The sequence below is a fragment of the Rhizobium lentis genome (assembly GCF_014200175.1).
In the GTDB taxonomy this organism is placed as follows: Bacteria; Pseudomonadota; Alphaproteobacteria; order Rhizobiales; family Rhizobiaceae; genus Rhizobium; species Rhizobium mulingense.
Window position 1 is genome coordinate 1 of the sequence record NZ_JACHBD010000020.1, and the last position, 53,169, is coordinate 53,169.

Below are 53,169 nucleotides of genomic sequence, written 5' to 3' on the forward strand. Positions count from 1 at the left end.
CAATTGGCATCGCCCGCACGGCAGCCTACAATCCAAACCGCCCGTCAGTAGACTCGGCCTAATCAAGGACAACCTGTTGAGGCTCCACATCTAGAGCAGAGGGCCGTCTCCAACCCTGGGGCCGTGACGTCGGCTCGCCATCTCTGGCTCTTGCAATTCACCGGATCGCCGTGGAAACCCCAGCCCCGAACCGACCAGCGGTCTGGCGCGCAGACATACCGGCAGCAGACGCTTTCAATACACGTGATCGAAGATCATCGCTCAGTGCTCGTGCCATCATTAACCTCCCAACCGTGGAGAAGTTGAATCAGCTTTCGGTCGCCCTCGTCACATCACGTTTGATTCATCGTTCACAGGATCTGCTCTAGAGAGGACGAGCGGCATGTTCGGATGTCTTTAATTTCTAAGATCGCGCCGCCCCTAAGCCAAGCATTTGGGGGAATGACGGCCAGCGCGAGTGGGATAACAACAGATTTGCATGAACCAACACAACAACATCGCGGACCTCCGACCGTGTCGTCCTCGTTCTGCATTAATGTTGGGCGATGCTCTTCAATTGCATGGCGCCACCTGGTTGGTGTAAAGAGGTAGGGGGCCCCGCAGCCTCTTGCTGTTCCCCAAGGGAGGTAAATGGCGTGATCGACCACTCGATCAAATCCGCCGCACGCTGAAGTATCGCCTCAGCCTCGGCAGGGGTAGGTGAGACGACATTGATATGTCCGAGACAGTCTCGTCCATCGCCGTTCCTGATGATCGGCGCCTTGGGTTCAACATACAATTTGACCTGAGCGACACCGGGAAGGGCCGCCGCTTGACTGCCGCCATTGATCCAATCGAGTATGCCATCGCGATCAGGAAGTAGCGAACGCCATACTGCAATGTACGAGTGTTTTCTTCCTAAATCCCATTCGTCGCCGATGACACGCTTGATGTGCTCGGTCACGAGATCGACACCGTACGCCAACTTGACCGAAAGAGGAGTGATAGCAAGACGCGGGTTGACTTCTATTACGACTGGACCAAGCTTCGTCCACCGGAGTTCAATGTTCGCTGGCCCCCAGGTAAGCCCGAGAGCTCTCAAGCAGCCGCGGGAAACGTCGGCGATACGTTCATGCTCGTCATCAGTCAGCGGAGCCGGGAACATACCCTCACGAAACACGAAATGTGGTGGGCGGTCGAAGTCAGCGACCTCAATCCCAATGACCTCATTTCCCATTGTATGAGCTATATAATGTGGGCCTTGTGCGAATTCTTCGATCAGTATCCGCGGCGAAGACCGCCAAATGTGTTTCTTCCCTCCCAGCAGATAAGTCGCATGTTCGGCTACCTCGTTGAGATCGCGGCACAATCTGACGCCACTGCTGTTGATGCCTATGGCTGGTTTGAGAATGACCGGAAGACCGATCTCTGTGGCAGCACTTGCTACGTCCCTCGCATTTTCTGCCAAGCGAAAAGCGGGTATCGGAACGCCAGCCTTCGAGAGAAACTGACGTTGAACGAATTTGTCACAACATCGTTCAATTGATTCGGGGTCCGGTCCCGGTAGATCGAAATACCTGCAGAGCCTGGCGGCTGTCGCACAGACCGACTCGCTGGGGGTCGGGAAGCCACTAATGCCGGCAATGTCATACGTCCCTCCCAGCTGGGAACATTCGCGGATCAGCGCATCGAGACTGTCCGTATCGACACGTATTGCCTCCATCCCTTCCGCTGCAAGATAATCGTACCTGCCTGGATCTCTCGACAGAGTAATTGGATGAAGACCGAGGCGCTCGGCCGCTTGGACGTACAGCGGACCATTGCCCCTCGAACCTTCAACCAGTATGAGCGCGCTTCTTAGCATGACTGCAATCTCCTACGTTTGATACCACACGCCCTCGAAGTCAGGACCGTGAGTGGGTTGTTTTAAAGCATGGTCCTCATCAACAGATGATCGCATCATATCACCCGCCCGTACTTAACGAGTGCTGTGATCCCATGGTCGCCTCGACAAGTCACTGCTAAGTCGGATTCTCATGGCGTTCCCCGGTTTTATCAAGCAAGCACCGGCCGTGCCACTATCTAGGATGATAGTATCGCCCCTCCAAGTAAAATAAATGGATGCGCATCCGGCGAGGGACGCGGAATGAAGTAACGCACGCGGGCGGCGCTGGCGACAAGCGGGTTTAGATCGCCTGCTGAAAGCGGGGTATTCGGCCTGGCAAAGACTCTTCCACTACCAATCGAGCATTGCACGCAGACGCAAGACCGGAAAATTGGGTATGCGGGCAACGATGTCGGGGAGCCTCGCCTTTGGGTCCACGCCGTTGAGCCGGGCGACACGATGAGCGTGGGTACGACGGCGGCCCGGTCGGCGCCACGGAACTGGCAAAGAGTTTGCTTTTTCCGATTATGCCAAAAAATGTGCGTATTGCAGAGCGTTTTAGTTTGTTGCGGTCTTCGACCTTAGGGAGCGAATCGACGCGGATTGCGGCGGTAAGCTAAAAGCGTGTCGGGCTAAGCGCCGCGGGTGCGAATGGGGTTCTATGGTGTCCTTTCGAGGACAGGGCACCGCACGGCGGTGTTGACGCAGCGGTTGCGGGGCGCGGAAGACCAAGCAGCGCGGCTTTGGATTCGACAAGGGTGACGATTGACGCGTGACCCTGAGGCCTTTCGAAGCGATACAGAGGATTCGACCCCCCTCTCGATAGAGCCGCAGCCCCGCCAGCCGGAAGCAAGTCATGCATTGGCACTGGCAAGGGCGTTCGTGAAGCGGCATGGGGAGCCGGCCGGCCAAGTGCTCCCAGGCTTAACGAGCCTCCTCCGCACTCGTTGAAGCGGTTCGGCGAACACGAAGACGGAGGGGCGCGTGGTTTCACTGCACGACATCATCGAGGTGGGCTGGATGAAAACGGCCCTCCAGGCTGACCCACAAGGACGGCGCTAGCATCGACGGCATCACCGCGGAGGTCCATGAAGCGAACCTCGATGCCAATCTTGTGGACCTGCTCGATCGCATTAAGTCCGTCCGCTACCGCGAGCCGCGGTCCGATGGGCGTATATTCCCAGGGTGGACAGCTCGTAAAGGGTACGCATCCGAGGAGGGCCGCCTTGCTGAGAAGTGAGGCGAACTGGGTGTTCTGTCTATATGGACGTCAATATAGACAGTGTGAGAACCGTGGGTTTAACGATAGAGAAGCGGCCGCAAGTTAGCCGTATGGAGATTGTCGATAGCGGGCGGCGTCGCCGTTTCAGCAACGAGGCCAAACTTGCGATCGTGGCGGAGAGTTATTCCGCCCCGCGTCAGGTCACCGCAACGGCACGTCGCCATGGGATCACACGCTTTCAAAGCGGGATACGAGCTTGCTCGCCTGGCTCGATACGTCTAAAATAATGCGAAGGAATTATGGGTGGAGGCTCCTGCAATCAAGGCGATCTGCGCGTGTTCCTTCGCATTATCGTCACCTGATGATTAGTGAAGTAATGGTCAGGTGACCATTACTTTACGAACGGTTTCACGTATCCAGCAGCGATTAGTCGGACATCGTGCCCCAATGCCTTGATTTCCCGTGCCCAGTAATGGCTGCCGGCGCACGCCTCCATTGCAACTGTGCAGGTCGGCTGAGTCGCAAAAAAGCGAACGACCTGATCGCGCCGAAGCTTCTTTCGAAACAATACAGATCCAGGCGCATCTGCACCGTGCACCTGGAACACGTTCTTCGCCAGATCCAATCCGATTGTGTTAACTTCCAACATGGACGCCTCCGTTCAAATGATGATCGACACCCCCACTCTGCCACAGCGATGCCGTGAGGGGGCGTCCACCCCATCAACCTGAATGTAACTCCTTTCTTTCATGCGTGTGAAGTCGAATGCGTCTCAAAGCGCATTCGTCCGCGCCTTATGGGTTCAGCGGCAAGGCGATTTCTAAGCCGAGACGTCGCCCGATTTAGCTCGGGTGAGATCAACCCACCAGGAGAGGTAGGCGCGGTGGCAATGGAGATATGATAGCACTACCCATCCGCAAACAGGAGGCAAGATTGGGAAGTCAGCCATAGCGAGTGCGATCCAGTAAGAAACTCTGTGAGTATGCCACGAACGAAGGATATACACCATAGAATTTGGAGCTTGCAAGGACCGAGTTGGCGCACTTCTTCTGAGAAAAATCAGTCGCGATCATGGATCCCTGCGGCGGCTCAGGCAGTCGAAAACACTTGTCGTTCAGCCGGAGGAGTGTCACTGATCGGAGATCTTGGCTCCGTTATCTGGTTCCAGAGGGACATTCTGGTAGCCTCTCAAGAACTGTCGACACATGATAGCAGAATCGTAATATTGGCCGTTCGCTTTCAAAGCCATGAATGCTTTCTTGTCTCAGTTGAATAGCTTTGCATGGCGAAAGCAACTTTGGAGAATGCCACCATGAGAGAAATGGACTTGATCGATAATGTCGTTCCACCTACCGACGTCGTCAAATGCACAGCGCGCATCGGCGCTGAAATCACGAACATCAAGCTGTCGGCCGATTTGCCGGACGAGACCATCGCTGCGATAAACGCCTTGGTGCTTGAGCACAAAGTCATCTTCTTCCGCGACCAAGGCCATCTCGCCGACGACGAGCAACAGCGCTTTGCTCATCGTTTTGGGAAGCCTTCGCCCTATCCGGAGGGAACGACGCCGATCTTCGAGATTGATTCCGCGGGCAAAGATGTCCAGGCTGACATTTGGCACATCGATTGGTCTTGCATGGATGCTTATCCCAAAATTTCGGTGCTGCGAGGCGTTGTCATCCCATCAGTAGGCGGCGACACGGTGTGGTCAAACACGGCGGCCGCATATCTGGACTTGCCGCTGCCGCTGCAACGGCTTGCGGACGGCCTCTGGGCTGTTCACAGCTTCCCCGGAGCGCATAGAAAGACTTATGACGAGTATACCGGACAGAAGATTGAGACAGAACATCCTGTCGTACGGGTTCACCCCGAGACCGGCGAGCGCACCCTTGTTCTCGGCTCTTATGTAGCACGTTTTGTTGGTGTTTCGAAAGATGACGGCGAGAGGCTATTCGATCTGTTTGAGTCTCATATCATCGCGCAAGAAAACACGGTGCGGTGGAAGTGGAACGAGGGGGATGTTGCTATCTGGGACAACCGAGCCACAATGCATTGTGCGACCAAGGATTACGGCGACGAACGCCGCATCGTCCGTCGCGCGACCGTTCAGGGCGAGGTGCCCGTCAGTGTAGATGGCCGGCAAAGCATTGCGCGTTTCAAGTTTGTCGGGCGAAATCAGAAACTGACCCCCTAACGAAGCGTAGAAGTGCCCCCATGTCAACGAGGAGAGGCGGGTGACGACCAATATCTCAGCGCGCCCTGCACTACACCACGGAGGATTGGCAGCTGATGGCTAGAAGAGCGCTCATCTTGATTGAGGGCCATACGCGTATGGGCCTGCTATACGTCCAAGCGGCCCAACGTATCGGTCTTCTTCCGATTACCCTGTCGGCTGATCCAGCTCAGTACTACTATCTTGCGGCGGAAGGACTTGAGGCGATCCTCGTCGATACAGACGATGTCGATGCGCTGATTCGCGAATGTTCCCAGTTGCGTGTGACCTGTGACATTGCCGGCATTACGGGATTTTCGCGCGCTGACGAGTCAGCCTATGCGATGGCTGGAAAGCTCTGCCGGCATTTCGATCTCCCTGGACCAAACCCCGGGTCGATTGAACGATGCAGCGACAAGTTCGCCCAACGGCAGCTCCTCGCAGAGGCCGGCGTTCCGATACCTGCTTATCGTCTCGCGGAGAATGCGGCAGACGCAGAACGCTCTGCCGGGGAGATTGGTTTGCCGGTGGTTGTGAAGCCAGCCGAAGGCAGCGGCAGCAGCGGTGTCCGATTGTGCCGCAATGTCGACGAGCTAGCCGAACACACGCGCTATCTGTTGGGCGGGAATTATGTATGGCGGTCTTCGCCGAGGATACTGATCGAGGAATTCGCCCAGGGGCCCCTCTACATCGCTCAGATAATGGGAAGTGAGGTCATAGCGATTGGCGCGGCTCTATACGGCCCTCCACCGCATTTTGTCTGTCGTCAGTTGAACTACCCGGCCCCGCTGACTGATGACGAGCACAAACGCATCGCCGATGTTTCGCTGAATTGTTTGCAAGCTCTTGGCCTTACCTGGGGGCCAACGAACATTGAATTCCGGTGGACAAAGCTTGGCCCTGTGGTCATTGAAGTCAATCCCCGTCTTGCTGGAACGCCCGATCCTCAACTGGTTCAGCTGGCTTACGGTGTCGATCTCATCACCGAACACATTAAGCTTGTCATCGGCGACGACTGGAACTTGAGCAGAAGGTATTCGCGAACTGCGGCCGCGGAAAGCCTGGTCCCTGATCGAGATGGTATTCTCGACTGGATAGATGGCGACACTCAGGCGGCTGCCATACCAGGTGTCGCTGAGATCAAATTGTATGTCCACCCCAAGACGCCGATAGTCAGGAAAGGCGATTACTTAGACAAGATCGGGCATGTCATTGCCGCGTCAGCCAGCGCTGACCAGACTGCGGCGATACTTCAGCGAGCAGTCGATTCAATTATTTGGTCGATCACACCATTTCCGACCCTTGATAATCAGGACTAATCAGTGCCGCCCACCAGTACAAGAGGTGGTTCAGTTTGTCTGAACAGTTCCGGGCGTTTCGCTAAGTGGACTTCCGCCTCGATTATGCTGCCACCATCATCGGCACCAGCGCGTTGAAGCAAGCCTGATTGCCGTGAAGTCCATCGAGGTGAACTGCGAGCCCTGGTTGGCATTGAATATGCCGGGCTTGCCAAAACGGGCCAGCGCTTCCTCGACTGCTTCGATGCAGAAGGCTGCTTCCATCGTGATCGACAGCCGCCACGACAGAACCCTCCGGCTGAACCAGTCAACGACGGCGCAGAGATAGACAAAACCGCGAGCCATCGGAACGTACGTTATGTCCTTACCCAGACCTGGTTGGGCCGGGTGACCGCCAGCTTTCGCAGGAGGTAGGGATAGATTTTGTGACCTGGCGCTCCCGCCGACCATCGTTGCTGACGCCGACTGCGATGATGACGGCGACTGAAACAACACGTCCACCGCGCCGAACTTTGAGGTAGGTCGCATCCACCCAGACGTACGGCCACTCGCCTTCAATCGGCCTGTCGAGGAACGCCTTCACCTTGACGTCGATCTCTTCGCATAGACGGCTCACCTGGCTCTTGGAGATCCCGCTCATACCCATGACCTTGACCAGATCATCGACCGATCGGGTCGATACCCTGGATGTAGGCTTCCTGGATAACCGCCGTCAGAGCCTTCTCGGCCATGCGACGGGGTTCGAGAAAGCTCGGGAAGTAGCTGCCCTTGCGGAGCTTGGGAATGCGAAGCTCGACCGTTCCGGCTCGGGTCTCCAAATCCCGATCACGGTAACCGTTGCGATGAGCAAGCCGCATCGGGTTCTTCTCGCCAAACTCAGCACCCGTGGCTGAGCCGAGGGCGCGTTGCCGCCGAGCTCAAAACTGACCCGCTTGCTCTGGTCGGAGCATTGGCGCATCAGCAGCCGGCCGACCTCCGTCGATCCAGTGAAGCTGATCTTGCGAACTTTCGGATTGGAGCAAAGCTCCTTGCCGACGGCATCCCCGTCCGAATCAGATTGAGCACACCTTCCGGAAAACCGGCCATCCGTGCAAGCGCGAACATAGCGCCTGGACAAGCGGGGTTTGCTCTGCGGGCTTCAGAACGACCGTGCAGCCGGCTGCCAGCGCCAGCGCAATCTTGCGCGCGACCATCGAGGCCGGAAAATTCCAGGGCGTGATGGCGCCGACGACGCCAACCGGCTGCTTGATCACCAGCAGTCGTCTTCCGGTGGACGGCGCCGGGATCGTCTCGCCGTAGATGCGGTTCGCCTCTTCCGCATACCATTTGACATAAGCCGCAGCATGGGAAATCTCCGACGTCGCCTCGGCAAGCGGCTTGCTCATTTCGCAGGTCAGAATAGCGGCAGATCATCGATGTGATCGACAATCAGCTGGTGCCATCGCCATAGGATGTCGGAGCGCTCGCGCGCAGTCAGATCCGCCCAACGCTCTCTTGTGGCATCAGCCCGGTCGATTGCGAGCGCCACACCCGAGGCCTGCATGTCCGGCAATTCTGCCAGCAATTCACCGGTAGAGGGATTGTGAACCGGAAAGCGTCTGGGGGTATCGAGGCGCCCGCGGCGGCTGCAAGATCGCCGAACATTTTGGTGTTCTTGATATGCATTTTCAGCGCCTGCGTAAGCGTCACCTCATGGCCGCCCTTGGCTAGCTGGTAGGCGGATGTGACACCGACGATGCCGGGCCGCCGAGGGTTCTCTTAACGATAGTGCCGGTAATAGCGGTGGCCGAGGCCGGTCAGGATCTCGTAGGAGATCGTACCTGCGTCGCGTGCAATGTCCTCGAGCGACTGATGCGGACCGATGACCTCGACGAGATTTCCCAGGCTCAATGCGTCCTCCGGCAGGGCGGACACGTCGATCGTGATGCTGTCCATGGAGACACGCCCCACGATCGGCAGGCGGATGCCTCGATAATAGACGGCGCCGCGTCCGCTCAAGGCGCGCGGGAGGCCATCGGCGTAGCCGGCAGCAATCGTCGCAAGTCGTGTCACGCCTTCGGTCACATGAACGCCGCTGTAGCCGACCTTTGTGCGCGCCGGCAAAGTGCGTGTCTGCACAACCGCCACCTCGAGACTGACGACTTGCTCCATAGGGTTGGGCTCCCCGCTCGTCGGCGCCCCGCCATAAAGCGCGATCCCTGGTCTGGCCAGGATGCCATGGTAAGCATCGCCCAGAACACGCCGCCGGAGTTGGCAAAGGAGATGTCGAAGCCAGAGAACTCGTCGGCGATGCGCCCAATCTCCGCCAGCTGTTCAGTGATTTGGGTCGCATCGCGTTCGTCGGCGGAGGCCAGATGGCTCATGATGAACAGGACTTCGACGTTGCCATGCTCATCCAGAGCCTTGGCGAGTGCAGGGCGCTCTTCCGGTGGAAAGCCGAGGCGTGACATGCCGGTATCGAATTGCACGACTGCGGGAAGGGTGCGTTTAAGCGAGCGCGCGGTCGCAGACCACCGGCGATATTTGCTCCAGAGAATTGAGAACGGGGATGATGCCCATCTCGGTGCTTGCGAGCTCGGTTCCGGGCTGCAAACCGTTCAGCGCGAAGACTTGCGCATCGGGCGCGAGCACCAAGCCGGAGCTCCTGCGCTTCAATGAACTGGGCAACGAAGAAATGGCGGCAGCCCCGTTCGTAAAGCGCCCGCGAGACGCGCTCCGCACCAAGGCCATAAGCATCCGCTTTGACAACCGCGGCCGCGCTGCACGGCGTGATCATCGAGGCGAGCTTCTCGTAGTTGCGGCAAAGTGCTGCGATATCGATCGCCAGATATCCCGTCGCCCCGATCCCGGCGACGCCGGCACTTGCATGTTTTGCCGATAGAAGGTCGTCCATCTTCCGCTCCCTAGACTGAGCGAAAGATATGAAATAATCAGCGAAAGAGCCTGCGAAATTTGCGCTCAAAATGAGCGAAAATCAGTATAGAGTCGCACAATGTGCTGCGGTTTAAAAGATTCTGCCATGACCTCTCTTGATAACATCGACCGGAACATTTTGAGGCTGCTGCGCGTCGATGCGCGCATGAGCAATGCGAAGCTTGCGACCGAGAAAAATGCCGGGGTGATCCGCGGCTACCCGGCACTCGTTGACACGGCAAGTTCAGACGCAACGATCGCCGTCATCATCAACATCTGGAATTGCCGTTGGCCTTCCGGCAACTGCAGGACCAGATGCTCCGCCGCGCCGGCGGGGACCGTGAGATGGCCGATATCCTTGCTCTTGTCCTCCATCAAGACGAACAAGTTGTTGTCAGGGCCGTGGAATTGGCCCTGGATGCAGGCGTGGCGACCAAGACGCACGTCTTGAACCTGCTGCATCGGCTGATTGACGGCAAGACGACCGCCGGTCCTGACATCGATACGCCACAGGCGCTGACCTTGCTGCGGGAACCCAAGGCCAATGTAGAACGGTACGATGGCTTGCGTGTCCGGATCGTGGGAGGTCGCCATGCGTCATGATCCCGCCAGCGCCGCCGTCGTTATCATGCTGCGTAGTCTGAAGATGGATGGCATGGCACAAGCCGTCACAGACCTGATCGAGCAAGGGGCTCCGGCCTTCGATGCGGCCGTTCCCATCTTGTCTCAGTTGCTGAAATCGTGTTTGTGCACAAGCAAAAACAACCCGCATGATGTAAATGGGCTGTATCTTCTGGCAAATAATGCATTCTATCCGCCTACCGCCTTCAAGATTCTAACGGCCGGCTAGCTTTCGTTTCTTGAAAGGCAGTGACCGCGCCACAATGGTTACAACATCCGAGATCCAGCATACGCGGTTGAAGGGCGAACTCGTATTTCAGGAGTTCTGCTTGAAGCTCGTTCGCCATTACTGGCAGGACGACTATGCTGAAGCCTTCGGAAGAAGCGGTCAGAACCAGCGTGGCGTGGACATTGTCGGTCGCGACAGCCGCAACAACTACCCGCATGCGGGGATGCAGTGCAAGGCATCGGAAACAGACGATCCTCGTCAGCTAACCGCCACAGAGCTGGCTGCTGAAGTCGAGAAAGCGAAAAAATACCGGCCTAAGCTCGATATTTTGATCGTCGCCTACGCTGGTGATCGCGACGCCGCCCTACAGCAAAAAGCCCAGGAACTTACGGCGGAGAATGCCCGAGATGGATTGTTTCGCGTGATTGTCTGGTCATGGCCAGAAATCGTAACGCGCGCGCAAAACTATCCAGACCTTGCGCAAGAGTTGCTTGTCCATAACCAGATTCCCGCCACCACTCCCGTTTTGAACCCGGCCCGCCCCATTACTGATCCCATGGCGAAGTTCCAGGCCGAGATCACGACGGCTTTCGAAGCCTATCGGATCGCATCAACAGAAGTGGCGACCAACAGCGAGACGACGGTCCTTGACGCCAAGCTCGACGTGTATCGCGAGCAGATCCGCAGCGGGAGCGGGCCGCATATCGTGGACAGCCTTCGCGCGCTCATTCCCGAGGTCACCATCGAGACGCCTGGGCGCGTAAAAATGAGAGTTTATGGAAACCTTGGTGCTGCCTTGGCGCAGGCAGGCGATTTCGATGGCGCGGAAGACGCCTTCGCTCAAGCGGGTGAAAGCGATCCCGACACCGCGCAAGGGCTTTCCTATAAAGCACGGGCGGCAATGCTTCGTGGGCGGCAAGTGGAAGCCTTCAAGCTCGCCGAGCGCGCCGTCGAGATTGATGCGACCTGCCTTCCGGCGGTAAATATTTTTCTCGAGAGCGCGCCGCGCTCCCTGTCGACGGCGGACCTCGAACAAAAAGCCGCCGCGGTGGCGGCTGAGGTTGACGTCGCAAGCTCATTGCAGCGGCGGTATTTCAGCTTGGAGGGCGATCACGAAGCTTCATTGCGTGTCGCGCGGGCAATCGCGATGCAAGATTGGAGAAAGGACGCGGTCGTTGGTCAGGCAATCCTGGTGCGCTTCGAACACAACAAAGAGGTCCGTGTGGGAGCGCCGCTCGCGCCCACCGATCAATTTCTGCTCGAAGAGGCCAAAACAAGGCTTACCCGAGCATGGGAGCAGGTAAAGACGAGGCCTGACCGGCATAATTGGGCGTTTGTCGCCGCGAATCTCAGCGCCGCCCTTCGGCTCGTCGGGAATGATGACGAGGCGGATATCTTCGCCATGGATGTTCATGCTTTGGAGCCCGACGATCTGGCTCTGGCACAGCGGTGTATTTTCGCCCATATGCATCGGGAAGATGTGGCGGCGGCATTTCGGCTGGCGACAGCCCTGGCTGAACGCAGCGACGCCGATGCGGAGGTGTGGTTCCTCGCAGCGTCGGTCGCCGCTACCTATCGGAAGTTTGAAGACTCCGAGAGATGGGCTCAGAAGGCATTCTCCGATCCGAGTGGCGCGGAGAGCACAAAAGCCGGCGCGGCGACACTCATTATCCTCACCATTTCGCGCTCTAAAACGCCTCATGAAGCTCTCGCCGTCGCGGAGAGCATCAGGTCTGCCTTCGCGACGAATATAGGCTTCGAGGCCCAGGTCGCTGAGATTGCGCGCAGGGCAGGCAACGAGCAGGCGCTGTCGCACGCCCTCGCGCAGCTTCGCGCCTTCGAACGCGAGCGGCTCGATGCGACAGAGCGTTTCGAGTTGGCCGATGCCTTCGCCGACGAGGGTGACTGGGGCGTTGCTGCCGAGCTTCTGGACGGTCTCTATCAGGTTGACCGGCCATCTGAACCGCTCCGTCGCCGTCTCTTCTATCTATACCGTGCGGACGAACGCGCCGCTGCGCGAGAACTATTCCGTTCGCTCGGCCCCCGGGTACTTGCACGACCGGAAGTGCTTCGACTGGGCGCCGCTATCTACGAGCGATCCGGTCTCGTCGAGGAGGCGCTGGCTGTACTCGACAAGGCGGTCGCAGTCGATCAAACGGACCTTCGCTCGCGGCTCGATTGGGTCAGGATGGCTATCCGGGCTGACCGGGAGAAGCGCGTCGCCGACTGGGCAAGAAAAGCGAAGGCGTCCTTTGATGGGAGCGCCGACGAACTGATGGAGCTGGCGCAAATTCTCAACCGGTACAATCGTCGCAGAGACGCTATCGCGGTCGGATACGGCGCGCTAGCTGCACATTGGGGAAGCAGCGAGCGACTCCACATGGGATATCTCTCTCTCTTCTTGCTGCAATTCAAGAAGGATAGGTTTCTTGAGATAAAGACCGTCCGGGAGGACGCAGTCGTTTACCTGGAGGACGAGCAGGGTGAGAAGGCGGCATATCTTATCGGGGCAGGTCCGATGCCAGGAGTAGAAATCCTGGCGGCCGATCATGACTTCGCTAAGAGCCTGATTGGCGAAAAGGTCGGTACGTTCGTTGAACTGTCCAACATCGCTCAGCCTGTCCGGTGGGAGATCGTCGCCATCGTTCACAAGTTCGTTGATCTGTTTCGCCGAGCACTCAACGCGCATTCGCGTCTCTTCCCCACGAGCCGGGCGATGGGCCGTTTTACCCTCGATCTGGAAAGCAAGGAGCCGTTCCAGCCGATTTTTGAGCAGGCTCGCGAACGGTCTCGGCTCGTGTCTGATGCCGTCAAGATCTACCAGGAAAATCCGATCCCGGTCGACACTATCGCCAAGGCCCTAGGGTCTGATGCAATCGATACCTCACGCGGTCTGCGTTTTCAGTCCGACGTCTGGTTCGACAGCTGTCTTGGCGACCACTTCGAACGCCAGCTCGCTTTCGAAAGCCTCGAAGGGCGCTCGACGGTTCTCGTCGACGCCCTCACCATCGCTCTTTGGCAGGAAATCGGCTTTCTCGAAATTGCAGGGCGGATGCCCCTTAGAGTACAGGTCGTTCAGGCAACGATCGACGAGTTTGCTCAACGTACAGACAACGCCCGACAAGCCCTTAGCCAAGAAGGTGGCGCACTCGAGGCTCGCGACGGCGGCGTCATCATGATCAAATCAACGGAGGAACAACGTGAAGCGCTCCTCCAGGCAAACGATGCCCTGCTTGTGTGGGTTCGCGCCCACACGGACCTCATCCCGACAGCCCCGCTTTCTAACACGAGGGACAAGATCGAAGATCTTTTGTCGGCTTCGACGATCGACACGATAGCGACTGCTTTGGAGGCAGGGTCAACGATCATCGCCGAGGACCGGCGTGTCAGGATGATAGCGGCCGCTCTTGGCGTAACGTCATCCTCCTGGACCCAGCCGCTCCTGATGAAGCTCAGGGAAGAGGGAGCCCTTTCTGGCAAAGATTACGTCAGTCTTCTCGTCAAACTTCGGCGCCAGCGGATTGGTTTTGTTTCCTCGGGGTCTGACGAGCTCATTCTTGCAACGACGATGGATGACGATACTTACAATACACTCGCGGAAGCAATTACAGATGCCCGCGTGGATCCCAATTCGCTCGTGCCTGTCGCTTCCGAGCTGGCATGCCAATTCTGGACCCGGCCACAGTTCGTCGATAAGCGGGAACGCTATTTCAGCCAAATTTTCAATGGCGTTCTTCGCCGGCCCGATGGCATGTCATTGTTCATCAAAATAGCAAAGATGACTTATGAAGCCCTTCAAGAGGCGGGCCTTGTCGGTTTCTGGCTTGCAAGGCTTTGGAACTATTACGTTGACAATTTCTTGCGTGGCCATTTCATTCGAACGCTCGTGATTCCGCGCTCACGATAAAGCAAATTCGACGAACGCATCACAACGGGACACGCGAGGCCGCGAGCGTATGGCGCATGGATATGCGTGCCGCTCGGCTCCATGCGGCGGCCTTGACGGTCTCGTCTTTCTGTGTTGACAGATTGCTGGCTTTCCCGACATCTGTTATTCCTGATTCACGGAAACAGGCGGATGCTTTGCGAGATGGCGCAGTCTAAAAACGATAGCTCTGCGGATCAGGACAGGGCAAAAGGCGCTGTGAAACTCGAAACCCTGAATTTCAAGGTTCCTGTCGAATTTAAGAAGGAGTTCAAGGGCTACGCGGTCGCTCAAGGCGTGACCATGCTGGAACTTCTCCGCGAAGGGTTCGAGCTCAGCAAAGCCAAACGTGAGCCATGAGCGCGACCAACCGGGTGCCAAAATGGTGATCTCTCCTGTCCGAGATGGAACGGCGTGGGTGGCGCAGCTGGGTTCAAACGAGGCCCAGATCGAAGGACTTGTCATTGTCGAACATTACAAAGCTGCAGGTCGCCCGCCCGAAGAGGTGGTGATCATGGAAAAAGCCGCGGCCTACGGCGCACACGCGGTCTTTTTCGAAGCAGGGCGACAGGGCCAACACGGCTCGCCCCAGGCCTTCGTCTTCGTATCGGAGGGATCGGCGGACGACCCCGCATTCGCCGAGCTTCACAAGAGGCTTTGGAGCTGGGGTGGTGTTCCCCTGCTTTATCGACGGATCCCCGGCCTCGTGCAGCTTTTTCGATGCGCACATAATCCCGACTTTGCGTCCTCGAACGGCGAGGTTGTCTGCAAGCCGATCAGGACGCTTGCGATCGCTGCGCGTATCAGCGCTCAAGAGGCATGGTGGGATGCCGAGCGCATCCGAAATAACACGCTTTGGGACGATCCCGAGGCCTGCAAATTGCTACTGTCCTCATCAAAATCAGCACACCGTCGGCTCGTTGACGCAGTCGGCGAGCTGCATGGCCGACTGAAGAAAAGCAAGCTGCTGAACGCTCAACTCCGGCGACGCTTGCTCATTCTCGCTCTTCTCGTCGCCTATCTCGAGGAGCGTGGGGCACTCCCTGAGGCGTTCTTCGGGCAATTCCAGGAAGGTGCACGCCGCTTCTTCCACATCCTGGCGGACGGACCGGCGCTAGTGCGCTTGCTGGGCGCTCTCGAGGAGCGGTTTAACGGTCACGTGTTCACGCTCGATGACGAGGATCGTCAGGCACTTGAAAGCAGCACCGAATTGGGCGGCTTCAGCAAACTCGTGGAGGCACGCGAAGAGACCGGTGGTCAGTTCAATCTCTGGGCGCTCTATTCGTTCAAAGACCTTCCCGTTGAAGTCATCAGCCACATCTACCAATTGTTCGTCACCGATACCGATAGTTCCGTCTATACACCGCCGGCCCTCGTCAGATTGATGCTGGATGAAGCATTGAGCTGGAAGCGATTGGACCGCCTGGTTGATCAGGGCGAGTTTATTCTCGATCCCGCCTGCGGCTCCGGCGTCTTTCTCGTCGAGGCATACAAACGGCTGGTTTTGCATTGGCGCACGCGAAACGGTTGGGCCAAGCCATCCGTTGAGATCCTGCGGTCTCTAACCGAGCGCCTGCGCGGCGTCGACCTCGAAAGGGGCGCAATCGAGCTTGCTGCCTTCAGTCTCTGCCTTGCCCTGTGCGACGCGCTCGAGCCGGAGGATATCCGCGCCAGTGTCCGCCTCTTCCCCAAACTGAAGGATGAGACGCTCATTGAAGGCTGCTTCTTCGAGACGAAGGAGAAGCACAGCATCGAAGGCCCCGTCGGCGTCGTTGTTGGCAACCCCCCGTTCGAGTCGTCTCTGAAGACCGAGGGCGCGCGCAGAAGCTACCTCCGCTATATCGAGACGCATGGACCCCTGGCTGACAAACAGGTCGCCTATCTGTTTTTGCACGAGGCCATGGAATTGCTCTCCCCTGGCGGCGTGCTCTGCATGCTCCAGCAATACAATCTGATCTACAACGCGAGTGCCGATCCGGTGCGCGCGGCATTCTTCGCACGCTGGGACGTCAGAGAGATCCTCGACTTTGTGTCGATCCGCGGTCTGTTCAGCAAGGGCGGTGCCGACACGAAAATCGTCGCCGTCGTCGCCGAGGCAGCACAAGCCCCAGCTGACCGGAAAATCCTGCATGCCGTCTTTCGCCGAGCCGGTCGCGCCGACGCCGAGCAGGGCTTCGACATCGACTATTACGACATGCACTGGATACCCCAAAGTGTCGTCCTGACGGAGACGCGGCCCGACCTGTGGCGAGCAAACCTGCTTGGCGGATCACGGGTGTTCGGGCTCATGAAACGCCTGAGGCAGTTTCGGACCCTCGGAGAGTACGCGCAAGAGCGGGGATGGCTTGTGCGAGAAGGGTTCGTCGAGGGCAAGAAAGGCGTCTCTTTGGATGCGAGCCACGTCATCGGAAAGCCCTGGCTTCCATCCGAGGCACTCACGCTCAGCGGCATCGATAGGGATCAAATCTCGATCGTTCCCGACAAGCCGATAGAGCGGCCGCGCTCGCGCGAGCTGTTCAGTCCGCCGTTCCTTCTGATCCGCGAACATATGGATCTGCCGCATGCGGTCTGGTCGGATGGGTACCTGGCGTTTAAAAACCAGATCGTCGGGTTTGCTCAGGCGCCCTTGGACGAACTCAAGGCGGTCGACCAGTGGCTTGGGGCGCAGTCGGTCGCGTTGCGAGCCTTTGTTGCCGGCGTCAGCACGAAGCTTTTCACACAGAAGGCAACCAATGTCGCGGGGGCAGATGTGCTGGCGTTGCCATACCCTGAAAATGGCGACCTTGATCTCAGCGAAAACGAGCATGTCGTGGCGCGCGATGTTGTTCACCACTATCGCGACTTCATCCGCAGAGGCAGTGAATCGGCCCCTCTGCGTGACGAGGTGGGATCAGAGCTCACAACGTTCACCAAGCTCTTCACGCACCAGATCAACGCGATCTATGACGACAATCCCCTTCTGGCCCTGCCGCCGAAGGCCTGGCCAGGCATCGTATGCCAGCCGTTTGCGTTTGGCGGTGGAGAGGTCGACTGGCAGGGTGAGGACGATCTTCGCGGAAAGCTCGACACGCTTTTGCGCCAACAGAAGGGATCTTCCCTATCGGTCACGCGTATTGCTCGAATTTACGATCGCCGTTTCATCTTTCTCCTCAAACCAAACCGCCTGCGCTATTGGCTCCCCTCGGTCGCGCTGCGCGACAGCGATGACGTCGCCGCCGACCTCCGTATGCAGGGGTTTTGAATGCTGGCTGACGATGACGCAGGCCAGGTTCAAACTGGTGGGCTTTCCCCAGGTCTTCACAAGCCGAAAGCCTGGCTGATTCAGTTGATCGAATTCGTCTGCGAGCAGCTCCCCGCCTGGAGGGACCGGCCGACCCGGCCACAAGCCGATGGCGAGACGGTACTCACATCTCAACTTTGCGCGCATCTCAACAGCGTCGCCAGAAAAAGCGCCGGTTGGGATATTCTGCAGTTCCGTGTCGAGGAGCCGGACGAGGTCAACCGCGGCCGTCGCGTCGATCTTGCCGCGGCGCCTGCCGGTGAGGTGATTTGGGTGGGAGGGCGACGATATGAAGATTTCGATCCGCTTCTTCCGATTGAATGCAAGCGACTTCCGACGCCCGCCGGCAGGGACCGCGACAAGCGCGAATATCTGCGTGTCGCGGCGGGTTCGACAGGCGGCGTCCAGCGGTTCAAGTCCGGTCATCATGGCGCCATCCACGACCGCGCGATCTTGATCGCCTATGTCCAAACGAACGATATCACCCACTGGGTCAAGAAGATCGACCGGTGGATCAGGGCCTTCTCACGCGCCAGTATTGCCGGCTGGAGCCTGCAAGACCGGCTCGATTTGTCGCGCCATGATCGCGTTCACAGGGCAGCAGTCCTGAGCTCAACGCACGCTCGTGAGCGCGGGCTGGGCGACATCTGCGTTCATCACCTATGGGTCGAAATTTAAAGCACGTGGTTCGCGCCCCCCGCGGAGGTGACCGATTACGTGGCGAAAAAGCCTTGGAGCCCTTATCTCATGCATCCTGACGATGAAGAAAGCACCGAAACCAAGAGGGTCTGCTTTCAGTGCATTGGCAATGACTACTTGAGCAAACGGGTCCAACGGGAAGGGGTCGTCGCCTCCTGTTCCTATTGCGCGGGCGTTGACGAGCCGACCTTCACGATATCCGAGATGGCCGACTGCGTCGCCATCGCCTTCGAGCAGCATTACGAACGCACACCCGATCAACCGAACTCCATGCAGACCGCCATGCAGGCAGACCGGGAATCGACCTATAGCTGGGACCGAGAAGGTGAGCCGGTCGATGATGTGATCGCCTATGCTGCGTCGATAGGACAGGATATCGCCATGGATATTCGGGAGGTCCTCGCAGAGCGGTTCGGCGACTGGGACTCGATGATGTTCGACGACGAGACCGAGTTTGCCGCAGACAGTTTTCTACGAGCGCAAGTCCGTTGGCAGCGGCCGATGGACCCGCGAATGGGATGAATTCGAAAGGTCCTTGAAAACGGAGGCACGCTTCTTCAGCCGCTCAGCAATGCTTCACCTCTCGGAGCTTTTTGACGGCCTGGACACGTTGAAGGTGAGGGGCGACAAAACCGTTCTGCTCGATGCCGGTCCGGGGTCTGCCATCTCGAGCCTTTTTCGTGCCCGCTCGTTTCCACGATACCGGGACATTCACGACGCCCTGGGCCGGCCGGACATCCACCTTGGTCCTCCGCCGGCCTCGGTCGCGCGTGCGGGGCGGATGAATGCGCACGGTATCGCGGTCTTCTACGGAGCGACTGATCCGCTTGTTGCGCTCGCAGAGGTCCGCCCTCCTGTCGGGTGCAGCGTCGCCGTTGCCCGCTTCAACGTGATCCGACCCGTCACCCTCCTCGATCTTACGGCGCTGCGGGACGCAATGACTTTAGGCGATATTTTCGACCCGTCATTCCTCGACCGGCTGCAGCGCGCCGATTTCCTGAGGCAAATAAGCGAGAGGATCACGGTGCCGGTCATGCCTGATGACGAGCATCTTGGATATCTCGTGACCCAAGCAATCGCGGATTTTCTTGCGACACTCGAAAATCCGGAAATTGACGGGATCTTGTTTCCCTCCGTCCAGTCCAAGGGTGATGCCCACAACGTCGTGCTGTTTCACAAGGCCTCTCGTGTCAGACCAATGGATTTGCCCCGCGGAACGGCGATCGAAGTCAGCGACGGCTACGCCACCGAAGATGGCTGGGAGAGCGACTATTCGATCTACGAACGCGTGCCCCGAACACCCCCGGAGCCGCCTGCTCACGCCACCAGGCCGTGGTTCCAACAAGCCTACGATCCCACTGACCCCGACCGACGCGATTTTACCCTTGAAGTCGATCCGCAATCGGTGGAAATCCATACAGTTGGAGCGGTCCAATACCAGACCGACAGGAACAGCGTCCGTCGCCACCGTTTCACCGATACTGAAGCCGCGTCCTAATCCGCGCACATGTACAGGGAAAGCTCCGGTCTCCCCGCGAATTGATCATTGGTTGAAATAACTCCGTCATGTCCGGCGGTCATGAATTTCGGTTTCTCGCTGGATCAGAAATACGCTGACAGCACACGCGATGCTCACGACAAGCTCGGCTTCAGCGGCGCTGGGCTCTGTCCCTTCCCGAATGTGACGCCCGTTCTCGGACGCATAACCCCAGAGCTTTTCGAGCGCGGTATCCAGCGGACGAGGAACATTGAGCCTTGGGATCAACCGGCCAAGAGTAAGGTTCGGTTCGCCGGTCAGATCACGGGCAGCGCACTCGACTGCAGCCATTGCATGTTGAATCGCCCCAGTACGATCGGGGGCCGGCCGCCTTGAGATGTCCTTGAGCGCCTCGCGTATCTCGGCTGCGGCCGTTTCCCGATCCGTTTCCTGAAAGACAACGACGGCTTTTCCGTGGCATTGGTGAAGTTCGCATCGCCACGAAAAACAATCCCCAAGGGGCTCTTCAGCTCCCAGCCGATGCCCTTTTCTCGGAAAAGGCGATTGAGCTCCGCCTCGAACAGTTCCTGTTCGACGTCCCGATACTCAAGGCTGCGCCAGATGGTCTCCGCGATGTCGTAGACCTTGTACCATTCACAGGCATCGAGGAGGCCAAGGACTTCGTCCCAAATGTTTGGGTACTCGGACCAGTTGTTCGGGTCGGGCGCCTCAAACAGGACACCACAAACGATACTCCTGATCGATGTGGGGGAAAGGCCGGCCTTTTGGCAATTTCGGCGAGCGCATACCGCAGCGCAGGGGGCGCGTCTTCCCGCACCGTGATCGCGGCGTCTCCAGTTCCAAAGCCATGTCTATCAGAGAAATAGCGGCTCACTCGTCACCCCCATATCGTCGGGCCTCAACGCGGCCTACGCCCGCTTTGCGACCGTCGCATTCAGATATCGCTCAAGAGCGTCTATACTAGCTAGGACCTCGGCAAACGATGGCGGCGTGCCGAAGATCATGGCCGACATACGCTCGTAGTCGGCGGCAAGTTTGCCTCGCATGGCCTCGGTCGGTACAAGTCGGTAGCTGCCGGGTACCGCTCGGTCGTAGCGGTGATCCGGCGCGCGAAACATCAGTTCCTTATGCTGACGACATGCTTCGGCGAGATCCCGCATCGATGCCGTGGCCTCGCCATAGTCGGGGTGCGTCCAGATCTGGTGGACGTCGTAATAATGACGTGAGTACCGATTGAGATCAGGCACGGGGCGTTCCGGATTGCCGTCCGCCTGCCGCTTCTCCGTCATCTCAGTCATCGCATGGAGGATGAGCACCTTCTCCCAGAAGGTTCGCTCGGGCTTGACCGTCGTAACGCCGCGCACGAGGAGATCAATGGTCGATGGCAGCTCCGTCGCGACATAGGGACTGATATCCCGTGGCTCGGCCGGGACGGGATCGGGGCGAGCGCCGCCCTCGATCCTGACGGCCGCTTGGACATAGTCATCGCCGGCCGCGAACACGCTCTGGTAGGAGACGACGAGGATGTCGAGCGCCTCCCGGTTTCGGTAAGGATCGAAGCCGAAGCCAACCGAAAAATGCCTGCTGATATCGGCTGCTTTCTCGACGTCGGCGATCTCGTTTTTCAGCAGATCCAGAAGTGGGCCGGAGATGTACTGGCGTGCGGCATCATCCACGCGTTCGACTAGAGCCTTCTGCTGCTGGTTCACCGATGGAAGTGCCGCGATCTCGGCCTCCAGGGGTGCCTTCAGGTCCGCTTTATAAAGCCCGATATCGATGTCTTCAGAAAACCGCTTGATGAGACCATAGGCTTTGCTGAGGCTCGTGCCGCCCTTGAAGTAAAGCCCGATCGGGTCACCAGGCCGCCGGTTGAAGAGGAAGTCGAGGACCCAACAGACATAGAGGTCCTTTTCGACATTCTCGGCACGCGTTTTCAGCTCTGCTGCAACCGTTGAATACAGTGCGCGCCGATCGTCGGGGGTCGAGCGAAGAATCTCAGTGAATCCCTGCAGCATTATGTCCTTTCCCTCGCGAACCAGGGTGCTCGCGGGCGGTATCGTCATTAGGGCTAAGTCGCCGGGATATCGCGTCCACATATGGGTACATCCAAGCCGGAACGGTATTGATGTTCTCGCGCAAATCTCGTTCTATTTCGTCCCGATTGGGCCTTTCCGCCAAGAACCTCGCGGTGCCATTCACGGCGGCATCGAGAGCGGATGGGTCATCGCGAAACCAAGCTAAGGCCTGAATCACGCGCATGGCGGGCCGTCCGGCCCAAAATGCCGTCTTTGCCGAGATACGCTTGAAGTCCAATGTATAAAAGACCGGCCGGGAAGCTTGGGGATCACCGGCGTTCGCCTCGATTTCTATCGTTCGAGGATACGTATCGGCGTAGATCGTTGACCGTGCCGGAACAGCCGTCGTCAGGCCGAGATCATTGGCAGCCGTCATGCCGTCGACCAACACGCGAAGCTTGTCCCGCCTTGCTATGGCATCGATGAAAGAGGACCGTGGTGGAAACACCAGCTTTCCGGTCAATGTGCTGGTTCCGGGCTTGTCGTAGAGCCCGCGATATGGGCGGCGGATCTCGCCTCTGTTCGACAAACGCTGCAGTGCCTTCTCGACAGCGTTTGGCGTTGCGATATCCAGGAAATCCGCGCGCGACCATACGCCCGACGGCGCTGCCCGTGCGATCCGGTCAAGAATGCGATCTTGAGTGTCCGACGTAGGGTCTGGCATTTGCTCAATGACCTTTCTGACCGGAGAATATATACAAAAATTGGTCAGTAGCAAGCTGACCAAAAATTTTACGTAAAAATTGGTCAGCGAGCATTTCTCAGCGTGAGCAACGATCGTTATCTCTCCGGAAGCTCGCCCGATCTTTGATACGCCGCTGCACATGAGGGCTTTGTGCGATTGTCCACGAGACAGCTGTGGTTGAAGTCCTGCGCGTTGCGGGTTTCAGCTTCAACTTCGTTGAATTATGACGCGTTGACGCTAAGGTGACAGTATCGGGGGGCGTCAACAATGCTGAGTGCAGTGCAGGTCTGGAATCCAGACGATTGGGAGCTGTTTGCTCAAACACTACTTCATGGGCGGCACGGACCACTGCACGTGCAGAAGATTCCGGCTGCCCACCAGGGCGACTATGGCATCGACTACTATTGCACCAAGGATGCCGTTGCCTACCAATGCTATGCGGTTGAGGAACCGATCGATATTGCGGTCAGGGCGGAACGGCAAAAGAAGAAGATCACGACGGATCTCACCAAGCTAATCAAGAACCACGTCGAAATCGGCAAGCTGTTCCACGGGGCGCCCATTCGACACTGGGTGCTTATGGCGCCCCTTCATGACAGCAAGGACGTGAACCTTCATTGCGCTAAGAAAACGAAAGACCTGCGCGACACTGGTTTTTCAGCGTTCGACCCGACAGTCGAGGTGATCATTCAAGACCCCAGCAACTTCCCGACCGACGCAGTCGCACTGGGCATGTCGGCTCTCTCCAAAGTAACTCTCTCTATTCCTGCGCCCTCACAATCCGAACTCGCCACATGGGCGGCAGGTTCTTCCGATCTACTGGCGAATGCCGCCGGGAAGCTCAAAAAGCGGGCACCACCCGACAAGCTTGACGATGTCGTGGGCGAAGCGGTGAGGTCTTTCCTTCAGGGCAACGCGTTGCTCGACGCTCTCCGCTCTGGCTCGCCAGATCTTCACGAGAAAGTCATGTCTGCGGTGAGAAGCCGAGCGAGGCGATTGAAATTCGCTGGTCCGCAGCCCGGTGGATCAGCCGGGGAAATATTGCATGCGGAACTGGATGCCCTGATTGCGGCGATGCAGGCGGCGGCTCCGAGTCTGTCGACGGAGAACGCTGAGCAGATCGCGTACGGCTCAATATGTGAATGGATCATGCGGTGCCCGCTGGATTTTCCCAATGTCCAGTGAGTCTATCCTTCGGCACGCCATTCTCGGCGGGGCGTTCACCTATACGGCGCGTCCCGATCCTATGCCAGGTGACCTCCGCATGTCTTGGGGCATGGCTGTGCTGGTGCTGGCACTCTTCTACAGTCGGGCGAATAAGTCGAACTTCCAGAAGCTCCAGTTTATGGCTCACGCCGTCCGCTTGCCCGAGGGCAGAGAGGAAGTTCGTGGGCTTCTATCAGGTGAGTATAAGCCGACTGAGGTTTCTGTTCGAATAGAGCCGTCCCTCAACCGAGCCGTTGCGTTGGCACATGCTTTGAAGCTCGTGAAGATCGAAAAAGGCACGTCCGTCGCGTTGACAGACACCGGCGAGAAAATGGCTGCAGCCATCGTCAAGAGTGACGACACACTCAAAGAGGAAGTGTCGTTTCTGCGCGATGTAGCTCCGAAAATGACGGATGCGCTTATGAAAAGAGTCTGGCGCCTGGAGGACCTCCTATGACACTACGCTTCCAGCGGTTGCGACTTCGGGCGGTAACATCAGACGGCGTATACGGCGCGGATGTTACATTCTCTGCGGGCTTGACGGTCTTGTGGGCGGACAACACCAAAGGTAAGTCGACCTGCATGCAGGGGATGCTTTATGCCTTGGGCCTGGAGCGAATGCTGAGCCCGCGGCGGGAGATCCCGCTGCCGCATGCAATGACTGCCTATCTCAACACCAACGATGAAAAGCGCGTTGAGGTGTTGGAATCGAGTGCATGTTCAGAGCTGCTTCGTTGGCGCCACCATGCGCTGGCCCCCAGAGGCAGGGGATACCAGCAGCGATACAGGCGAACGGATTTGCGCCCGACGAGCAGGCGAGGCGAACCGTCGAAGTCGATGCGTTCTGCTCATGGTCGGCATGCAGGATGAAGATGCGGTCCATGGCGCGGGCCAGCACCGGATTGACGACGTATTCTTCACAAGGAACGGCAAAGCACATGCGCAGGAAGTTCGACGCGTAGTCGAGATCGTTCTGCGGGTAAACGAAGGGCTGCCCGATATGGTATTTGTAGGCCATGGCGGCAAGCGTCGGCATTTTGGCGATCATGCGCAGGCTGGCGACCATTCGCTGATGCGGATCGGTGATGTCGGTGGAGTCATGATAGAAGGCCGACAGAGCGCCGACGCAACCGCACATGACGGCCATGGGATGGGCGTCGCGGCGGAAGCCGGTGAAGAAGCGTGACATCTGTTCGTGCACCATGGTGTGGTGCGTGACGCGATAGTCGAAGTCCTTCTTCTGCGCGGCCGTGGGCAATTCACCGTAAAGAAGCAGGTAGCAGACTTCGAGGAAGTCGCCGTGTTCGGCGAGCTGCTCGATCAGATAGCCCCGGTCAGCAGGACGCCTTCGTCGCCGTCGATGTAGGTTATGCTCGATTCGCACGAGGCCGTTGACGTGAAGCCGGGGTCGTAGGTGAACATCCGCGTCTGCTTGTAGAGCGAACCGATATCGACGACATCAGGCCCGATCGTTCCCGATCGAAGCTGTAGTTCGGCGCTCTGACCGTCGACCGCGACAAGGGCGTTTTTTTCAAGCATGTTTCTCCCTAAAATCCGCAACAACCAAGCGAACCGTCGCCAGGACCCTAATCAGTGCTGGAAGGCAGGCGGTCGAGCATAGATCTACCGCCCGTCGTTATCTCGGCGCGGTCTACCCAAGACTTTGCCGTTTGAAGCTCTACGAAATACGCCCGAGCCGGTGGTACAGGTTCGAATACTTGACGGCCTCTGGCTTGTCCTTCAGCTCTTGCAGATAGTGAGCAATCGCGACCCGAATGAGCTCAAAATCCTGCTGCGAGAAAACCGCACGCGACCGCTCGGGCTGGATAGTTTTTTCTTCGATTTTTTTCGACAGTCTTTTTCCTCCGTCAGGCAAGGAGCGTATGACGCCGCCCCTTGCTTCGTTGATGCACCAATCAGGCGGCGAACTGGTTCATGGTGTTGTGAGCGCCACCGGCCTTGAGAGCAGCTTCGCCCGCGAAATACTCCTTGTGGTCGTCGCCCATGTCGGAGCCTGCCATATTTTGGTGTTTTACGCAGGCGATGCCCTGGCGGATTTCCTTGCGCTGGACATTGGCGACGTATCCGAGCATGCCCTGCTCGCCGAAATATTCGCTGGCGAGATTGTCAGTCGAGAGCGCTGCGGTGTGATAGGTCGGCAACGTGATCAGATGATGGAAGATGCCGGCGCGCTTGGACGAATCCCGCTGGAATGTCCTGATCTTTTCATCGGCTTCGCGCGCCAAATCGCTGTCATCATACGGCCCGCTCATCAGCTTCGAACGATCGAACCCGGAGACGTCCTTGCCTTCCTTTTCCCAGGCATCGAAGACCTGCTGCCGGAAGTTCAGGGTTTAATTGAACGAGAGTGAGTTGTTGTAGACCAGCTTGGCGTTCGGGATTTCCTCGCGGATGCGATCCATCATGCTCGCGATCTGCTCGACATGGGGCTTTTCGGTCTCAATCCACAGCAGGTCGGCGCCGTTGTTCAGTGCGTTGATGCAGTCAAGGACGCAACGGTCGGCGCCGGTGCCTTCACGGAACTGGAAGAGGTTGAATCGCAGCTGCAATCAGAGGGGCATTGCCCCCAATTTTCACGGTGTTTGCAGACTGCTCCATGAGAAGTTTGCCCACGCGCGTCGAGCCGGTGAAGGTGATCATCCGAACCAACGGGTTGGACGTCATCTCCGCACCAATGGCGTTCGCATCCCCTGTCACCACGTTTAAGACGCCGTCAGGTATGCCGGCGCGCGCAGCGAGTTCAGCCAAAGCTAAGGCCGAAAACGGTGTGAACTCCGAAGGCTTCAGCACGACTGAACAGCCGGCAGCCAAGGCCGGAGCTGATTTTCGGGTAATCATGGCCGCTGGAAAATTCCATGGGGTAATGGCGGCGACGACACCGATTGGTTGCTAGAGCACCATGATGCGAGACTGTGCGCGGGGTGCAGTATGACATCACCATAAACCCGCTTTGCCTCTTCCGCAAACCACTCCACGAAGGAAGCGGCATAGCGGATTTCGGCTTGGCTCTCCGCCAGCGGCTTGCCCGCTCGGCCGTAAGGATGGATGCAAGGTCCGTCAAGTTGGCTAGGATGATTTCTGCGTCAATGGTCCACTAGTCACGGTGATGATGGATCATTCTGAAAGGGGAAGGCTTTCTCAACTTTCGCACGCCTGAATCAATAGCCAAGTCCTAAATCGACTTCACGGGAAATCGGCCTGCCTTCCAGAAAGTCGCAAACGCTCTGTGTGCCCCAGTGAATGTTTCGCTCCAGGACGTCGTCTGCGTTTGCCGCTTGGTCGTTCGAGCAAATCACGTTGGGATGCTTGTGAACTTCTAATCTGGGCAGGAAGCCCATGGGGAATGTTCGACCGTACTCGTATCGATGCCATACGTCCGCACCATATCCGCGCAGGAGGCCAGAAGTAAGCGCTTCGTGAAGTGCTTGCTCTTGCACTAGACTGCCGCGAGAAACGTTGATCAGAAAGGCAGTTCTCTTCATAGCCTCCATTTCCGGCCGACCGAAGAACTGCGTAGTCTCGCTCGTGCTAGGTGCTGCCAGAACAACGTAGTCGCATTTTGCAAGAACCGAGTGTAACTCATCGATCCCATACATGCGGTCGACATGTTCAACTGGCTGATGCTTGTTGCGTCGCACGCCCAGAACCGTCATGTCGAAGCCTTTAGCATGCCTCGCTATGCGGCCTCCGATACTTCCGACGCCGATAATTCCAATAGTTCGGCCGGAGAGCACAGCCGAGCGATACTCGTCGGCGTACAAGGGGACAATCGTCTGCCCTCTTGGGCTACCTGGTGTTTAAAGACGGTCTTCTTGGCTAGCGCGAGAGCGAACATGAGTGCTTGCTCTGCGACCGCAACTGCATTCGCGCCTCGTATGTTTGCGAGCTTGATGCCTCTCTGTCTAAAATGCGAGAGCGCTCCGATATGATCAAGATCATCACAGCCGGAGTGAAGCCAGCAGAAAAACTTAAGCTTCTCGGCAATCTCCAGAATGCCCTTCGGCAGCGCAAACCCAATGAAAACTTCGGCATCGATCGCGTGGGAGGCCAAGTCTGAATAAGTGGCCTCAAAACGAGAAAAATACTCTCCTCTCGCGGCTACCACCTCTGCCGCTTGTGGAAGGGAATTCCGAACTTGACGCAGCTCGGAGTCCGTAGCGTGCCATATGCAAAGGACTTTCATAGTTATGATCCTACGCAAGAGTCGTTCGTGAGGAACCCAACCAGCTAGTATCGCGCACCGGCCGAGTTGCTGTGCAGATGAACAATGCAGCTCCGTCAATTTAAACAGCGTCCCGACGCCGTTTCCACGCAAAATCTAGGCGTCCTTTGAGTAAGTCCGTGAAAATTCGACAAATTTCGCGGGAAATCGGCGGTAAGTGTACCCCAGGATGGCGGCAAAGAAGGGCGAGTTTGCCACGAACTAGTGAGGATAGACCAATGGATGAACAGTATAGGTCTCAACGCGGCGGGCTTGCGCTCCCGCCAAGAGGTATCGCGTATCATTGGACACCTGAGCAACAGATTGTCGGCTACCGAGAAAGGGCGCGCATCGAACCGGTCCGGGTAGTCGGTCGCGGAGGTCAAGTTCGTCGCTTTTCTCTCGCGGTCCAACAAATCTCGCCGAAGTGGCACTTTGAAGGTAAGGACCTGAGTGTCGATGACTACATGGCAGCCACACGAGCGTCGGGCGTGATAGTCTTAAAGGACGGCAACATACTGTTGGAGCGTTACGGCTTAGGGAGAACAGCAGAAGATAGGTGGGATGTGCAGTCCGTCTCTAAGTCGGTAACTGCCATCTTGTTAGGCGCTGCGGTTCATGACGGTTCTATTCGTAGCATGGGCGATCTCGTCACAGATTATGTTCCAGAGCTTAAGGGAAGTGCTTACGACGATGTCACGATCCATCAGCTCGCAACAATGACTTCAGGCGTGAAATGGGATGAAGATTACGTCGACCCGAACGGTCTTGGCAGCAGGCAGTGGAAAGAACCTTACGTCAATGAAGTGAACCCTACCGTATCCTTCATGTCCCGGCTTCCAAGAGTAAACACGCCCGGCAACCAATTCGTCTACTCTTCCGCTGATACCGATCTTGCGGGAATTGTTGTGTCAAACGCAGTTCGTAAGTCGCTTTCGGAGTATTTGTCGGACAGGCTCTGGCAGCTCTTCGGCATGGAATCCGAAGCGTACTGGATAGTCGACGCTGCCGGACATGAACGGGGCGGATCTGGAATATCAATGCGACTTCGCGATCAGGCACGTGTCGGCCTCTTTGTATTGGAAGGTGGCGCAGCTGGAGGAGAGCAAATTCTCCCGCCCGCCTGGCTTGAACAAGCTACTAGTAAATTGGTCTCTTCCTCCGAGGGTTCCGGTTACGGCTATTTCTGGTGGCTTTATAAGCATGGCTTCGCTGCCAGAGGGCATGCAGGGCAAGCAATTTATATCTACCCGCGAGAGAAAGTGGTAATCGCGATTAGTTCTGCTTGGCTCGAGGACGCACAGCCCAACCGACCGGATTACTGGAAAATGTGTGAGACTTTTTGTGAGGCAATGCGTGTCACTGCTGCAGCCTACTCGGACACTCGATTCCGGGCGGTCTAACCAGTGATGGCCTGAATTAAGGCCGTACCCGGGGTGTCTGCTATCATCCCGTCGGGGAGGGTTGAACCGGCCTTTGGGCACGTTCGACTTGTAAATTCTGGGTCTCAGTTGGATTGGGTGCGAATGAACGTGTCATAAACTGCCTGTCGTACTGAGGGTTGAAATTGAAATATCTCCCCAGCCATAAAGCGCGACGATCCGCGTTCGTGCTGGTGACGTCGAGCGCGGCCTCTCCTCCTAGTGGGGATCATTGCCGTCGTTGGATTGCGTGGCCATCTAGTAGGGAGAGAATTTCGACGGCGCTGTGACCTTTCAGGCGCTGCGAGGCTGCCGATACCAAGAGCCTACTCAAGGCTCTGCAGCAATGCCGGGATCCGGACATAAAGGACCGAATTATCCTGACCTTGTCCCTTGTCCCCAAGGTTTATCCAGTTTTGAGATCGCTCCGGCGGTTATTGACGCGCTGCCCAACCGGAACTGGAATTTTCCGGGGTTATGGCTCTGTGTGCCGAAGAGCCATTCAGCAGCGATATCGGCACCTTTGCCGATCGCGCTGTGTGGTCGGAATTCGTTAGTCTCACGCTCAAACTGAAGCGACCGCCGTGGGCGGCATGTCGTGTGTGGCTATTGCTTTTCACTTGGACGCAGGATTTTCACTCGACGAGGATCGATGGTGACCGAAAGCGACGCGCCCGGTGCAGGACTGATTTCGCTTGGGAAGCGACCATCCATTAGGAGATTGAGGGAACCGATCCTAATTACGGTTCGGTAAGAGTACCCAAGATAGCTGCTGCTCACCACGGTCGCTTTGAAAACCGGCTCCTTATCCAGTCCGGTCGCCAGTTTAATTGCTTCGGGCCTGATCATCGCTACGGCGTCGCCAACAGGCGCGTCGAAGGGCAGTTTTAGTTCGGCATCCAAGACCAACTGGCCGCTTGAATCAGTCCTAGCTGGAACCACGTTGCAGGCGCCGATGAATTCGGCCACGAATCTTGTCTTCGGTGCGTCGTATATCTCTGAAGGCGTACCGGTCTGCTCAACGGCCCCTTTACTCATGACAACAATTTTATCCGCGATAGCCAGCGCCTCTTCTTGGTCATGGGTGACAAAGAGAGTCGTGATGTTTACCCGCTTGATGAGCGAATGCATTTCCTCGCGCAAGCGTAATCGTAGTTGTGCGTCCAGATTGGAAAAGGGTTCATCCAAAAGCAACACCGCCGGCCGAACAGCGAGTGCACGGGCGAGCGCCACCCGCTGCTGCTGGCCTCCTGATAGTTCCTTCGGATAACGCCGCCGCATGGCTTCCAGCTCGGTCAAATTGAGCATCTCGTCGACGCGCCGGCGCTTTGCCGCCTTTTCCATTTTCCGGTTGTCCAGACCGAACGCAATGTTCTGCTCCACAGTCATATGCGGAAACAAACCGTAGCTTTGGAATACCATACCCGTATCTCGTCGGTAAGGCGGAGCAACGGTAACGTCGTTGCCGGAAATAAGAACCGCCCCGCCAGTCGGCTCAACGAATCCCGCGACCATTCGAAGCGTTGTCGTCTTCCCGCATCCGGACGGCCCCAGCAGACAAACGATCTCGCCGTGATGCATCTCCAGAGAAAAATTCTCGACGGCGACATAGTCGCCATAGGTTTTCCGAATGTTCCGGAGCGAAACGACAGATTGGGTCATGTAATCTTTCCTTCAGCGGCCAATAACCTGGCTGACGCCAACAAGCTTTTCAATCATCAGGATTACTCCAAGAGTAACTGCGATAACGACACTGGAGACAGCGGCTACTGTTGGGTCGTAGCTGCTCTCAACAAATGCGAAGATCTGCACTGGAAGGGTAATCGTTGAAGTACTTGCCAAAAACACCGACAGCGTGACGTTCCCGAATGAGGTGACGAAGGCGAACACTGCGGCGGCGACGAGACTCGGCATGAGCAGTGGAAGTGACACGCGCATTGTCGTTCGCAGCGGTGACGCGCCGAGGTTCAATGCGGCCTCTTCCAGCGTTTTGTTGATCAAGCCTATGCCGGTAGACAATGTGCGCACGACGTAGGGCAGCATAATCAAAACATGACTTAGGAGTAGGCCGGTAAATGATTGACTGAGGCCGAGCCACGAAAACAATTGAAGAAGCGCCAGACCCAGTACGACCATCGGAATTATGATCGGAGAGAGGAGCAGGGAGGAGAACATCGAGCTCAAGGGGAACTTGAAACGATCCAGCACGAAGGCACTGGCGAAGCCAAGCAGAAGCGAGACGACCGTCGCAAACGTCGCCAAGTAAACGCTAGTCCATAGGGCGACCATAAATTGTTGGTTTTGCCACACCTGCGCGTACCAGCGAAAGGAGAAGCCCTGGGGCGGGAACTTTAATAGTTCGCCTGAATTGAAAGATGCTCCAATGACAATCACCGCAGGTGTAAGCATCATTGAATAAACAAATCCTCGCACAGCGAGACCGCCATAGCGTAACACCTTGTCGGAGAGGTCAAACTGGCTCATCATCGTCCGACATTCCTCATGATTATATTGGCTCCCCTAATGGACGTCAGTAGAAGGATGGTCATCACAAGTAGGATGATCGACATGGCCGCACCCAAGGGCCAGTTCAAGAGCACCATAATCTGCTCGTAGATCATTGCGCCAATCATCTGTACGCGGTTGCCACCAACAAGTCTGGGCGTGATAAATGCCGAAATCGTCAGGATGAATACCAACAACATCCCCGATGTGATCCCAGGGGCGGCAATCGGAATTATGACCCTTCTAAAGGTTGTAAGCCGATTGGCCCCAAGATTTGCGGACGCCTCCTCAAGGACCGTATCGATTTGCGACACGACTCCCATTACCGACAGAATCATGAACGGTAGGAACTGTTGGACTAAGACGAAAATCACCGAAGCATGATTGAACACCATTCGGACTGGCGATTCCACAATCCCAACGGCCAAAAGTATGTCGTTTATCAAGCCGGACCGGCCGAGGACTACCAGCCAACCGAAGACTACAACTACCAAGCTAAGCGTCATAGGCAGAACAACTGCGATCAACCGCCAGCGGCGCTTCTTTGCAGGAAGCCTAGCCAGCGAGTATCCGACTGGGAAACCGAGAACTGCGCAAATAGCGGATACAGCAACCCCCAAACCTAACGTTTCAATGAGGACCGAAAAGAAGGTGCTATCAGATAGAAGCAATCGGAACTGCATCGGGCTGAAACCTTCGGCTCCGATCGACCGTTCACCTGGGTAAAGGCTGATTCTCACCAATCCGAAGAATGGCAGAATGAGGAATACCAACAGGTACAACCCGGGAAGCGCTATTAGCGCGGCGAACCAGAGTCGCTGTCGATCTTTCGGCACCAAGGGTGTTTGCGATAAAATGTTCATATAGGACCACGTAGGACTGGGTTACGTCTTTGCCGCAAGCGATCGGTCGTACTGAGTAAGAGGTTCATTCCCTTCTTTAGTTACTAGAAACGATTGAGTGATCGCAATTCCAGTACTGTCGAGCCACAAACCCGACATGCAGTGAAACGCCATGCCAGGTTGGAGAACGGTCTTGTCTCCCGGGCGCAGGCTCGCAGTTCTCTCACCCCACGTCGGGGGGAAGCCAATCCCGATCGAGTAGCCAAGCCGAGCTTCCTTCTCGAAACCGTGCTTTGCAATAGATCTCCGCCAAACCAACTCCACTTCCTCAGCTGTCATGCCGGGCTTGATATGATCCATTGTGGTGTTGAGACCTTCCACCACTGCATCCGCGAGACGAATGTAGCTGTCGGGGGGGAGACCTAGATAGACTGTTCGCGAGATCGGGCAGTGGTAATGAAGACGCGAGCCGGCAATCTCGATGTTCAAGGCACTATTGTTCTGAAGCGGCTGATCGGTCCACAAACCATGAGGAGTGCGGACTCTCTCTCCAGCGCAGAAATGCGGTGGACTTGTCGTATAGACACCACCGTATTCCGGAGTACCGGAGATTTGGGTCTTGTAAATGCCTGCGACGACATCACATTCTCGTACTCCCGGAGCACACCTATCGATTGCCGCCGCGATTGCTGCGTCCGCAATTCGCCCGGCTTGACGCATGTAAGCCTGCTCCGCATCGCTCTTGATAAGTCGCACCCTATTTACAAGCAGTTCGCCGTCCGCGAATCGAGCGTTAGGATTATATCGTACGAATTCCGCATGGATGCGAGCGGTGTAGTAGTAGGCGCCCATCTCCACGGCAATGACGCCTCGATCGAGCCCGCGTTCCCGCAGGATGTGCGAGGCTGGTTCAGCAGGGTGGCAGGTGCTGGATTGGACGTAGTGATCTGGGTAGGCGCAGATATTCTCCTCTTTCAAATAGGTGGTGTCACGAGCGGACACGGCGTCCTGAAAGCGACCAATCCAGATCGGTTCATCCAAATCACATGATACGACGATGAAGAGCGGCGCGTAAAATGACCATGCATCAAAGCCTGTTAGGTAGAATATATTCGCAGGATCCGACAGAATAAGAGTGTCAAATCCAGACCTCTGCATTTCTTGCTTTGTTGCAAATAAGCGAGATTTGTACTCGTTTTCGGTGAAATAAAGAGCTGGCATCCGTCACTCCAAATTAGCGCATTTCACGATTGAATCGAGAGAACCACGAAGCGCGGTTCTCCGCGACCTTCCTCCAGTTAACTGGCTTGATCATTTTTGCGCGTTCGCCGTAGGTCAAAATCGTACTTGCGACGTCGTCGGGGAGTTGAACGTCCGTCGTCGGGCCGAACCGGAAGAACCTGGCGATTTCGCCGACGAGTTCCCCAGACATTGCCTGCTCGATAAAAGCTCTGACTGCCTCGGGGTGTTTTGAGTTCTTGACGGGATTGAAGTATGAACGAACTGCGTACAAGCCTTCGGTCGGCGCTACCAGCTCCAATGGCATACCAGCGAGGCGCAATGCATGAACGCGACCGTCCCAAAGCCCCCCAGCCCATATCTCCTCCTGCTGAAAAAGTTGCTGTAAGTTTACCGTCGATGGCGTTGTGGATGCTACGTTCGGCGCGATCTTCGCCAGCGCAGTGAAGCCCGGATCAATGTTGTCCATTCCTCCGCCGTTGCCCTCGGCCAAGGCTATCAAAAAGAGTAAACCGCCCGTATTTTCGAGATTGAACATCCCAACTCGATCTTTGAGAACGGGGCGGGCTAGATCCGCGAAGGAGGTCAATGGCTCCTTCACATGATCGGTGTTGTACGTCAAAACCATTGATGCCACTGCAATCGGTATACCGTAGTCGTCGAACTCACGCATCCCCGGACGGAGTCTAGAAACGCCTGGTACGGAATCATTGGTAATTGGCTCGATTACGCCCGCTGTAATCAACTCAGGCAAAGATGGGCTATCGCACAATATGATGTCGTAAGGTGGATTGTCGGGAGTTGCGATTACCTTCGCAACGGCAGCTTGACTAGCCCCCGGTGTGAACACGACTTTAAGGCCGGTCCGCTCAAAAAGAGGTTTCGAAATAAACTCTGTCATCAACCGGTCGTAGTCTCCTCCATATCCGTTGACTTGCAACGTAATGTCGGAAAACGACTTGTCCTGAGCTCTAAGTATCGCCGGGGCGGCGAGCGCCGAAGCAACTGATAGGCTGATGAATTCTCTACGACGCATGGCGTTTGCGCTCCCCTTTTTTAATTTGTCACGAAGAACTATACCAACAGCCTCCGGGCGATTTTCTGCGAACTTTTGGCGCACAATGCAGGGTTCCTGCACATCGGGCCCACCTTTCGCTGAAACTGCGCAAGAGGTAGGAAGATTGCCCCCACGTTGGCACGCGCGTCGACGAGTATTTGATCCCGCCAGACCGGTCGGCTCTGGCGATTAATGCGCAGAATGCTCATCGAGCGCTGATGCTTGCCTGGCGACCAGGCGACCCTCGCATGTATCCGTCCTGCGAAGTTAGCGGGGATTATGATTTCTGCGCGTTGGCCGTGATCTGTTCGAGCTTTTCCGGGTCCGACTGCTCATCGGCGAGGAGACCAGATTGAATTAGTCTGCCAACGCGAGTTGCACTAATCTTCGTCCCACGCGCAGTGCATAGTCGGGAGGCCACGCGCCCGATCGCCAGGACACGAACCTGCCAGATGCGTGGGCTTTAGAACGATGGCATCGAACTCCTCGGCGCATCATCAGGTGTGTACATACAGTAAGTGACCCGGCGCCGAAGCCTGCCAACGGCCAAGGGTTCGGAGCTTAGTACCCGTGGTCCTTTAACGGGGTACTTTACGTCCGAACCCTTACGATGTTCTCATGTGATTTGTCGCGCTTACGAAATCACGTAAATCTGCCGAGGAGCCCTGGTTAAGACCTCGACCCCTGAGGGGGTAACACGGAATGTTTCACTAATGACATAGCCGAAATCTTCATCGATCCAATTGCCCAACATTAGGTGAAACGTCATGTTCGGCTTAAGGGCGGTCAGGTCGCCGTCCCTAAGGCTGGCTGTAGGTTCTGTCCAACCGATGCCTTGCGCGTAGCCGCAGCGCGACTCTTTTTTGAGGCCTTTTCCTTCAATCGTTCGGTAAAAAGCATTTGCGACGTCGCTGCACGTAGCGCCTGGCTGAACAGCTTGAAGCGCAGCCTCGAGCCCTTCCAGTTGAATGTCATGAACCCTGCGGAGCCGATCCGATGGCGTACCAATGGAATATGTTCGCATCAGTGCGGCGCAGTACCCATGACGAGAGCCCGCAACTTCGATATTTACTTGAGATCCCTCGCGAAGAATATCTTCGCTCCAAGGAATGTGACATGTGCCAGTGCGAGGAGAAGTGCACATCACAATCTCCTCAAGTCTCGTGCCCGGCTTTCCGTTCACGCCGCGAATTAGAGTGGATGCTATTTCCGCGCAAGCGTCAGCTTCGCGCACTCCTGGGCGGAGGACTTCAGCAGCGCGCGCGATTGCAGCATCTGAGATCGCTGCTGCCTCGCGCATGACTTCGATCTCGAAGTCGGACTTGACCAACCGCACCCAGGTGACCATTTTAGTGCAGTCAACAAACCGCGTACTTGCTAATCGGCGCTTTAACTTGTCGACCGTGAGCGTTGAAAGGTTGTACTGTTCGATCCCTATTCCGTGTTTTTCCAGACCTGCCGCCTGAAGATAGTCAACGACAGCATCATAACCATCTTTTGAAGGGTGAGCGATCAACTCTTCCGGATAACCGATGATCTTGTCACGACTCATGAAGCACTGATGAAGTGCTGCGGGTGCATCCATGCGACGTAGTATGAAGACAGGCTCTTCTTCATCTGCTGCCACCACCAGCGCTTGAGGGACATAAGCGGACCTTGCCGTGTATCCCGTGAGGTACGTAATATTGTGCTGGTCGGATACCACAAGTACCGAGATGTCCCGGTCGGCCATTTCAGACTTAACAAGTGAAAGTCGCCGCAGGTACTCGTTTCGGGGAAACGCCTGCGGTCCTCTGCTAATCGCCATAATTGATATTTCCTCAGATCGCGAAAACATTCGAATGTGTGGCTGGGCGGGTCGCTTGTTCCTCACATCAGCGGATTTTTGGTTTAGTCTGACTCGTCACCCGGTGTGACGGACTCCATTACCATTCGGCACAATGTCGTGACATCGTACACTGGGAGACCCGTAAAACGACGAACTGGTTGTGCGATCCGCGGGAACATGGTGCATTCGAGCAAAATTGCGCGGATTTCAGGATGGATCAGTCGTAGTTTTTCAATGCATGCACAGACGTCTTGTTCGAGGATGACTGCGTCTGTCGGATCCGGCGGGCGTTTCATCTCATTTATCCAAGTTTGACTATGCTCCAATCCGCCGATGACGACCCGAGCCTCTTCAGATGGATCACTGAGGCCCAACAGTTCCTTCCCACAATGCGTGGCGTCGAAAGTTAAAACTGCCAGCTTAGCCTCGGCCGGCAACTGACGGAGTATCATCGGTACCAACATCAGTGCCGACACTGCCGCTGGGATCTCGACTGCGGCTGCTACCGCGGCTTGATGACGAATCGAGAAGCCGCAATCCGCGGCTATTGCGGAGGCGCCACGCTCCGCGAGTCGCTGTGCGGCGGCAATGAACGGTGCTTCCAGCGCCGGATCACCACGGACGACCACTTCCGCCCAAGCGCCTGGGACGGTCTCTCTGATGGTCGGAAACTCGAAGGTTGCTGGGTGATGCAACGATCCCACCGGGGAGGGCGCATCTGGAACAAAACCGGGTTCTAGGTCCAATATGCCGAGTACATGCCCGCGCTGTTTTTGATTTAGGGACACTGCGTTCTCCTTGGTTCGGAGGTAGACGGTCGAATACGTCTACCAGGTTTCTTGAAGGCGGTGGTTCCGCGCAAGCGACCTTACGACAGTTCATTCGGCAAGCCCGTCGCGCCTGAATTTATGGTGCGTAGCTGATCGTTCATGCCCGCCCGATCGATAGCGATAGTTGATGGTCACGTCATGTGACCCGATTAGTCGGAATCAACGTGAGCCACTCGAGGAGTGCCTACACTGGACGCGGCCCATAAATAGCACAGTATTAGGGTCCGCAGTCACATCGAGAAGGTTGCATCTCAAGGTTTGGTTATCAGCTGTCGCTCAAATTGCGTCAGAGGTTCGTTTCCGCTATCCGTCACAAGGAACGATTGAGTAATTGCGATCCCGGTATCCTCCAGCCACAGGCCAGACATGCAATGGAAGGCCATGCCGGATCGCAATACAGTCTTGTCTCCGGGGCGCAGGCTCGCGGTGCGTTCCCCCCATGTAGGCGGAAACCCGAGACCAATAGAGTAACCGAGCCGGGCTTCCTTCTCAAAGCCATGTTTGGCGATGGATCGCCGCCAAACCAGCTCGACCTCTTCGGCCGCTATGCCCGGGCGAATGCTGTCCATAGTCTTGTTCAAGCCCTCAACCACGGCCTCTGCCAATCGCAGGTAACCGTCCGGAGGCCTGCCAAGGAATACAGTGCGGGTAATCGGGCAATGATAGTGCAGGCGAGATCCGGCAATCTCAATGTTCAGCGGTCTGTTGTTTACAAGCGGTTTATCCGTCCATAAGCCGTGGGGCGTCCGAACTCTTTCGGCCGCGCAAAAATGTGGCGGACTGGTCGTGTAGACGCCTCCTGCCTCAGGTGAACCTGATATCTGGGCTTGGTATATTTCTGCGACTACATCGCATTCCCGCACGCCAGGGGCGCATCTCTCTACTGCGGCCGTCATAGCCCCGTCGACAATACGTCCGGCCTGACGCATATAAGCCTGCTCTGCAACGCTCTTCACGAGCCTAACACGATTGACCAGAAGCTCGGCGTCGTGAAAGCGAGCATTAGGAAGGTGTTTTATAAATTCAGCATGGATGCGTGCGGTGTAGTAATATGCACCCATTTCGACGCCAATAGCGCCCCTGTCCAAACCGCGCGCCTGCAAAATCTCGCAGGTCGGCTGCACTGGGTGTGAAGTGTTCGATTGAACAAAACTATCGGGATAGGCTTGGATGTTCTCTTCTCGCAGATAAGTAGTGTCGCGAGCGGAGACCGCATCCATGAACCGCCCGATCCACATCGGCTCATCTTCATAGCAAGACACAACCAGGAACAGTGGCGAGTAAAATGCCCACGCATCGAATCCGGTAAGATAGAAGATGTTTGCAGGGTCTGAAAGAATGAGTGTATCAGCACCCAATCTCTGCATCTCCACCTTCGTCGCCTCCAATCGGGCCTTGTATTCTGCTTCGGCGAAGTAAAGAGCTGGCATAGTGCCTCCGTGGGTAAAGTCTTTTTGAAGCTGGCGCATTGCAATGTTGGAACCACGATGCCAGGCTATGTTCGCAGTCTGGCATTGGTCGCAAAGTTCCGGCCACCTAACTATTGCGCAACGTCAGATTTCGCTTTTGGCTATAGCCGGCTGAGCACGCTCTCCCGCCCTCCACCACATGACGTAGAGCGCGATCATCCAAAGGATCGGCAAAAGGGTGAGCAGCGAGGCCACTGCGGCGACAGTTGGGTCGATTTCGTTGCGGATGTTGTTCCACATCTTCAGCGGCAAGGTTTGTACGGAATAACCGCTGACAAATGAAGTGATTACCACCTCTCCGAACGAGTGAATAAAAGCGAAAAGCGCGCTGCCGATGATCGCTGGACGTATTATCGGCAGAGTGATTTTCATGAAGGCAGTGAGAGGTCGCGCTTTCATGCTGTTGGCGGCTCGCACGAGCTGTTTGTCAAAGTCGACCAGTGTTGCCGATACAATTACCACGACGTAGCCAATTGCTCCGACCGTGTGTGTCAATACGATCCCTCTCTCGGTGCCTATGAGGCCGAGGTTTGCTAGTCCAAAGTAGCTTGCAACGCCTACAACAATGACAGGTATAATGATTGGCGTTAAAATTGCCGTAGTCATGACGTTGCGCACGCCTGGTGCGAAACGGTTTAGCCCAAAAGCCGCCAGAGTGCCTGCCACAGTCGCTAAAATTGAGACGGCAAGGCCGATTTTGATGCTGAGGAGAGCCGTGCCGTACCAGGAAGCGTCGCTGAAAAATGACCTGTACCATTGGAGCGAGAGACCTGGCGGCGGGAATTGAAGGGTCTGCCCGTCGCTGAATGACATGACAACCACAACTATCGAGGGGAACAGCAGATAGAATGAGACGAGCACCAAGGAAGTCCAGCTTACTATTTTGGAAAATCGCCTATTAGACTGCATTCGATGGACCTGCAGCGGCCAACTCTTCGCTTTGGAACCCACAGCTATTTCGTTCGCATAGCCTCTGATACGGTTCAGAAATGTGATCCGGCTAAACCAACCCACTCGCGGTTTGAACTCTACTTTTCTGGAGCCTGCAGGATTGAGTCGAAACGTAGCAAGAACGATCACAGCAATCGCAAGGAGAACGAACGAGGAGGCGCTAATCGTAGCCATACTAAAGCCTGTAGATGCTTGCGCAGCTATAGACGTAGAGAGCATTGCATCGCCCAAGCCCCCTAGCGCGGTCGGCGTCACGTAGAACCCCAAGCAGAGCACGAAAACCAGCAGCGTGCCGCTGCGCACGCCGGGCATGCTTAGAGGAAAATAGACGCGCCAGAAAGCTGTTGAGGGTCTTGCGCCCATACTTTTTGCTGCGGCGACCAGGGAATTGTTTATGCTCGTCATTACGCTCAGAAGAGGGAGAATGATCATAGGTAGCATGATGTGAACCATGCCGACGTAAACAGCGACGCGGTTGTAAATTAGTGGAAGTGGACTGGAGATCAGGCCAAGTTCAGTCAAGACACTGTTGATGAGGCCGGCATCACCGAGGATAACGACCCATGAGTAAGTCCGCGCAAGATCGCTAGTCAGGTAAGGAATCACGACCAGTACGATCAAAATGACTCTCGTTTTCTTCGGAGCTGAAGCTATCAAGTATGCGGTCGGGTACCCGATCAACAAACAGATGACCGTTGCTACGGTGCTAATCTCGAGCGTCTGGATTAAGATACGTATGTTGGCTTTCTGTTCGAGAAAAGCATAGTAGTTCTGCAGGTTGAATCCGGGAGCATTCACGCTCTCCAGAAAAAGCTGCACAATCGGTATACCAAACACGATGGTGAGGATCGCGAGGGCAGGCACCAAAAGCGCAAACGGGGATCTCAGAATTCTCTGGACGGGTTGCATTGTGGATTGCCTCTGGTTATGCGCTTAATAGACGGACATCAGCGCGCAGCCAATCAAGGCAAACAGCATCACCTGGCCGAAAGATATCCTGCCCAGACGCGACGTGTTCTCGCACTATGATTAAATGATCGCCGACTCGCACCTGATATTTTCTAAGCGGTCCAGCATAAATCATATCTTCAACAGTGCCGTTCACAACGCAGCGCTGTGTTTGATCCGGCAGGGCCGTCGGCTTTGATTTAAAGATGCGAACACGCTCAGGCCGGATCATCGAAACAGTATTCTGCGTCGCTTTCTCACGATCCAACTCCAGACAATCAAGTAAATTCGCCTCGCCTAGGAAGTTCGCCACGAAGCGACTTTCGGGACGGTCATACAGTTCTTCAGGAGTGCCCGACTGTTCGATCCGGCCTCCCCGCATGACGATAATTCGGTCAGACAGTGTAAGCGCTTCCTCCTGATCGTGCGTCACGCAAATGGTCGTTTTTCCGAACTCCCGATGAAGGCTCTTGATCTCACCCTGCATCTGCTCCCGCAGGTTCCTATCAAGGGCACCGAGAGGCTCGTCCAGCAGAAGAACCGGAGGGTCGGCAATAAGCGCTCGAGCCAAGGCCACCCGTTGCTGTTGACCACCGCTGAGCTGAGAAGGCAAGCGCTCACCGAAGTCTTCCAGATGGACTCGCTTAAGCATTCGTTGAACCAGAGATGCCCGTGCGGCAGCTTTCACGCCTCGCATTTCCAACGGAAATTCCAGGTTGCGGTGCACCGTCAGATGAGGAAATAGAGCATAGTTTTGAAAGACAATTCCTTGATCTCGGCCATAGGACGGTACTGCGGTCACGGATTTGCCAGAAATGAGGATCTCACCACTAGTGGGGGCTTCAAATCCCGCAAGCATCATCAAGGCAGTGGTCTTGCCAGAACCACTGGGACCTAGAATTGTCAGAAATTCCCCTTGTTTCACGCTAAGAGAAAAATCTGTTACTGCGCCGATCGGGCCGTACATTTTTGTAACGTTACGAAACTCGATCTGCGGAGAAGCGGCGTCTTTCAATACTTCATCCTCTATTGATCCTGGTTTGTGCAGCTTAATTGCAGCTGCAGCGCCCAAGCGCGTCGGTGCGGTCGAATGCATGGCACCATTCCCACTTCTATGTGCTGGCCGGATGGAAGCCAGCGAGCCTCAGTCACAGACCCGCTGGCAGGCGATTGATATTACTGCGAAACCCAATCGGTCCAGCGCTGTACGAGGCGCTGAACATTCGTGAGACCGTCAGAACCGACTTCCGCATACCACGGCCCGTTAAGTAGAATGGAATTCTGCAGGTACTTAGGATGATTTGGAAGCTTCAGCGCGATATCTTCCGGCAGCAGCTTAATTGCATTCCGGTTAATCGGGCCCGTGGGATATATTTTTGCGAACGCTGCTTGGTTTTCTGCTCGGCAAACAAACTCGACGAATTTTTGGGCGTTTTCAACGTTTGGACCGTTCTTCGGAATCGCCCAAGTGTCAAAAGTCAATTTCGCCTGGTTGCGGCTCATTTCAAGTGGACCACCCTGGTCGATCGCCGCCAAAGCGCGGCCATCGTAAGCCATCATGAGGTCACCCGACCCACTGAGCATCAGCTGCTGAATCTCGGAGCCCGAAGTCCACCACTTTCGGACATGGGGCTTGATCTTGTCGAGACTCGCGAAGATTCGGTCAATGTCCATCGGATAGAGCTTGTCGGGTGAAACGCCATCGGCAAGGAGAGCTTCTTCCCAGGGGCCCTCCGATCCCCATTGCCCTGATACCAAGTACCGCACACCCGGGAACTTTTCTACGTCCCAGTACTCCGCCCAGGTGTTCGGGCGGGGCTTATCATGCGGATATTTCTTTGTGTTATAGACCATATTGAAGCTATAGAAGTAGAAACCAATCCCATACTCGTGTTTGGTTTCAGGAACTAGGGCTTCGAGGTCCTCGCTCTTGAAGAGTGAGTAGTCGATTTTTTCTAGATATCCTTTGCTGGCGGTCTGCAGAAACGAGCCTTGACTTAGCGGACCGACATCAATTGTGACGCTGTTTGATTTCTGCATCAACTCAATCTGTGCACCCGAGAAGTCTTCTGAGATCGGAATGCATTTGATCCCGGTTTCGGCTTCGAAAGGCTTTAGGTAAGCTTCAACAACGCTCTTGCCAACTTGTCCTCCATAGGTTGCAACGCGTAGCTCTCCTGGCGTTTGTGCCAATACCCGTCCTGCGGGGGCCGCCAAGACGCCGACCGCAAGAGCGGACGAGGCTTGCATAAAACGTCTGCGATTTATCGATATACTCATGGTCGTTCCCTCTGATTTTCCACCTTCGTGGCGGATTGTTAAACTTTAGATCTCGTGACGGTCTGTTAAGCTAGAACCTTCTCAACCAAGTTGACCCAGTAACCAATGCCGTAAGGCAAAGCTTCATCGTCGAAGTCATATGCCGGGTTATGGCAAGACGCAGTCGAACCGTTGCCTAGGAAAATGTAGGAACCTGGCCGAGCCTCAAGCATGTAGGCGAAGTCTTCCGATCCCATTCCTGGCTTAATGCGGTCGTCGACGGCCGCAGCGCCAACCAGGTTGCGAGCAGCTTGAACTGCCAGATTGGTTTCCGCCTCATGATTCACAGTTACGGGCTCAAGACGACGATACTTGAACTCGATGTCCGCGCCAAAACCGCGGGCAATTCCTTGTGCAGCCGTGGGGATTGCAGTCTCGGCGAAGTTGCGCAATTGCGGCACGAGAGTTCGAACTGTGCCGGAGATTTCCGCCTGCTGTGGAGTGATGTTATAGGCCTCTCCCGCATGCATCTTGGTCACTGAGATGACCAGCGCCTCAAGAGGATCCGTGCTGCGCGAGACTAGCATCTGCAAACCGACGATGATTTGGGCACCGATGACAATAGGGTCAATATTCTCGTGGGGTGTTGCGGGATGCCCACCTCTTCCTTTGACGATTAGATCGAATTCGTCGAGGCCTGCCTGGATCGGGCCATTGCATATACTGAATTTGCCAACATCCAGACCGGGGCGATTGTGCATTCCAAACACCTGCGATATGCTGAAGCGCTCCATCACGCCCTCCTGCACCATCCTTTCACCGCCTCTTCCATCTTCCTCAGCGGGCTGGAAAATGAGAGCGACGGTACCTTTAAAATTGCGAGAGCGGGCGAGATGTTTTGCGGCGCCGAGAAGCATGGCCGTGTGACCGTCATGGCCGCAGGCATGCATTTTCCCTGGAACCCTCGACGTCCACGGTTTATTAGACTCTTCCTTAATCGGTAGAGCATCCATATCCGCACGCAATCCAATTGTCGGACCGTCTCCCAATTCACCCTGGATCAGTGCAATGACGCCGGTTTCCGCAATCCCGGTTTCGATATGATTGATTCCGAAAGAGGCGAGCTTTTCAGCAACAAACTTCGAAGTGTCATGCAGCGCATAATCAAGCTCAGGATGTTCATGAAGATAACGACGCCATTCCGCTACCTCATCCTGGTAGTGCTTGAAGTTTTCGACGCCGCGCATGTCTAATCCTCTTCTCTCTAACTGAATTGAAGCGAGTCTACAGCGTTGCGCGCAGACCGTTTACATCTCCTTCCACAGCGGAAGGCTTACCTCTCGCGAGTTCGATCCTCGAAGAGATGCTGCGGCGAAATTGCGCGATATGCGGGTGCTGGTCGCCACAATCTGTCGCTGTACTGCGGGACGATTAGCCAAGTTCCCGATCTTATTTCTTGAACGCTCTAAATGGGCGCTTCTTCAACAATATACCCCCCGTTGCGCGGGGAGGGGGCGCGTTAACGGTATGTCGGATGCGGGAAATCCGCGTTCTCACAGGTTGAAACGACTGATTCGGTCGAATCTGGCGAATCTCGCTGCGCGTCTAGAATAAAACCGGTAGAAAGACGGTGAAGGGTAACTGCCCTTGGCTCATCGATCTTTCGTGAGTGTTGCGAAAATAGGCGTACCACGGGGCTCCCTCGGTCATTGACGGGTTAATGTTGCAGATCTATGGGTAAATCCGTCTCGCACTCGTCTTTTCCCGCGGATTTCCTTCATGGCACAGCTCGACCGACTCGACGTAGCAATTCTCCAGATTGTGCAATGCAATAATCGTTTGACCTCCGACGAAATCGCGGACAAGGTCAATCTCTCAGCATCTGCATGTCAGCGCCGGCTAAAAAGATTGCGTTCAGAGGGGATAATTGAAGCAGACGTTTCCATCGTCTCACCTAAGGCCGTCGGACGCCCTGTCACCATGATCGTGCTAGTTTCTCTTGAACGAGAGAGGGCGGATATTGTCGATCGGTTTAAGACTGCGATCCGCGCAACTTCGGAAGTAATGATCGGCTATTATGTCACGGGCGATGCCGACTTCATCCTGGTGGTGACTGCCAAAAGCATGGAAGACTATGAGCAGTTCACTCGGCGATTCTTTTATGAAAATCACGATATTAAAGGCTTCAAGACAATGGTTGTGATGGATCGCGTCAAGGCAAGTTTCGCGTTTCCAATCGAGATTGATCCCGACGTTGACTAGAACGCAATATCTTTGCATTAGCAATCGAAGTTGCGCCGCTAGCCTGGGTTCTTTGAGAGCTGCCAAAATATAGACGTTTCCAGCTCAGCAGAAGCTCCGCGAGTCAGGGTGCAGCGACGACTGTTTCTCCCCTTAATTTCCCCTTACGCCCAGTCGTGCCATTCGCTTGGGGCCAGGCTGCAATAAGACGAATTCCTGCATATTAGCGTCAAAATTCGCGGAGATCTTGCAAGGGGCGCATTAAATCCGCTGACAACACCCAGTTGCCGCGCGTTAGTCTATCGTTATCGAAATGAAGCATTCGGCATGTGATGCAGGGACTTGCTCGCCTGTAAGAGGAAGGTGGTCCTATCAGGCAGCATCATGCCTTTGAAGATGATGGCAGCTGCGCGAAGAATGCATTTCAAAGAGCAAACGGAGCCGTCGGCGGTTTGATCAACTCGCTGAATATTTTGTTGACAACCGACTGGTGAGTAACACCCGTCTGAAAGGAAGAACCGTGACCATCAACATTAAGGACATCGCTGAAAAGGACCGCAACTCGGTCCTGCATCCGTTCACGCAGCTGAAGGATTTTGCCAGCGGCAAGCTTGGCGAACCAACGATCGTCGAGACGGGCAAGGGAATTCGCATTCAGGATGCGTACGGCAATCAGCTGATCGACGGCTTTGCCGGCCTCTATTGCGTCAATGTCGGCTATGGCCGCACCGAGGTTGCCGAGGCGATCTCGCGTCAGGCCTACCGGTTGGCCTATTACCACTCCTACGCTGCCCACACGACCGACGAGCTGGCGATCCTCTCCGATCGCCTCGTCAAGATGGCGCCGGGCAAGATGAGCAAGGTGTTTTATGGCATGTCCGGCTCGGACGCCAACGAGACCCAGGCCAAGCTCGTCTGGTACTACAACAACCTGCGTGGCAAGCCGACCAAGAAGAAGATCATCTCGCGCGAACGCGGCTATCACGGCTGCAGCGTGGTATCTGGATCGATGACCGGCATGAGCTTCTACCATGACCATATGGATCTGCCGCTGCCGCAGATCGACCACACCGGTGTTCCGCACCACTACTGGGGTGCCAATCCCGGCGAGACGGAGCGGGAATTCTCGGCCCGTCGTGCCGCCGAGCTCGACGAGATGATCGAGACGCTCGGTCCCGACAATGTCGGCGCCTTCATCGCCGAGCCGGTGCTTGGTACTGGTGGCATCACGCCGCCGCCGGAAGGCTATTGGGAAGCGATCCAGGCTGTGCTGAAGAAGCACGACGTGCTTTTGATCGCCGACGAAGTGATCACCGGCTTTGGCCGCACCGGATCGATGTTCGGCTCGCAGCATTACGGCATCGAACCGGATCTGATCACCGTCGCCAAGGGTCTGACCTCAGCCTATTTCCCGCTCTCGGCGGCGATTGTCGGTGAGAAGGTCTACAAGGTCATGGAAGACGGAGCTGACAAGGTCGGCGCCTTCTCGCACGGCTACACCTATTCCGGTCACCCAATTGGTGCGGCCGCTGCAAACGCGGTGCTCGACATCGTCGAGCAGGAAGACCTGCCTGGCAACGCCCGCGAAGTTGGCGCCTATTTCCAGGCCCAGCTGAAGGAGAAGTTCGCACAGCTGCCGATCGTCGGTGAAGTCCGCGGCGTTGGCCTGATGGGCGCCCTCGAATTCGTTGGCGACCGCGAGAACAAGAAGCGCTTCGATCCGTCGCTGAAGGTCGGTGCTCGCGTCTCCAAGGCCGCCCGCGACCGTGGTCTCATCGCCCGTGCCATGCCGCATGGCGACATTCTCGGGTTCTCGCCGCCATTGGTTGTCACCAAGGCTGAGATCGACGAGATCGTCTCCATTGCCGAAAAGGCCGTGCGCTCCGTGATGGACGACCTCGTCCGCGACGGCCAGAAGATCTGACGGATAAGCGGTCGGCGAGGCCCGACCGCACCCAATAGGATCCACGAAATTGAGAGCAGGGCAGGGAATTCTCCTTGCCCTGGCGGAGAAACTCTGCCCGTCGCACAGATGGCGCATCACCACGCAAGAGGAAGCCGGCCTATGACCGCTGCCAAACTTCATATCACCACCAGCTTGGCGCCGATCACCGTCCATAGCCCCTTTGACGGGTCTGTTTTGGGAACGGTTGACGCCACGGATGCGAGCGAGATTAACGAACTTCTAGCCCGTGCCCGGCGCGGGGCGGAGCTTTCCGGGAAGCTGCCGCGTCACAAGCGTGCGAGCATCCTCGAAGGGGCTGCTCAGATCATCGAAAGCCGCCGCGAGGCGTTTGCCGAAACCATCGTGCGCGAGGCAGGCAAGACCATCATCCAGGCGCGCAAGGAAGTGCTTCGCTGCGTCAATACGCTAAAACTGTCCGCCGAAGAGGCTAAGCGCAACGCCGGCGAGATCGTCCCGTTTGACGCCTACGTCGGATCCGAACAGCGCCAGGGTTGGTTCACGCGAGAGCCGCTCGGCATCATTACCGCCATTACGCCCTACAACGATCCGCTGAACCTGGTCGCCCACAAGCTTGGTCCGGCGATCGCCGGCGGCAATTCGGTGTTGCTGAAGCCATCGAACCTGACGCCGTTCTCGGCAATCAATCTTGTTGACGCTCTTGTGGAAGCCGGCCTGCCACCGGAGATCATTACTGTCGTTCACGGTGACAGAGAACTCGTTACAGCATTGGTTGCTGCACGGGACGTGCGCATGGTCTCGTTCACTGGTGGCTTTGCCACAGGAGAAGCGATCAGCCGCAAGGCGGGCCTAAAGAAACTCGCGATGGAGCTTGGCGGCAATGCCCCGGTCATCGTCATGAACGACTGCGACTTCGACAAGGCGGTTGAAGGCTGCGTCTCCGGCGCCTTTTGGGCCGCCGGCCAGAATTGCATCGGCGCCCAGCGTGTTCTGGTCCAGGCAGAACTCTACGAGCGCTTCCGCGATGCCTTTGTGGCGGCGACGAATAAGCTCACGGCCGGCGATCCGCTCAAGCAGGACACGGATGTCGGCCCGATGATCTCGAAGGAAGTGGCCGAACGCACCGAAGCTGCTGTCAACGACGCCATTGCCGCCGGCGCCAAGCTGCTCTGCGGTCATAAACGCGAAGGGTCGCTCTATCAGCCGACGGTGCTGGAAGGTACGCCGGTGACCTGCCGCCTGTGGCACGAGGAAGTGTTTGCGCCTGTGGTCATGCTTGCGCCGTTCGCCACGCTCGACGAAGCGGTCGAATTGGCCAATGAACCCGAGTACAGCCTGCATGCCGGTATCTTCACCGGCAACCTCAATGTCGCACTGGAAGCCGCAAATCGGATCGAGGCGGGCGGGGTGATGATCAACGATAGCTCGGACTACCGCTTCGACGCCATGCCGTTTGGCGGCTCCAAATACGGCTCCATGGGCCGTGAAGGCGTGCGCTTCGCCTACGAAGAAATGACCCAGCCGAAGGTCGTCTGCCTCAACAGAGGGTGATGGTAGGATTGGGCCAGTGCTGCTCAGGCTTGGCGATCCTGAGTGAGGCCAAGCACCAATTTGCAGGAACGCGCTTTTATTTGGTGAAGAGATCAACTGTTGAGGCAACATGTCTAACGTCAATCGGATTGAACATGATCCACTCGGCCCTGTCAGCGTGCCGGCGGATCGCTATTACGGGGCCCAGACCGCCAGAGCGCTCGGCAATTTCCCGATCTCGGGAATCCCAATCAAAAGCATGCCGTTCGTCTTACAGGCGCTCGCCCATGTGAAGATGGCCGCCGCGCAAGCGAATTGTGACGAAGGTTTGCTGCCCACCGAAAAGCGTGACGCGATAGTTCTGGCTTGCGAGGAAGTGTTGGCCGGCAAGCACGAGGACGAATTTCTCGTCGATGTATTCCAAGGTGGAGCGGGCACTTCCACCAATATGAACATGAATGAGGTGCTGGCCAACCGTGCAAGCGAGCTGCTCGGTGGCGTGCGGGGTGAGGGGCGTGTCGTACATCCAAATGACGACGTAAACCGATCTCAGTCAACGAACGATGCCTACGCAACTGCCGTAAGGCTCTCTGTTATTCCGGCCAGCCGGAATTTAAGGGATGCGCTTGGCGCTCTCGCCGAAGCACTTCACATCAAAGCGGAAGAATTTGCAGAGATTCGCAAGCTCGGGCGGACACAGTTGCAGGACGCTGTTCCTATGACGCTCGGACAAGAGTTCGCAGCTTTTGCAACAACCATTCTGGAAGATTGCCAGCGCCTAGAAGAAACGGAGCAACTGTTCCTGGAGGTTAACCTCGGCGGCACGGCAATTGGGACAGGCATCGCAGCTACGCCATCCTATCGTGCACGCGCGCTCGAAAACTTGTGCCGCAACTTGCAATTGCCGGTGGTCGGCGCAAAAGACCTCCTGGAGGCAAGCTGGGACATGGGCGCATTTATGCTTCACATGGGGCTTTTGAAAAGAATTGCAGCCAAACTTTCAAAGATCGCCAACGACTTCCGATTGCTGTCAAGCGGTCCGCGCGGTGGTCTCGGCGAGATCATCCTCCCAGCGCTTCAACCTGGTTCGTCGCTGATGCCCGGAAAGGTCAATCCCGTCGCAGCCGAGGCATTAAACCAGGTATGCTTCTTCGTCTATGGGTTGGACACAACGGTTGGTATGGCCGCCGAAGCCGGGCAATTGCAGCTCAACGCAATGGAGCCGGTGATTATCTTCAGCATCCACAACGCCTCCGAACTTCTTCGTAAAGCAGTGGCGACCTTCACCAACACCTGCGTCGCAGGGGTACAAGCTGACGCGGCGCGGTGCGGGTCGAATCTGAAGAGCAGCACGGCATTCGCAACCGAGCTCGTAACCTCGATCGGATACGAAGCGGCGGCTGAACTGGTGAAAGAGAGGTTGGCCGGTTGATTCATATGTTTGATCGTAAAACTAGAAATCAAGCCGCGCATAGTTAGTACGTTCCCCGCCTCCCAGGGCACTTGGCTGTCGCCGACTATGTGTCGGCGGCAGCCCCTTTATCTTCGTGGAGTTGACGCGCACTGACTTCTCGGTTGCGAAGCTGGCGGTGTGAGGCGCGTCCGACCTTCTCGAAGCCTTGGTTGGATCATGGGCCGAGCTGATCGTTCGCAAGTGTTGCGAGATGGGAGTCCTAGCACACGGCTGGGTATTCCATTGTCGGCGTCACATATTTGGACTGGATGAGCATCGTTTGATTATGAAAGGGAGCATCTCCATGATTGATATTAGCGCAATCGAAAATGCGCGCGGGCGCATTAAGAAGCACATCGAACCGGCACCATTCGTATGCTCCGCGGTGCTCTCGGAAATCTGCGGCGTAACGATCCATCTCAAGCTTGAACATCACCAAACTACAGGCAGTTTCAAGATACGCGGGGCAACCAATGCTATTATGAGGCTCAGTGAAGCAGAGCGGGTTCGAGGAGTCGTCGCCGTTTCAACGGGCAATCATGGTCGGGCTTTGGCTCATGCAGCCCGTGCTGTGGGTTCCAAGGCCACAATCTGCATGTCTAAGCTGGTGCCCGAGAACAAGGTTTCCGAAATCCGGCGGCTTGGAGCTGATGTGCGCATTATCGGAAACTCGCAGGATGAGGCCCAAGAGGAAGTCGACCGCCTTGTGCGCGATGATGGGCTCGCTCTGCTGCCGCCCTTCGACCATCCGGATATTATTGCTGGACAGGGGACAATTGGCCTCGAGATCATTGAAGGAATTCCCGATGTGGCTACCATTCTTGTACCCGTTTCGGGCGGCGGCCTAGCCGCGGGGGTAGCTGCGGCAGTGAAAGCTTTGCAGCCACAGGCGCGAGTGATAGGGGTCAGCATGAAGCGCGGCGCCGCGATGAAGGCGAGTCTCGATGCCGGTCACCCAGTACTGGTGGAAGAAGTTCGCACGCTTGCCGACGCGCTCGGTGGTGGCATCGGGCTCGACAATAAACTGACTTTCGCCATGTGTCGGACCCTGCTGGATGACTTTGTAGTGCTGAGCGAGAGCGAGATCGCAGCCGGTATTCGCCATGCATATGAGAAAGAACGTGAAGTCATCGAGGGCTCCGGAGCTGTTGGCTTGGGCGCGTTGCTCGCGGGTAAGATAGCCGGATTGCATGGGCCGGTCGCGGTTCTGCTTACAGGACGCAACATCGATATGGAACTGCATCGCCGGATCATATGTGGGATTAACAATCCGATTGAGGGAGAGAACTAATGCCGTTGATCAAGATAGTCGCGGAGCGCGAGCTCAGACGAACCGTACCGCTTGACCAAGTTGCCGTGCAATGCGTCGAGGATGCATTCCATTCCCTTGCGACGAAAACCGTAGCAATGCCGCCAATTCTACGCCTCGACATAAAAGACCATGGGGGTGAGGTCGACGTCAAAACGGCGTACGTCCAAGGCCTCGATGGATTTGCCGTTAAAATCAGCCCCGGGTTCTTTGACAATCCAAAACTCGGCCTCCCGAGTACGAACGGCTTGATGGTGCTGCTCTCCAGCAAAACCGGTTTGCTCCAAGCACTATTGTTGGACAACGGCTACTTGACGAATGTTCGCACCGCAGCTGCAGGTGCGGTCGCAGCAAAGTATCTTGCACGAAATGACGCTTCCGTGGCCGCGATCCTGGGTGCGGGAATTCAGGCAAAACTGCAGCTGCAGGCGCTCACACTGGTACGGCCCATTCGCGAGGCTCGCATTTGGGCGCGGAATGCGGCAAAGGCTGAAGACCTTGCGCGCGAGCTCTCTGAAGAACTGGGCATTCCCGTGAGGGCGTGCGTGGATCCGAGGGAGGCCGTGGCTGGCTCCCATATCATCGTCACGACGACGCCGGCCACTCAGCCAATTTTGAGCGCCAGTTGGCTGGAGTCCGGACAGCACATTACCGCCATGGGATCAGACGCCGAACACAAGAATGAACTGGATCCGAATATGATTGTCCAAGCGGATCTCTATGTCGCCGATAGCCTGAACCAGACGCGCACCCTTGGAGAACTGCATCACGCAATCTCTGCTGGCTTAGTCGCGGCCGACGCTAGTTTCCCAGAACTTGGTGAGATTATCGCTGGAAAAAATGCGGGCCGTTCGAACGACCTTCAGATCACGATCGCCGATCTAACTGGTACCGGCATTCAGGACACTGCTATCGCAACGCTTGCCTTTGGACTAGCAGAGTCCACGGGGACTGGGTCGTCGTTCGAGAGCTGAGCACGGAATAGGAGGCGACTCCTGTCGAAGAGTCCTGATCGGATTGCCTTCGCAAACGCGTGGGCGAGTGTGATCTTGCCGATCAATTCGCCCACGAAAAACAATTAGCCGCATCGCAGAATGTAGTGTGTCCGAGAGCTCCGGGGGTTCACTGCCAGGGTACGTGACGTGGACCGCACTGGCAGCGCCCTGGCAAAACTCCTCACACCGCTAAGCAGCTCGTCTCGTCGCAGAGCCCGTTTCGCCGAAAGAACCACTAGATCCATGACAGGACAATAAACGACATGGCAGACGAAAAGCATGGATCTGTCCGAGGAAATCAGGCTGGCGCGTATGATACCGTCGGAAAGCGGTGTTCTCCTGCCATATTGACCAAGTGCGGTAGGCGATTCTGAGAGCTACCGCCTGCGGCATTGATGGCAGGAATGCGCCAATTGCAG

Annotated in this window: 36 protein-coding genes and 13 pseudogenes; 22 read left to right on the forward strand and 27 right to left on the reverse strand. The window is 56.4% G+C overall.

All coding sequences use genetic code 11. From position 1 onward, the window contains the following. Positions 1–67: 67 nt before the first annotated feature. Together GGI60_RS29285 and GGI60_RS29290 are read right to left on the reverse strand one after the other, a co-directional pair. Positions 68–277 (reverse strand): annotated as a pseudogene (locus GGI60_RS29285) (IS630 family transposase); the annotation flags it as partial. Positions 278–532: 255 nt separating this feature from the next. Then, positions 533–1,843: an acetyl-CoA carboxylase biotin carboxylase subunit family protein gene (locus GGI60_RS29290; RefSeq protein WP_183919880.1), complete on the reverse strand. Its 1,311-nt coding sequence runs from the start codon at positions 1,841–1,843 to the stop codon at positions 533–535. Between the two features lie 1,284 nt (positions 1,844–3,127). On the opposite strand from GGI60_RS29290, the pseudogene GGI60_RS29295 reads away from it, so the two are divergent. Beyond that, positions 3,128–3,328: pseudogene (locus GGI60_RS29295) on the forward strand (transposase); the annotation flags it as partial. 152 nt (positions 3,329–3,480) lie between these two features. Here GGI60_RS29295 and GGI60_RS29300 read toward each other — a convergent pair. Then, a pseudogene (locus GGI60_RS29300) lies at positions 3,481–3,735 on the reverse strand (IS110 family transposase); the annotation flags it as partial. Positions 3,736–4,398: 663 nt separating this feature from the next. Here GGI60_RS29300 and GGI60_RS29305 point away from each other — a divergent pair. After that, positions 4,399–5,280: a TauD/TfdA dioxygenase family protein gene (locus GGI60_RS29305; protein WP_183919944.1), complete on the forward strand. Its 882-nt coding sequence runs from the start codon at positions 4,399–4,401 to the stop codon at positions 5,278–5,280. 95 nt (positions 5,281–5,375) lie between these two features. Continuing rightward, positions 5,376–6,617, forward strand: a complete 1,242-nt coding sequence (locus GGI60_RS29310; RefSeq protein ID WP_183919884.1) for an acetyl-CoA carboxylase biotin carboxylase subunit family protein — start codon at positions 5,376–5,378, stop codon at positions 6,615–6,617. A 126-nt stretch (positions 6,618–6,743) separates the two neighbouring features. On the opposite strand, the pseudogene GGI60_RS29315 reads toward GGI60_RS29310, so the two are convergent. The 4 pseudogenes from GGI60_RS29315 to alr all read right to left on the reverse strand — a co-directional run. Further along, a pseudogene (locus GGI60_RS29315) lies at positions 6,744–7,042 on the reverse strand (DDE-type integrase/transposase/recombinase); the annotation flags it as partial. Then, positions 7,033–7,483: pseudogene (locus GGI60_RS29320) on the reverse strand (transposase); the annotation flags it as partial. The pseudogenes GGI60_RS29315 and GGI60_RS29320, both read right to left, overlap by 10 nt. A gap of 11 nt (positions 7,484–7,494) precedes the next feature. Beyond that, positions 7,495–8,240: pseudogene (locus tag GGI60_RS32290) on the reverse strand (aldehyde dehydrogenase family protein); the annotation flags it as partial. Positions 8,241–8,354: 114 nt separating this feature from the next. Next, positions 8,355–9,489: pseudogene (alr, locus tag GGI60_RS29340) on the reverse strand (alanine racemase). A gap of 126 nt (positions 9,490–9,615) precedes the next feature. On the opposite strand from alr, the pseudogene GGI60_RS29345 reads away from it, so the two are divergent. The 9 genes and pseudogenes from GGI60_RS29345 to GGI60_RS29385 all read left to right on the forward strand — a co-directional run. Beyond that, positions 9,616–9,786 (forward strand): annotated as a pseudogene (locus tag GGI60_RS29345) (AsnC family transcriptional regulator); the annotation flags it as partial. Positions 9,787–9,788: 2 nt separating this feature from the next. Beyond that, positions 9,789–10,112, forward strand: a pseudogene (locus GGI60_RS32295) (IS21 family transposase); the annotation flags it as partial. Further along, positions 10,102–10,251, forward strand: a pseudogene (locus GGI60_RS29355) (ATP-binding protein); the annotation flags it as partial. The pseudogenes GGI60_RS32295 and GGI60_RS29355, both read left to right, overlap by 11 nt. Before the next feature lie 208 nt (positions 10,252–10,459). Then, positions 10,460–14,266: a PIN domain-containing protein gene (locus GGI60_RS29360; protein ID WP_246720522.1), complete on the forward strand. Its 3,807-nt coding sequence runs from the start codon at positions 10,460–10,462 to the stop codon at positions 14,264–14,266. 183 nt (positions 14,267–14,449) lie between these two features. Further along, positions 14,450–14,644, forward strand: coding sequence for a hypothetical protein (locus tag GGI60_RS29365; RefSeq protein ID WP_210314607.1), 195 nt, complete (start codon positions 14,450–14,452; stop codon positions 14,642–14,644). Continuing rightward, positions 14,634–17,525 carry an Eco57I restriction-modification methylase domain-containing protein gene (locus GGI60_RS29370; protein WP_312862822.1) on the forward strand — a complete coding sequence of 964 codons (2,892 nt, stop codon included), beginning with the start codon at positions 14,634–14,636 and terminating at the stop codon, positions 17,523–17,525. Before GGI60_RS29365 ends, GGI60_RS29370 begins: the two co-directional genes overlap by 11 nt. Continuing rightward, a complete protein-coding gene (locus GGI60_RS29375) occupies positions 17,526–18,242 on the forward strand; it encodes a hypothetical protein (protein ID WP_183919894.1) in 717 nt (238 codons plus the stop codon). Positions 18,243–18,281: 39 nt separating this feature from the next. Beyond that, complete coding sequence (locus GGI60_RS29380; protein WP_183934981.1) at positions 18,282–18,785, forward strand: hypothetical protein; 504 nt, start codon at positions 18,282–18,284, stop codon at positions 18,783–18,785. 13 nt (positions 18,786–18,798) lie between these two features. Continuing rightward, positions 18,799–19,761 (forward strand): RES family NAD+ phosphorylase, encoded by a 963-nt coding sequence (locus GGI60_RS29385; protein ID WP_183919898.1) that lies wholly within the window; start codon positions 18,799–18,801, stop codon positions 19,759–19,761. A 66-nt stretch (positions 19,762–19,827) separates the two neighbouring features. Here GGI60_RS29385 and GGI60_RS29390 read toward each other — a convergent pair whose 3' ends face one another. The 4 genes from GGI60_RS29390 to GGI60_RS29405 all read right to left on the reverse strand — a co-directional run bounded on the left by GGI60_RS29390 (position 19,828) and on the right by GGI60_RS29405 (position 22,500). Further along, a complete protein-coding gene (locus GGI60_RS29390) occupies positions 19,828–20,091 on the reverse strand; it encodes a hypothetical protein (RefSeq protein ID WP_183919900.1) in 264 nt (87 codons plus the stop codon). Further along, positions 20,058–20,501, reverse strand: a complete 444-nt coding sequence (locus tag GGI60_RS32845) for an AbiJ-NTD4 domain-containing protein (protein WP_183919948.1) — start codon at positions 20,499–20,501, stop codon at positions 20,058–20,060. Before GGI60_RS32845 ends, GGI60_RS29390 begins: the two co-directional genes overlap by 34 nt. 168 nt (positions 20,502–20,669) lie before the next feature. Further along, positions 20,670–21,776 carry a nucleotidyl transferase AbiEii/AbiGii toxin family protein gene (locus GGI60_RS29400; protein ID WP_183919902.1) on the reverse strand — a complete coding sequence of 369 codons (1,107 nt, stop codon included), beginning with the start codon at positions 21,774–21,776 and terminating at the stop codon, positions 20,670–20,672. Beyond that, complete coding sequence (locus tag GGI60_RS29405; protein WP_183919950.1) at positions 21,757–22,500, reverse strand: DUF6088 family protein; 744 nt, start codon at positions 22,498–22,500, stop codon at positions 21,757–21,759. Before GGI60_RS29405 ends, GGI60_RS29400 begins: the two co-directional genes overlap by 20 nt. Before the next feature lie 288 nt (positions 22,501–22,788). Between GGI60_RS29405 and GGI60_RS29410 the strand changes: the two genes are divergently transcribed. Together GGI60_RS29410 and GGI60_RS29415 are read left to right on the forward strand one after the other, a co-directional pair. Beyond that, positions 22,789–23,706: a hypothetical protein gene (locus GGI60_RS29410; protein WP_183919904.1), complete on the forward strand. Its 918-nt coding sequence runs from the start codon at positions 22,789–22,791 to the stop codon at positions 23,704–23,706. Next, on the forward strand, positions 23,696–24,184 hold the full coding sequence (locus tag GGI60_RS29415) for a hypothetical protein (RefSeq protein ID WP_246720523.1): 489 nt from the start codon (positions 23,696–23,698) through the stop codon (positions 24,182–24,184). The genes GGI60_RS29410 and GGI60_RS29415 overlap by 11 nt, the downstream gene beginning before the upstream one ends. Positions 24,185–24,442: 258 nt before the next feature. On the opposite strand, the pseudogene gltA reads toward GGI60_RS29415, so the two are convergent. From gltA to GGI60_RS32300, 4 genes and pseudogenes are all read right to left on the reverse strand, one after another. Continuing rightward, positions 24,443–25,266: pseudogene (gene gltA / locus GGI60_RS29420) on the reverse strand (citrate synthase); the annotation flags it as partial. Positions 25,267–25,643: 377 nt separating this feature from the next. Continuing rightward, positions 25,644–26,294 (reverse strand): annotated as a pseudogene (locus GGI60_RS29425) (isocitrate lyase); the annotation flags it as partial. A gap of 1 nt (position 26,295) precedes the next feature. Beyond that, positions 26,296–26,827: pseudogene (locus tag GGI60_RS29430) on the reverse strand (aldehyde dehydrogenase family protein); the annotation flags it as partial. Positions 26,828–26,906: 79 nt separating this feature from the next. Then, the gene (locus tag GGI60_RS32300) at positions 26,907–27,509 is read right to left on the reverse strand and encodes an NAD(P)-dependent oxidoreductase (RefSeq protein WP_246720524.1); all 603 of its coding nucleotides are present in this window, start codon (positions 27,507–27,509) and stop codon (positions 26,907–26,909) included. A 164-nt stretch (positions 27,510–27,673) separates the two neighbouring features. On the opposite strand from GGI60_RS32300, the gene GGI60_RS32555 reads away from it, so the two are divergent. Further along, the gene (locus GGI60_RS32555) at positions 27,674–27,805 is read left to right on the forward strand and encodes a hypothetical protein (RefSeq protein ID WP_281414075.1); all 132 of its coding nucleotides are present in this window, start codon (positions 27,674–27,676) and stop codon (positions 27,803–27,805) included. A gap of 383 nt (positions 27,806–28,188) precedes the next feature. Beyond that, a complete protein-coding gene (locus GGI60_RS29440) occupies positions 28,189–29,352 on the forward strand; it encodes a serine hydrolase domain-containing protein (RefSeq protein ID WP_183919906.1) in 1,164 nt (387 codons plus the stop codon). Between the two features lie 624 nt (positions 29,353–29,976). On the opposite strand, the gene GGI60_RS29445 is transcribed toward GGI60_RS29440, so the two are convergent. The 12 genes from GGI60_RS29445 to GGI60_RS29500 form a co-directional block, all read right to left on the reverse strand. Continuing rightward, positions 29,977–31,032, reverse strand: coding sequence for an ABC transporter ATP-binding protein (locus GGI60_RS29445; RefSeq protein ID WP_183919908.1), 1,056 nt, complete (start codon positions 31,030–31,032; stop codon positions 29,977–29,979). A 12-nt stretch (positions 31,033–31,044) separates the two neighbouring features. Beyond that, the gene (locus GGI60_RS29450) at positions 31,045–31,857 is read right to left on the reverse strand and encodes an ABC transporter permease (RefSeq protein WP_183919910.1); all 813 of its coding nucleotides are present in this window, start codon (positions 31,855–31,857) and stop codon (positions 31,045–31,047) included. Continuing rightward, positions 31,854–32,738, reverse strand: a complete 885-nt coding sequence (locus GGI60_RS29455; RefSeq protein ID WP_183919912.1) for an ABC transporter permease — start codon at positions 32,736–32,738, stop codon at positions 31,854–31,856. Before GGI60_RS29455 ends, GGI60_RS29450 begins: the two co-directional genes overlap by 4 nt. Positions 32,739–32,759: 21 nt before the next feature. Next, positions 32,760–33,938 carry a M24 family metallopeptidase gene (locus GGI60_RS29460; protein ID WP_183919914.1) on the reverse strand — a complete coding sequence of 393 codons (1,179 nt, stop codon included), beginning with the start codon at positions 33,936–33,938 and terminating at the stop codon, positions 32,760–32,762. Between the two features lie 13 nt (positions 33,939–33,951). Beyond that, the gene (locus GGI60_RS29465; protein WP_183919916.1) at positions 33,952–34,992 is read right to left on the reverse strand and encodes an extracellular solute-binding protein; all 1,041 of its coding nucleotides are present in this window, start codon (positions 34,990–34,992) and stop codon (positions 33,952–33,954) included. A gap of 655 nt (positions 34,993–35,647) precedes the next feature. Further along, a complete protein-coding gene (locus GGI60_RS29470) occupies positions 35,648–36,820 on the reverse strand; it encodes a Xaa-Pro peptidase family protein (RefSeq protein ID WP_183919918.1) in 1,173 nt (390 codons plus the stop codon). 83 nt (positions 36,821–36,903) lie between these two features. Continuing rightward, on the reverse strand, positions 36,904–37,629 hold the full coding sequence (locus GGI60_RS29475) for a hypothetical protein (protein ID WP_183919920.1): 726 nt from the start codon (positions 37,627–37,629) through the stop codon (positions 36,904–36,906). Positions 37,630–37,922: 293 nt separating this feature from the next. Continuing rightward, complete coding sequence (locus tag GGI60_RS29480) at positions 37,923–39,101, reverse strand: M24 family metallopeptidase (RefSeq protein ID WP_183919922.1); 1,179 nt, start codon at positions 39,099–39,101, stop codon at positions 37,923–37,925. A 123-nt stretch (positions 39,102–39,224) separates the two neighbouring features. Then, positions 39,225–41,000 (reverse strand): ABC transporter permease subunit, encoded by a 1,776-nt coding sequence (locus tag GGI60_RS29485; protein ID WP_183919924.1) that lies wholly within the window; start codon positions 40,998–41,000, stop codon positions 39,225–39,227. A 16-nt stretch (positions 41,001–41,016) separates the two neighbouring features. After that, a complete protein-coding gene (locus tag GGI60_RS29490; RefSeq protein WP_183919926.1) occupies positions 41,017–42,135 on the reverse strand; it encodes an ABC transporter ATP-binding protein in 1,119 nt (372 codons plus the stop codon). 80 nt (positions 42,136–42,215) lie between these two features. Continuing rightward, entirely contained in the window at positions 42,216–43,319 is a 1,104-nt protein-coding gene (locus tag GGI60_RS29495; RefSeq protein ID WP_183919928.1) for an ABC transporter substrate-binding protein, read from the reverse strand. A gap of 65 nt (positions 43,320–43,384) precedes the next feature. Then, the gene (locus GGI60_RS29500) at positions 43,385–44,545 is read right to left on the reverse strand and encodes a M20 aminoacylase family protein (RefSeq protein WP_183919930.1); all 1,161 of its coding nucleotides are present in this window, start codon (positions 44,543–44,545) and stop codon (positions 43,385–43,387) included. 532 nt (positions 44,546–45,077) lie between these two features. Here GGI60_RS29500 and GGI60_RS29505 point away from each other — a divergent pair. From GGI60_RS29505 to eutC, 6 genes are all read left to right on the forward strand, one after another. Then, the gene (locus tag GGI60_RS29505) at positions 45,078–45,560 is read left to right on the forward strand and encodes an Lrp/AsnC family transcriptional regulator (RefSeq protein WP_183919932.1); all 483 of its coding nucleotides are present in this window, start codon (positions 45,078–45,080) and stop codon (positions 45,558–45,560) included. Positions 45,561–46,059: 499 nt separating this feature from the next. After that, positions 46,060–47,463 (forward strand): aspartate aminotransferase family protein, encoded by a 1,404-nt coding sequence (locus GGI60_RS29510; RefSeq protein ID WP_183919934.1) that lies wholly within the window; start codon positions 46,060–46,062, stop codon positions 47,461–47,463. A gap of 141 nt (positions 47,464–47,604) precedes the next feature. Continuing rightward, the gene (locus GGI60_RS29515) at positions 47,605–49,014 is read left to right on the forward strand and encodes an aldehyde dehydrogenase family protein (protein ID WP_183919936.1); all 1,410 of its coding nucleotides are present in this window, start codon (positions 47,605–47,607) and stop codon (positions 49,012–49,014) included. A gap of 109 nt (positions 49,015–49,123) precedes the next feature. After that, positions 49,124–50,425: an aspartate ammonia-lyase gene (locus GGI60_RS29520; protein WP_183919938.1), complete on the forward strand. Its 1,302-nt coding sequence runs from the start codon at positions 49,124–49,126 to the stop codon at positions 50,423–50,425. Between the two features lie 325 nt (positions 50,426–50,750). Continuing rightward, entirely contained in the window at positions 50,751–51,737 is a 987-nt protein-coding gene (eutB, locus tag GGI60_RS29525) for a hydroxyectoine utilization dehydratase EutB (RefSeq protein WP_183919940.1), read from the forward strand. Next, entirely contained in the window at positions 51,737–52,729 is a 993-nt protein-coding gene (eutC, locus tag GGI60_RS29530) for an ectoine utilization protein EutC (protein ID WP_183919942.1), read from the forward strand. The genes eutB and eutC overlap by 1 nt, the downstream gene beginning before the upstream one ends. Positions 52,730–53,169: the final 440 nt, after the last annotated feature.

Bases quoted from the DNA above. Each gene is read 5' to 3' on its own strand.
- GGI60_RS29290 (WP_183919880.1), bottom strand. From the start codon at position 1,843: ATGCTAAGAAGCGCGCTCATACTGGTTGAAGGTTCGAGGGGCAATGGT.
- GGI60_RS29305 (WP_183919944.1), top strand. From the start codon at position 4,399: ATGAGAGAAATGGACTTGATCGATAATGTCGTTCCACCTACCGACGTC.
- GGI60_RS29310 (WP_183919884.1), top strand. From the start codon at position 5,376: ATGGCTAGAAGAGCGCTCATCTTGATTGAGGGCCATACGCGTATGGGC.
- GGI60_RS29365 (WP_210314607.1), top strand. From the start codon at position 14,450: ATGGCGCAGTCTAAAAACGATAGCTCTGCGGATCAGGACAGGGCAAAA.
- GGI60_RS29375 (WP_183919894.1), top strand. From the start codon at position 17,526: ATGCTGGCTGACGATGACGCAGGCCAGGTTCAAACTGGTGGGCTTTCC.
- GGI60_RS29390 (WP_183919900.1), bottom strand. From the start codon at position 20,091: ATGGCTGCAGTCGAGTGCGCTGCCCGTGATCTGACCGGCGAACCGAAC.
- GGI60_RS29400 (WP_183919902.1), bottom strand. From the start codon at position 21,776: ATGCTGCAGGGATTCACTGAGATTCTTCGCTCGACCCCCGACGATCGG.
- GGI60_RS29405 (WP_183919950.1), bottom strand. From the start codon at position 22,500: ATGCCAGACCCTACGTCGGACACTCAAGATCGCATTCTTGACCGGATC.
- GGI60_RS29410 (WP_183919904.1), top strand. From the start codon at position 22,789: ATGCTGAGTGCAGTGCAGGTCTGGAATCCAGACGATTGGGAGCTGTTT.
- GGI60_RS29415 (WP_246720523.1), top strand. From the start codon at position 23,696: ATGTCCAGTGAGTCTATCCTTCGGCACGCCATTCTCGGCGGGGCGTTC.
- GGI60_RS32555 (WP_281414075.1), top strand. From the start codon at position 27,674: ATGATCAAGATCATCACAGCCGGAGTGAAGCCAGCAGAAAAACTTAAG.
- GGI60_RS29440 (WP_183919906.1), top strand. From the start codon at position 28,189: ATGGATGAACAGTATAGGTCTCAACGCGGCGGGCTTGCGCTCCCGCCA.
- GGI60_RS29445 (WP_183919908.1), bottom strand. From the start codon at position 31,032: ATGACCCAATCTGTCGTTTCGCTCCGGAACATTCGGAAAACCTATGGC.
- GGI60_RS29450 (WP_183919910.1), bottom strand. From the start codon at position 31,857: ATGATGAGCCAGTTTGACCTCTCCGACAAGGTGTTACGCTATGGCGGT.
- GGI60_RS29455 (WP_183919912.1), bottom strand. From the start codon at position 32,738: ATGAACATTTTATCGCAAACACCCTTGGTGCCGAAAGATCGACAGCGA.
- GGI60_RS29460 (WP_183919914.1), bottom strand. From the start codon at position 33,938: ATGCCAGCTCTTTATTTCACCGAAAACGAGTACAAATCTCGCTTATTT.
- GGI60_RS29465 (WP_183919916.1), bottom strand. From the start codon at position 34,992: ATGCGTCGTAGAGAATTCATCAGCCTATCAGTTGCTTCGGCGCTCGCC.
- GGI60_RS29470 (WP_183919918.1), bottom strand. From the start codon at position 36,820: ATGGCGATTAGCAGAGGACCGCAGGCGTTTCCCCGAAACGAGTACCTG.
- GGI60_RS29480 (WP_183919922.1), bottom strand. From the start codon at position 39,101: ATGCCAGCTCTTTACTTCGCCGAAGCAGAATACAAGGCCCGATTGGAG.
- GGI60_RS29485 (WP_183919924.1), bottom strand. From the start codon at position 41,000: ATGCAACCCGTCCAGAGAATTCTGAGATCCCCGTTTGCGCTTTTGGTG.
- GGI60_RS29490 (WP_183919926.1), bottom strand. From the start codon at position 42,135: ATGCATTCGACCGCACCGACGCGCTTGGGCGCTGCAGCTGCAATTAAG.
- GGI60_RS29495 (WP_183919928.1), bottom strand. From the start codon at position 43,319: ATGAGTATATCGATAAATCGCAGACGTTTTATGCAAGCCTCGTCCGCT.
- GGI60_RS29500 (WP_183919930.1), bottom strand. From the start codon at position 44,545: ATGCGCGGCGTCGAAAACTTCAAGCACTACCAGGATGAGGTAGCGGAA.
- GGI60_RS29505 (WP_183919932.1), top strand. From the start codon at position 45,078: ATGGCACAGCTCGACCGACTCGACGTAGCAATTCTCCAGATTGTGCAA.
- GGI60_RS29515 (WP_183919936.1), top strand. From the start codon at position 47,605: ATGACCGCTGCCAAACTTCATATCACCACCAGCTTGGCGCCGATCACC.
- GGI60_RS29520 (WP_183919938.1), top strand. From the start codon at position 49,124: ATGTCTAACGTCAATCGGATTGAACATGATCCACTCGGCCCTGTCAGC.
- eutB (WP_183919940.1), top strand. From the start codon at position 50,751: ATGATTGATATTAGCGCAATCGAAAATGCGCGCGGGCGCATTAAGAAG.
- eutC (WP_183919942.1), top strand. From the start codon at position 51,737: ATGCCGTTGATCAAGATAGTCGCGGAGCGCGAGCTCAGACGAACCGTA.